Source organism: Paenibacillus sp. HB172176, from assembly GCF_011947265.1.
Lineage (GTDB): Bacteria > Bacillota > Bacilli > Paenibacillales > Paenibacillaceae > Pristimantibacillus.
Genome location: NZ_JAATHD010000018.1, coordinates 1 through 57671 on the forward strand (window position 1 = coordinate 1; position 57671 = coordinate 57671).

Here is a 57671-nt window from a genome sequence, read left to right on the forward strand (position 1 = left end):
AGTCTTGACGAATTTGAGAACATGGAAACCACATGCCATGCAATAGCAGTTATTTTCATACATTGGGGTGACGGAGCGGCGTCATGAATGTTTTATCGCCAAATAAATTTACAGTTTAGTAGACTGGAGAGGGTGCCGCAAGTCGAGAAAATCGACTTGCAGCGCTTGAAGTCCGCGGTTACGGGGCCGCAAGTCGAGAAAATCGACTTACAGCGCTTGAAGTCCGCGATTACGGGGCCGCAAGTCGAGAAAATCGACTTGCAGCGCCTGAAGTCCGCGGTTACGGGGCCGCAAGTCGAGAAAATCGACTTGCAGTGCTTGAAGTCCGCGGTTACGGGGCCGCAAGTCGAGAAAATCGACTTGCAGCGCCTGAAGTCCGCGATTACGGGGCCGCAAGTCCGCAGAGTGGATCTCCGTCGTCCGATCATGGTCGAGTCGACCAGGAAAGCAGACAACTCCACACCGACATTTTATAAATTCTGACTATGAGAAAACTGTCGCATTTAACAACGACGCCAGCTTCCAGCGCTGCGCTTCTACCTACGCTTGACTCAACGATTCTTCGCGTCGTTCATCTTCAACCGAATCAACGACCGTGCAGCCAAAGCATCCGCCGACAGATGCAGAGTCAGCCGGTACAGCGTCTTCGTATGCCAAGCGCTCTGCATGGCATTCTCTTCGTCGGTAAGCTCGCGCGGCTCGATGGAAGGCTGCCAAAGACTGTTGTCGAATGACATCTCTACGCGTCTGCCCCCGCCGACATCCCATACAAAGCTCTCTACGCCGACAAGCGGCTTGCTTGGCGTGATGAAGTGGAGCGTCACAGCCCCGCTCCGCTCCGCAAGCTCGAAGAGATCCTCGAGCTGAATCTCGGCAAACTCTCCTCGAACGAGGCGAATCGAGCGCTTCCAATGCCGAACACCCGCTTCCTCCGGATACGCCTGCATAAGCTCCATCTCGAGCTCCGATGAAGCGCCGTCCTGGCGATACACCGTATTCGTCGCGCGAAAATCGGCGCCGTCCCTTTGCATGAACCCGTTGATGGCAGGCGTATTATGCCAAGCGGACTGCATCGTCCAGATCGTATAACGTTCGCTGCTGAACGTCTTCGCGTTGTAGCCGGGAGCTCCAGGATCAATGAGAATCGGCTTGCCCTCTGCGAACACGATGAGATTGCCGACATCATTGTGATTGTGGCTCTCGTCATTATGCCCGCCCTTGGCAGCAACATAGAGTCCGCGCCCCGACTCTTCCAACTCTCTTGAGGTCATAACCTCGATGTCGCCAAGCCAGCTGTCGCGAACATAAGGCGAGACGGAAGGAGCCTCCATCATCCCTCCATATTCAAATATGCCTTGCAGCACGCGGAACGGACTAAGGAAATGCGTCATTGTCGAAGGCGGACCCGCATGGCGGGCTCCCAGCGAGCCCAGCGCCATCAGCCGATCGTCGCCAATTCGCCGGCCATACGCATAGACGGTGCCGAGCGGCAGGTTCGCACGCGCCCTGCCATCGGCGAAATTGACGACATAATCATGGTGAATAGCCACGCGATAGACGAAACGACCCATCTCCGCTATTTTCGATTCATGATAAACATCAAGCTCGCCTCCCGAGGCCAGATACAGCAACTCGAGCGCATCGAACAACGAACCTCCTGCCCGCCCCCAGTATGCCGGTCCTTCGTCACAGCCCCCATCTTCCCCGTAACTCTCCAGGAAGCGGTCCATGCTGCGAATGATTTTCGCGACTCCCAGTTCCCTTCGCCCTTCATCCTGCTCCTCGAGCAGGAACACGGCCAGGCAATTGGAATTACACCAGACGTTCCAGTTGTTCACCCTCGCTTGCGGATTCCGGAAGCCCATCCAGAAGAAATCGTCATGCTCCAGATAGACATCCGTTATTCTTCGCTTCAGCTCGCGTCTTACCCGCCGCGCAATCTCCGGCGTATACGCGTCCAGCTTCTCCTCCAGCAAATAAAGCGCCCAGGCCAGCATCGCCCCCGTCTCCGAGGCGAAGAGATCGATATACGGAGCATCGACATCCGGCAGCTTCAGAGTCGGATTCGCATGATCATTATGAGCCGGAACGCCCCAGAACGACTCCTCGCAGATCGCCCACATCAGATCGATGATCGCCTCGACGAATCGCCCGTCATTCTCCATACATTCCGCAATCAGGAAGCGTCCAAGCGCATTCCTCCGTTCAAAATGCAGCTTCTCGTAGCGCGAGCGGTTGCCGTCTCGCTTGAAATCCAGAAACCGAATAGCGGGAGAGACGGGCCACTCTCGCCCGAGCCAGGCTTCCGCTTCGCAAGTCCAGTACGCGCGAAGCTCAGCCGGACAGTCTTCCCACGCCTGACGATCGCTGGCTCTCGGGAATGGCCGAAATCCCTCTCTCGATTGCAACGAATTCCTCAGCTTCTCTTGCGTAAAGATCTCCTGAAGCATACTCCCGCTTCCTTTCTCTATGACAGAATCGAGCTTTATTCCAATCACTCCGCTCCATGCAGCCTCTGGCAGCCTGGAGACAAGCGCCCTTGTCTGGCTGACGCCAGCTATCCCTTCACCGATCCAAGCAAAGCTCCCTTGGCAAAATACTTCTGAAGGAACGGATAAATGACGATAATCGGAATCATCGCAAGTAAAATCGCCGCATTTTTCAAGTTCGGCCCGAATTGCGCCAAATCGCCGGGATCTACGTTCGCATCGCTCGGAATCTGCGAGGAGCTTGCGATCATCTGCCGCAAGAGCGGCTGCAACGGCCATAGATGTGTGTCATTCAAGTAGATCACGGAGGCGAAATAATCATTCCAGTACTGCACAACGAAGAACAGCGAAAACGTCGCAATAATCGGCATGGACAGCGGAATGACGATTTGCAGCAGGATGCGGTACTCGCCCGCTCCATCGATTCTTGCCGCTTCGTCGATGCTTTCGGGCAAGCTTTGGAAGAAGGCTCGCATGACAAACACCGTGAAGGCATTCGTAGCCGCAGGCAGCACAATCGCCCAATAGGTATTCACCAGATGCAGATTCTTAATGATGAGATAGCTTGGAATCAGACCGCCTTGGAACATCAACGTGAACAGCACCATTAATTGAATGAAGCGCCGCCCCGGCAAGTACCTCTTCGAGAGCGCATAGGCAAGCGAAATCGAAATGACAAGATTGATCATCGTTCCAAGCGCGGTAATAATAAACGAATTTTTGAAGGAACGAATGAAATCCTTCGCGCCAAGCAGATAAGAATAGGCGTCGAAGCTCCACTCCTTCGGCCACAAGTAGAATTGTCCGCCCAGCGATTCGGATGCCGGGCTGAACGAAACGACGATGACGTAGAAGAAGGGCACAATGACAAGCAAATTGAGTATAATCAACATCAGGATGATACATCCGTCGAACCAGGTTGCACGTGCTTTCATATCGTAACCCCCACTTAAAAGATTCCTTCTTCGCCCAGCCACTTGGCGGCGTAATTGGCGAACAGGACCAGAATCAGGCTTGCCAGGGATTTGAATACGCCCACCGTTATGGCAAAGCTGTAATTGAGCTTCTGAATGCCGACCTGATACACATACAGATCGAATACGCTGGATGCGTCATGATTCAAGTTGTTGTACATCAGAAACACTTGCTGAAAGTTCGCATCCAGCGAATTGCCGAGACGAAGCAGCAGCAGGATCACGATCGTGCTCTTCAGAGCGGGAAGCGTGACATGCCATATATTCTGGAATCGACTCGCGCCATCAACCTTGGCCGCCTCATACAGCTCCGGATTAATGCCCGCAAGCGCGGCCAGGAAAATAATCGTTCCCCACCCGGCATCCTTCCAAACGGCCTGAAATGTAACCAATGGACGGAACCAGTCGTTGCTCGTCATGAAATAGATCGTATCCCCGAACCAGCCTTCCAGCGCATGATTAAATACGCCCGTTGCGCCGAAGAAAGAAATCGTCATCCCGTAGATGACAACCCAGGACAGGAAATGGGGCATATACACAACCGTCTGTGTAAAGCGAACAAACAGCTTGAGCCGCAATTCGCTAAGCATGATGGCAAGAATAATCGTTAACGGGAAGAAGACGAACATATTATAGAAGCTGAGAAGCAGCGTATTTTTCAACAGTAAAAAGAAATTGTCATTACTGAAAAACTTGGCGTAGTTGTCGAAACCGACCCAATCGCTATCCCAAAAGCCCTTGAACGGACTGTAATTCTGAAAGCTGAGAATCAGTCCCCACATCGGAGCGTAATGAAAAACAAGAAAATAAACGACACCCGGAACGGCCAGCAAATAAATCGGCCAATGCTGCGAAAATCGTCGAAACAGCAAGCTTCCCGTCATGCGGCGGCACTCCCCTTTCCCCATCCGCGAAAAGCAGGAATATGCCATCCCTGCCCTTCGCCGGTTTCCTCTTATCTTTTAAGCTTCCTCTGTTTGTTAACCTTTCTCCTACTCACGGTCCGCGCTGTATTGCTCCATGTACTCATCCTTGATTTTCTGACCAATGCCTTGCTGCCAGCTTGCGATAGCTTTTTCCACAACAGACCAGTCTCCCTCGCCCATCACGTATTGCAGAGCGGCCGTGCTGATCTTCTGATTCGCGTCCGGATTGTCCGCGAGCGTCTGCGAGGTATAGAGGAGGAACGGATCCTCGACGCCATGCTTCATTCCTTCATCGAGCACCGCCATTTGCTGCTCCTTCAATGCCTTATCTTGCGAGCTCGCATAGCTGTAAGGGTTGTAGCGATTCTCGAGCAGCCATACCGAACCGCCTTCGTCGGTCTTTAATTGCTTCTGCTCATCGGTCGCGACCACCAGCCCATTCTCGTCGAAGCCGGAGGAATGTACGCCGATAACGCCGGTCTTGGACAAATCGTTGCCGTCTTCGGATGCGGAATAATCGAGGAAATCAACAATTTTCTGCACCTTGTCTTCAGGAACCGAAGTCGGAATCGCCCAAATGCCGAAATAGCCCGCTCCCATAACCGTGCCCGACTGACCGTCCGGTCCCATCAGATTTGGAATAATCGCAATTTCCGCATTCGGTACGGACTCCTTCAGCTTCGTCGGATCCAGATCGCCGACATTGCCCATGAAGGCGCCGACCGTTCCCGCCCACCATTTGTCGCGAACCTGCTGCTGCGCTTTCAATACCGGCGCATCCTTGTCAATAAGACCCTTGGACCAGGCATCCTTGAACCAATCCAGCGTCGCCTTGAACTCCGGCGTTTCCATCATCGAGACGGCCTTGCCGTCCTCCACCTTCCAATGATAAGGAGCACCGCTCGCGAACAGGAAGGAATCCATGCTTCCGAGAGGTCCTACACTCGTCGAGGTATCCGTAATCGCGTAATTGCCGAATGGAATCGTCGTCCCGTTGCCCGCAGGATCCTTCTCCTTGAACACCTCAAGCACATGCGTCAATTCCTCCAAGGTCTGAGGAACCTCAAGCCCGTACTCGTCCAGCCAATCCTTGCGAAGGAGAATATTTGATTCGCCGCTGCCATACAAGGAACGCGGACGAGGCACGCCGTAGATTTTGCCGTCTACCTTGATGTTGTCCCAAATTTTCGGATCCATGAAGTTCAAATTCTCTTCGCCTTCGAGATATGGCGTCAGGTCGTAGAAAGCACCTTGATTCGCCAGGTTGATAAAGGCGTCGTTGCGGCCGTCGATCATGAGCAACGCGTCATACTTGTCGCCCGAGGCAAGCGCGACAGACAGCTTGTCCTTATATACGTCGGAAGGAATAATATCGAGATCCAGCTTCACATTGCCTCGCTTCTCGACCTCGCTCTTCATTTGATTCGTGCTGCCCGTATCCGCCGGCACTTTGCCGTAAGTGATTACCGTTGCCTTGATCGTAGTCGGGCCTGCGTCTGCTTCCGAGTTCGATCCAGCGTTGTTGGTATTGCCGTTGTTGCTGGAGCAGGCTGCCAGGAGCATGGTCATCGTCAAGCCAACCGTCATCACGGCATGCATTCTTCTAATCTTCATTTGTCTATCCCCTCTTCTTGTTCGTATTCAGCGTTCCCTGCCTTGCTAATCGTCATTATACAGACGCAGAATCGTCATTCACATGGCTGGACCGAAGCAGAGTGTACCCATTTTTCATATGCTGTCTTGTTGCCGTTTCCTCTCGAACCCCCTTCGGCTATACTTGCAAGAGAGAGGCGGTATATTATACCGTCTTTCCTTCCACACTATGTCAATTGAACCCAAGCCGGAGGCTGCGCCATGTTCGCCGAATTTATGTCCTTTCTGAAGAAAAGCTTCTATCTGCGGCTGATTGCGTTGATGCTGGCCTTGTCCATCATTCCGCTCATCGCGCTGTCGCGCGTTTCCGTCTCGGTATCCAACAAAACGGTTGAGAAGCAGGTGAATCAGCTTAATACGCAGCTTGTTCATCATATTTCGTCCCAAATCGAGGAAAATATGCTGCGCATTCAACAAATCAGCCTGGAATATGCCAGCTTTCCATCCGTGCTCAACGCGCTCAAGCCATACGCCTCTTACTTCAGTGAAGTGTTGATGAAACGCGATTTGCTTACCACCTTGAATACCGCCGCTGTCGTTAACGGAACCTTGAAGGAGATGCAGCTCTATACCAAAGCGACGGAGGAGATTCTCTCCTCCAAGAGCGTGCCTGTCCAATATGCCGCTTCCCTGCAAAAGCCGCTCATCGATTATTTCCTGGCTTCAGGGAAGACGAGCCTGTTTCTCGACAAGGATGCAGCTCTCGACTCGGAGCTGCTGCTGGACACCACATACTATTTGATTCGGATTCCTTATGATTCAAGTGTGGCTCCCAAAGGCGTGCTCATGATATCCATGGACAATTCCTTCTTTCTGCGCATGATTTCGGGCATTGATCTTGGCTCCGAAGGGTCAATCTCGCTCGTTACTCCGGAAGCGAATGTTGTCGCCTCGACAAGCCGCTTGTCTCTTGACGAGAACCGGGAGCGCATTCATCAAATCGCGGAGGAATGGAGGTCTCGCGGCAAACCCGATCAATTCACGCTCGATAACGCGATTATATCGATTCACGAATCCGATACGTACGATCGATGGATTCTGCTTTCGCAAATTCCGCTGGAGCAATTAACGGAGAGCACTTCCGTCATTAACAGCACGGTTTCCTATTTCCTGTTCATTCTGATTGGAGCAGGCATTATTCTTGTTATTCTGCTCGGCTATTATATGTACCGCCCGCTCCAGGCCGTGAAGCGTCAGATGAAAGCGATCATGAAGGGCGAATTCGATGCCCGCTATCCGTATTATACCGAGAATGAAATCGGCGAGCTGGGGTTCATGCTGAATGTGATGGGCAGCCGGCTTCATCGATCGATGGATGAATTGAAGGAAGGCGAGCAGTTGAAGCGCAAGCTGGAAATCCGGGCTCTGCAATCGCAGATCAACCCGCATTTCATGTACAATACGGTCAATACGATTCGTATGTTCGCCTTCCTGAAGGATTATGACAAGATTAACAAGATCATGGGCAGCTTTCTGGCATTGCTGCGATATTCCATGGAAAACGCAGATCAATATGTGACGCTCGATGAAGAAATTCGCTATACAGGCGATTACTTGAGTCTGCTGGAGCTTCGTTACGAATGCCGCTTCCACCTGGACGCAGACATAAGTCCCGAGCTTCGGAATTGGCAAATTCCGAAGCTGATTCTGCAGCCGCTGGTTGAGAATGCCGTCTTCCATGGCATAATCCCCGCCAAGTCCTCTGCAGGAACCATAGCCATTCGAGCCAAGAGGCTGACAGAGAGCAATCAAGTGCTTCTGGAAATTGCCGACAACGGCAAAGGTCTCGAGGAGCAGGCGCTGCTTCAACTGCAAATGAAGCTTTCCCGGCATGAGATTCGAGAGAATATTGGACTGATGAACACTGTCATCCGTATGCAACTGGCATTCGGCTCCGACATCGCTTGCTCGATTGACAGCAAGCCGGGTCAAGGCCTGTCCGTGCAATTCCTGCTGCCTGCCCACAAGATCCTGCTGAAGGAGGAACACCATGAACCCTTATAGCGTCCTGCTCGTCGAGGACGAGCTGCCCGCAAGAACCGTATTCCGCATGATGATTCAGGAACGTTCGGATTTGTTCGCGATTGTGGCCGAGGCCTCCGACGGCGAGGAAGGCTTGCGCCAATTCCGCGAGCATTCGCCGCAGCTCATCGTGACGGATATTACAATGCCGGGAATGGGGGGACTTGACATGATTCGCGAGCTCAAGAGAGAAACGGGAGGTTTGCCTCTCACCCTTATTCTGAGCTGCCATCAGGATTTCGGCTTCGCGCAGCAGGCCATTCATGTCGGAGCCTCCGCCTACCTTGTCAAGGATGATTGCCTGACGGATCCCAAGCTGTTAGTCGAAACCATGTCCGCTCTGATCAAGGATCAGTCCCGTGTGCAAGCCAATCATCAGCATCAAATGCAGCTCGAACAGACGCTTCGCTCGAATCAAATCGAGGTCGACCGCAATCGGTTTCTCGACATGCTCCGCGGCCAGGAACGGGCTTGGCTGAAATCGCTGGCGGAATCTGATTTCCCGCTGGAGCAGCCTGGCGTATCCGCGTTGTTAATCGAGCTTGATTTGAAATCGTTGCGTTTCTCCATGGAGCAATCCGAAGAGCTTAAGCTATGGCAATTCGCCGGCATTAATGTACTGAACGAGCTGCTGGGACAAATCGGCCCGCACAAGGCCATCCTTCATGACAAGGCCCGATTTATCGCCTTGGTCGCGTCCTCTCTTGATTTGAGCCGGCTGCCGGAGCAAATCATCGATGCTTTCAATACGTATTTGAAAATGAACGGACATGTCGTGCTGACCCACAGTCACAGCCCTATTGCTTCTATCATCCCGGCGCTGAGGCAAATGTCCGGGAGCTCCTTCCCGTTCTTCTACCTGACATCTCGTCAGGTTCCGCTCTCCTGCTGGGAGCAGGAGAATCCTTTTCAGCCAATGCCGGCCGAGGATAACCGCCATTGGCTGCAGGAGCTGAAGCAGATCTTCATCGAGCAGCATCGCTCGCCCGATATGCTGGAGGAGCTGAAATGGCGTTTCCACAAGGAATCCGCCAGATGCAACTGGCAGCCGGATGAGATTAAATCGCTCTACTTGAAAACCTTCCTTAATGTGCTTCAGCTTCGCGATAATAACGAGGAATTAAACAAACTTGAAGCTGCGCTGCGAAATGAGCTGAATGCCTGCCAAACCTTCTTCGCCGTTCATGAATCGACGCTTGCCTATTTCCAGCGCTCGCTCGCGGGCGGACAAGGCGCCTTGAAGGATATCAGCGCTTCGATTGCCAGAATTATCGCGACGATACACGAGGACATTAGCTATCCGTACAAACTCGAAGAGGTTGCCGCTTCCTTTAATTACAGCGTGCCCTATTTCAGCGCCAGCTTTAAGCGGGAAACAGGAGAAGGCTTCCTGCACTACATTACTCAGTTGCGCATTGAGAAGGCTAAGCTGCTGCTGCTCACCACTTCGCTCAAAACCTATGAAATCGCCGCGGAAATCGGCTTGCCGAATTATCGGCATTTCAATCGGGTGTTCAAGAAAATGACCGGCATGTCGCCTTCCGAATTCGCCGCGCGCAACAAGACGGCAGAGCTGTAATGAAACGTAAGGATGACCGCTGGTTGAATTGCCTCTTCCGCTCCATTACACTGTATCTATATGCCCGCTGCCCTTTCTCAGGTTTCAGCGGGAAGCATGAGGAGGAGTGAAGGCATTGTTCTTGCATTTTATTGTAGAGCACGAGCACAAAGAAGCTTTCCTGGAGCTGGCGCATCGAATCGCAAAGTCCGACGGCTTCGTTAATTTGAATGAATTAACGTATATCCGAGGCTGGATGCTCGAGTTGGGCCTGGAAAGTTGGGAATCCACAAAGAGCGCGAGCCTTACCACATCCGATTTGATTGGCAATCTTCAGGACGAAAGACTAAAGCGTATCTTCTTGGCCGAGATGCTCTTGCTAATCTTTGCGGACGGCAGCTACACGGATGAGGAGAAGCAGATTGCAGAGCATATGCGAGAATTATTCGGCTGCTCCCTCGAAACCTTCGAGAAGCTCAAAGCCTGGGTTGAAGAGATGAACCGGCTCAAGGTTAACGGCATGCAGCTGATTTTGGAAGGATAACGACATAATTCAACACAAAAATAGCTAACGACTTGAGTTCACGTCGTTAGCTATTCGTATGATTAACGGTAATAAGAGTAGTGCATTACCGGGAATTTAATCGATGCGCAGCCGGTTTGTCGCGCCCATCGTCCCGGAGAAAGTCCGCTCCGCGCTTCCTGATGGCTGCTCTCTGCCATCCTCGCTTCTGCCCTTCTGCTCCATCAGTTCATGGAACCAAGCCTCGTCCTTCGTTGCCAGCGCAAGATCGATCATTCCGTCAAGCTCATCAGCGGAAAATTCCGACATATCGGGAAGCTTCCTTACCTTCGCCGATCTGGCTTTCACCGACTGTCCTACAATATCCTCTCGATCGCTTTGCGTCACCCACACCTTCATCATGTTGTCCGCGTCGATCGCTTCTACAAAACCGATAAACCGCTCATCCAACGGGGAGGTTCCGCTGATCCAATCCCCCATTTGAATGATTCCCAGGCTCGATACAGTCATAACCATTCCCTCCTTCATTCACTTAAAGCCGCTTGTTAGACTGTCATTGCTGGTTGCTTCTGCTCTTGCGGCTTTGTCATACTGTAATTATAGTGGTTACAGTTATAGATGTCAACTATTCCATATTTACTTTATTAATGTAAGTGGAATGAGCGTTGTATTTGTTATCCTGCGCGTTGACCCTTATTCCCTATAAGACACCGTCGTGAACATCCCCCCTGTCGGCTTCGTGAAGTTGTTCGAGCTGTGATGAGGCATATGGCAGTGAAAGGGCCACACGCCTGGGTTATTGGCAAGAAAAGCAATATCATGAGTCACTCCACTCGGAACAGCGAGCGTATTGCGAGTCTCTCTTCCAGGAAGCGGTATCGCGTTTCCGTCTGAGGCTATCACAACGAATTGATGACCGTGCAAATGCATGGGATGGGCGCTCATGCCGATATTCCCTATTCGAATTCGCACAAGCTCGCCCCTCTTCACCGGCAGAGCCGAGGTATGCGGATAGCAGCGGCCGTTCATGGCGAAGAAATTAAATCCATCCGCCAACGGATTAAGGGAATATACGCCTTCCTTAAGCACGCCCTTCTTCAAACCATCCAAGTGAAACTCCTGAAGCATCAGGAAATAATCTCTCTGAAAAAGGCTCTCTCCGGGATCTTCGATAATAAAAGCTCCGCTCATGCCCATTAATTGTTGAATGACCGTATCGTAGTTGGTATGGTACATATGCGTGCCAGGAGGGTTCGTAATGCGGAAGGAATAATCGAAAAAATGATCGGGGTCTATTCGCGGCGAAGGCTCAACGTCGGGCACTCCGTCCATAGCATTAGGCACATCGAGCCCATGCCAATGCACAGTGGTCGGCTCCGGCAAGCGATTAACGACCCTAATCGTCACCCAGTCTCCGTGATTCACCCGAATCGTCGGACCCGGAGTCGAACCATTATAGCCCCATGCTTTCATGATGATGCCCGGCAGCAGCTCGCGCTCTACAGGCTCGGCGATCAGCTCGAAAAACTTGCGGCCTTGAATAACCGTATAAGGCAAATCCGGCACATCTGGCGTCACAACCATCCATCATCCCTCCCGAAATATCTTAACTTCTATTAGTGTATGGGCGAGCGAAAAATTTATATTGAACAATGTTGCGGTATTCGCTATAATCCATGCAAAAAAGCAACCTGCTCGCACTCGCGATCGGCGGCGTTATCGCTTTGCTTTTCCTAACCATGATTCTGACCAGATTGATTCACCATGCTCCGCTGCCGGCAGGACTTACGCCTTCCATGATATTTTGATCGCGCCGTTCGAGGTTGGCTTTCTCGGTTATACGAACGTCCTGCAGCGCATGGATTCCTTCGCATCTCTCCTGTTCTACTTTGGCTTATTCTTGTTTATTGTCCTGTTCTTTAAAGTTTTCAAGGAGTCCGTTCCGTTCAGCCCCTCCTGGTGGGCGGTAAGCTTTCCGATCGCGGCCTTAAGCAATGCGGCTTTGGAATATGCGATATTCGTTCATTCCTGGCTGTTAATCGCGATTTCCGCCGTCATTCTTGCTTTTCTAAGCGTTGTTTTGATTATTCTCTTTATCCGAACGATGTATATTCTGTGGAATGGGAAGCTGCTTCAAGGTGCGGCTTGAGCGGGAGCGGAGGCAACCAGACGAGGTTTAAGGAGCGATTGCTGTTATGAATAGAGGAAACCTTGGCGGAGGAGAATAACAAGATGAAGGAATCGATTCTTTTAAAAATAACGAAAAACAAAAATAGGACTGCCTTGTTTCATTTCACCAGAATGCGAAACCTGCCCTCCATCGCCCACAGCGATGCATTGTTTTCCTGCCATGCGGTTGATCCCGAGTTATCGGCTGAAAGACGAACTTCGAGCAGGGAAATTCAATTTCGCGGAAAAGCCTTTACAGCGAATGCTCATCTGCGAATTGCGGATCAAGTGATGGACCCCGGAACCACGCAGCAACAATTTCGACAGTATCTGGACAAGCATGTCTTTTTCTGGCCTACGAGAAGCGATTGTCTGAAGATGCTGACAACCTATTCAAGAAGAGAACCGCAAGAAGCCTTCGCCATTCTTCAATTGGATGCGTACTCGTTAATCCGCGACTTCTACGATTCCGTCAAATTAACGAAATACGATTCGGGCAGCTCCCCGCGCTACCCGAATCGTTGTTCGTACAGAAAAAGCCTTCGTATGTTTTTGGGGATCGACCAGTTTGAAGCGATCAGAGAACATGATATGCCGTCAAAGCCTTCCGATATTCGCGAGGTTCTTGTGGAAGATCGGGTGACGGATCTGACCCATTATTTGCAAGCTATCTATTGCAATGCGATTCCTGACATTCCTGAGCGATGGCAGAGATATAGGCGCCCCCTCGACAATTTCTGACCGTTAAGAGGCTTCTACCCAGATTGTTTTCGAATAAGACGCTGCCTCTATCTCATTATTGCTGCTGTCGGTCAAAATCACGCTCGGCAATGCTACATTCGCAAATCCGGTCGTCTCCTTCGCTTCGAAATGGAGCTGCAGCAGCTCATCTCCTCCGGCTATTGCAGCCGAAATAGCAAGCGTTGCGAAGCCCGGCGTGTCATCATCCCATACGACAACAGCCGCTCCATCCACCAGCGAGGTCGCGCCGGTAAATTCGAGACTGTCGCTGTCGTAGCTCAAATGAAGAGCAAAATCATAGGCGCTGCTCGCCAATTGATCCAGACGCACATTCAGCGTCAATGGATCGCCGGAGCTGACTGTATTCGGCCCGAGCAGACTTGCTTCAGGCTGATTCGTCTCCCGTACCCGAATGCCGTCCGATTTGCCTCCTTGCGCCACGATGCCCATATAACCCGGCGCTATGGGATCAACCGTGTCGATGAAATCAAACACTTTATTCCCATCCACATAACAGAATACCCGCACGCCGCCTTCCACATCTATGGCCCCGACATCAAGCTTCGCGCTTATGTCGCTGTGCAGCAACGTATTCGGATAGCTGTTCAAATAAGCCTGCGCGCCGTTTATCCGCTTCTGCAGCTCCCAGCTGTTCAGCTTGAACACGATGAAGTAGGAGGTGTCGCCGCTGCCAAGCACGGGCAACGTCGCATTCTGCGAACGGAGAACGATTCCCGGCCACTCCGCATCATTGACATAGTGGTAGAGCAGGTCCATAGAGAACACCTTGTCGCCGATAATCTCATTGTATTTGGATATAGTCCCGGTGAATAACGAATATCCATCGTCGTCACTGAGGGGTGACGACCAATGATGTAGATGTGCTGTGGAATCGCACTCGTCGCCATTCCAAGTAAGGTGAGGCGCCCGACGTAATCCTTGTCAGAGAACAGCTTCGTTTCTCGAAAATGATCGAGAAAGCTCGAACAAAGACAGGACCCCACATAATTCGAGAAATAAACAAGCGGACACAGGAGACTCTGATATGAACGAAACCTGTCAAGCGCCTGTGTTACTCCTACGTTTTGGACGCACTTGAATAAGGGTCTGTCTGGTCCTTTTCTAGACAGACTCAAACTGGCTAAATTTAAAGGGTATTCTTGTTTAAGGAATCACAGCCGTAACTGGTTTGTTACAAAACATACTTTTTTGATTCATACTTTATGTTTTGTCTAAGGACGATCATTCCAAGGCTCGGAGGCAAAAACAATAACGCCGGTTGGCATTCTGATATTCGTGGGTTCACACATAGTCTACATACGTCTGAAGAGCTTACCGCTAACTATTTTCGATTGTCAGACCGAAAGGCCTGTTTCAAGCGTCTCACGCGGATCTCTCTCCACCTTGCACATTTTTGCCCCCGAGGCATGGAACGATCACGGTCCCTCATCTCCCCCTTTCTCTTCCCTTTCAACCCAGTCTTGTTCTTGTCTTTACACAGCTTTCTTCTGTTGAAGCCGCTCCACTTCCTTCGCAATCGACCACACAAAACCGGCGAGTTCTCTCGCAAGGGCAGCTGCGAGGGTCCCCTTGTGCTTTCCTTTACGCAACAGGTTTCTGTATTTCCGATGCAGGCGATGCTGCGCATTCCATGCAATAGACTGAATTTCGGACGGCAAACCGGTAACCCTCTCTCTCATTTTTCGCTTTACCGCCGGACTGTAGCGATAACTCCAAGCCGATTCCACCAACACTCTGCGTAGATGAGCATTGCCCGCTTTTGTCAGTCGACCTTGCCAACGACTCTCACCACTTGATCGCTCACTGGGAACGAGACCGCAGTAACTCATGAACGCTGATGCACTTGGAAAGCGTGAGATGGTACAGATTTCTGACGCTAGTGTGGCAGCCGTCAGCACAGCGACACCGCGCAAAGCCTGAAAAGCTTGGATATGCGGAGCTTGTTCCCCCATTTCTGCTTGGCTTTCGATCTCTTTTTCGTAACGCCTGATGCGTTCTTTTGTCTCCCGTATGCTCTCTCGATACTCCTGAAACGCAAAACGTTGGCCTTCTTCCGCAAACTGAAGCGTATCCAGCCACTCTTCAAACTTATGCGTCCAAGGGGAGGCAGCGCTAGGAGCAGAAAGTTGGTTCCTTAATAGAAACTTGCCCAGACGCTGCTTGTGCCGATTTAAATCTTCCTTGGCATCCTCTCTTGCACGTACGAGGTCTCGCAATGCTTCGTCCTGAGTCGTCGGAATGTAAATCGCGGTTAATTCCCCTGCACGAAACAGTTGGGCCAGTCGGAGCGCATCCCTTTTGTCCGTTTTTATCCGATCCCCCGCACGTTTAGGGATGAGGGAAGGGGCGATTACGGTACAGGAAACATTCATCTCTAACAGCCAGCGATAGAGGACGTAGCCCGTTGGACCTGCTTCATAACACACTTCCAATGTAACGTCCGATGTAGAGCGTACTTGCCCAACCCACTTTCGAACGGCTTCTTTGGTGTGGGGAATGCTTCCCCAGTAGCGAGGATCCTGTTTGCCTTCTTCAGCAATTGCAATTGCGATTTTTTGCTTGGATACGTCTAATCCGATGTACTTTGTGGCAAGACTCATAGTAGAAACCGACTCCTTTGCTTTGTAGCTCTGATTTGAATTTTTGGATGTTCACACACTCCATTATTTCCAAATTAACCTACGTAGAAGCAATGCCGCTGTCGGTTTCGTTCATTATAACTATTAGCGATAAATGCGAAGTTTGCTCAATTTGGCGGACACAGGTGACGCTATTTCCTCAAAAAATCAAAAAAATAGCTGTTTTCTCGCAAATAAGTGCATCTCTGTCCGCGAAATCTGAAAAACAGCTCCATTTGCCGAAATAGCGAATCTACGGTCCGCTGCGATCGTGTGCAGCCGCAAGCTCAACGAATAACGGTATCCGGAGAAATATACTTTCCACTATTTCGAAGGAAAGAGGATCCTTGCTCCGCAAGGACCCTCCTATTGCCATCTTCGTTAATCGAGATCAGGTGTCTCCAGCGTCATGCTGCCCGATCTGGCATACAAGCCAAAGTAACCCGGATCGTCGATCCGCTCGGCTGCCGTATCGAGGAAGTAGAATACATTCTCGCCATCGATATTCAGAATGAGTCGAACTCCTCCTGCCTCATTGACTGCGCCTACCTGAACCTGGTGGGACTCGTAGGGCGGTATGAAATTGTTCGGAATCGCAGGTCCGCCAATGCTCGTATAGCCTGCGATGTCGCCAAAGATAACCGTTCGATCGCCGCCGTTGAACCTGTGCAGCTCGATCACATCGCTCTTGAAGCAAATGAGATAGAGATCATTGGTCGCAGAGGTGAATGACTCATCCGGCTGCTGACTGCGCAATACGAGCGAAGGCCAGCCGCCGTCCGCATTATTTTGCAGATCCAGTGTCAGCAGCTCATCCTCGAAGGTCTCCCCTTGATAGGTCGCGAAACCGCTCGGCGTGACAATCGTCAGGCTGTCTGTGTCCGAGGTCACGAGATTGCTGCCGGTCGCAGACACATACCAGTTAGCAGGATCATTAATGACATCTTCAAGTGAGTAGGCGTCATACGCCAGACCCGCAGGATCTCCGAAGTGGATGACTTTCACTTCAATCGTCCTGTTACGCACTGCGCCATCTGCCGTCAGTGTAACCTCGACATCCGACAAGCCGATCGCATCCGCAGTCATCAGACCCGACGAATCAACATTCACGGCTGTCGTATTGCTGCTCGCAAAAGACAATCCTGTGAACTCCATCGTCTGACCATACAGCGACTTCGCTTCGACCACCAGTTGCCTCTCCTCGCCGCGTAGGATTTCGTATTCATCATCTATGAACGATTTCGCCTTGTTAATGACATAGTAGACTTCGATTCGACCGAACTCATCGTCCACATAGACGGGAATCGATCGTTCCCACTGCATCTCGCCTGCCCGTACATGCACGACGATATGAGTTGCGCCAGGGCCGTTCGCTTCCACGTATCCACTGGCATCGACCTCTGCAACCGCCTCGTCTTCGCTGGTATAATAGATCGTTGCGCCCGCGAGGCTGACCGGTACGTCTTTGCCCGTCGTCGCCGTCACGGCAAGCTGATACCCGCTTGACGATTCCAGCTCCAGCTTCTCCGGCAGCACGATGCGTTCCGGCGTATCATCGGCGAGATCGCTATAGGCAGGCTCGAGTCCCGCATTCGCGATAATCGTCAGCGCTGCTGCCGGCCACATCGCATCGGGATACACTTGCGTGTTCACCTCATAGACAGACTCGCCCACTGTCTTGACCAGCGACGTTGTCGTATAGTTCGTATCCAGCAGAATGTCATGACTGGTGAGCGTGCCGTTAATGAAGCCCCAGGTCGCCGGGAAAATCTCGTCCCATACCGGCGTCTCGGTCGTATCGATGACATTGTTCTTCGTCTTCCAGAACGTCGAGCCCTCGTCATGATAGATGACGCCGTAACGATTCATCTGGTTGCGCAGATAGTTTTCCGTAATCTCATTCTTGTTCTCCACCGTGCCACCCGTGCCGCCGAGCGTATAGATCGCGCCGCCATCATAGATTTGCTCACCGAGCAGATCATGAATGAAGTTGGCGTGAATCTTCGCGTTGCGCAGCGCCGAGCTCGTCACATGCGCCAGTCCGTAGCCAATCGTGATGCCATCGTAAGGAATGTTGAAGATTTCATTATGACTGATATCCGCATCCACGACGAAGCCAAGCCCGATAGCTGCGGACGAACGATAGTCGATCCCTACATCATGGATATAGTTGTTCTCGATATCGACATTCTTGAGCAGCTTCCGAGGATCGGAGGGGTTCGAGATCTCGTTGTCAAGCTTGGTTGTCTCGCCTACATTAATCGCTCCCCCGGACAAATCGAAGAAGCGATTGCCGCGAATCAGACTCTCTTGCACGCCGTTCACCATTTTGATGGCCATGATGCCTATCTTCGAGAATTCATTGCGCTCGAACACAATATGAGCGGCCTTCTCTACAGTCACCGCTCCGATCGGCAGCTTGTCCACCCCGTAACGGAGCAAATTATTCTGAGCGTCTGCATGACCCAGATCGCTGCTCGGACGCAGCCAGGTCGTATAAGAGAAGGTCAATCCCTCGAAGTGAATGCCGTCCACCGGCGTATCGAGCGTCGTTCCTTCGATACGAACCAGTTCCTCGACGACCGGCGCGACCACAGTAGCCGTGCTCATCGTCTCTCCAGGCCTCGGCTTATAATAGAAGGTGTCGGTCGTCCGGTCGAGATACCACTCTCCCGGCTCATCCAATAGCTCGTATGCATTCTCCACATACCAGGGATTAACCACCGACGGCCTTTGCGTGACATAATCCCAGCCCGGCTGCTTCATCGTAATGACTGCCTTGCCGCTATCCAGCGAGACGGTGTCGATGCCTATGCGCGGATTAGTCCACTGCGCCTTGTAGACAAACTCCACATCGCTAATGTTATTCCAGCTAGCCAGTTCGGTATTGTCGGAGGTGTAGCCAGCCGTTGTCCTCAGCGGATTCGTCAATCCGCCCTCGCTTCGGGCTCTCACGGCGCGGATGCCGTTCACGTAGAGCTGACGGGTCTCAATATCCCCTCCAGCGGACGCCTTGTAGATGTTCGCTCCCGCATCAAACAACGTCCAGCCTGTAATAGGCCTGCCTCCTTCAATCACCGGCTTCTCGTCGTCATACGCCCGATAGATGACCCAGTACCCGTTGCTTCCGGAATCCCGTTCATCCATAAGCAGCGTCGACGTTTGATTATAATCGCCTTCACGCAGATAGACGACGATATCGCCCGTCATATCCGCATTGATGGAACGTATCGTATCTCTGGCCTTCTGCACGGTCTGGAACGGGAGCGACTCGGTGCCCGGGTTGTCATCGCTGCCGGCAGGCGATACATAATAAGTCGCCTGTACCGAGCGGTTCACCACAGTCACCGTACTGGTTGCCGTATAGCTGCCCGTCGTCGCGGTCGCCGTAATCAGAGCAGAGCCTGCGCCAACCGCTGTCACCCGGCCTTCGTCGTTCACCGTGGCCACCGCCGTATTGCTGCTGCTCCACGTTACCTCCTTATGACTCGCATCTGCAGGCAGTACCGACGCCGACAGAAGACGGTCCGAACCAAGCGGCAAGCTCACCGCCGGGGCATCCACCGCCACGCCTGTCGGAGCGCGATCGACCACTTCAATCAGCAGACTGTCCGTCAGCTCGCCGTCCACTGTCGTGCCCGTAAGCGTGGCGTAGCCTTCGGCAATGCCCGAAGCATTGCCGAGCTCGTCGACGACGAGCACGTCCGTATCGCTGCTGCTCCACTGAACGGCATTGAAGGTCGGCTCGGCAGGTGCGAAGTCGGGCTTCAGCGCAACGGAATTGTTCAAGGTCAAGGTCGCAGGTACAGCGCCTGACAGTTCGAAGCCCGTAACGGCCTGGTAGCTGTAATAGTGAAGCTCGTCGAAATAAGCGGTGCCGACATCCTGTCCATATATGCCGAACTGAACTTTGCTGATCTCGTCCGCCGATGCGAGCATATTCGATCCGAGGCGCTTCGGCACACCGTCGATATAGAGATCATAGGTGTCGGTATCCCCATTGAAAGCGAGATCGAATTGATACCGGCGATTGATCTCATACGGCTGAATCTCCTCCCAAGAGCCGCCATTCATCACCATGATTTTGCCATTGCTGTGGAAATCCACATAGAGGAGCGCATTGCCTGCGCTGTTGCGCGCAACCGCCGCATAGACAACCGCATCGGTCTGCTTGACCATCGCCTGGAAGGATACCTTCATCTTCGTATGGCCCGCAGGCAGAGACTTCGAAACGAGATAGCTGCTTGAAGTCGGCTCCGATTTCTCGATTTTCAGGCTTCGTCCCGATGTGTAGGGATTATCCGCTACAACTGTGGATACGCCCGCCGCGCTCGGAATGCTGAGCGAGCTTGGCTGCGTGCCCGGAGCGTAAGCATCGAATCGCTCCTGGAACAGATCGCCGCCCGTCTTCACAGTTACCTCTATGCTATCCGTGTAGTTGCCGTCATCGCTTACGACGGATATGGTGCTCACGCCAGCCTGCAGCGCTGTCAATGTAGCCAGACCGGTGCTCCCATTCGGCACAACCGATACGATCGACGGCTCGCTGGACTGCCAGTCCACCTCCTTGTTCGTCGCGTAGAACGGATCAAGCAATGCCTCCACTTCCAGCGTTTCCCCTGTATACAGAAGGGTATCCCCCTGACTAAGCGAGATGCCGTTCACAGCTACAGGCGGTCCGGCAGGAACCGTTACCGTACATTGTTCCGTCGCGCCGCCGAGCGAAGTGGCTGTAATGACCGCCGTCCCCTCTCCCCATGCTGTGACCGCTCCGCTCGCGTCCACCCGCACAACGTCGTTATCGCTTGACGACCACGTCACTCCCTGCAGCTCGCTCCATGCCGGCAGGACGGCTGCGCCAAGCTCCTCGCTGTCGCCAGGCGCAAGTGTCATCGACACCGTATCCAGCTCTACTTGATGGGTGTAAATATTAAAGTCGTCGAAGTAGGCTGTCCCCAGCGTCGTACGGTATACTTGGAAGTCTGTCTTCTTTAAGTTAGCCGCATCGACATTCTTGAAGTCAATCGGCCCGACCTTCTTCACGCCGTTGATCCAAAGGCTGTACTGGCGATTATCGGTGTCGATCACCGCCATAATATCGTACCAGGTATCAGCGGCATATGACTGCATATTAATGGTGCCGCTGCTCAGCTGTGTACGGATGCTGCCATCCGACTGAAACACAACCGTCGCCAGCTCCTTGTTATCCGAAGATCTCAGCTGCATACCGATAATAGTGGCGTTCGTCTGAGCGGCCATAATCCTCGTTCGTACGACATACTGCCCCTCCAGCGCCGTGCCCAGCATATGCCGGGCATACAGACCCGTTGAGGTGTCTGTTGCTGTACGCTCAATCTTCAAGCTCTTGTTTGCTGCGTCAGGCACCTCCGCCACGGCAACGGTTCCGTTGTTCTCTGAGTAGAACCACTCTCCTCCCGCCGGCTTGGAGCCCGTCGTTGTGCTATCGAATTCCTCCGCGGCCAGATCGCCTGAATCCCCCCATGGCGCGTCCGCATATGCCGGTGTTCCTGTGGTCATTAACGTGCTGACAATCAAAGTGAACACGACCAGAATCGACAACCATCGTTTTCCTCTGCTTCTCAATACAATGCACCAACCTTTCCCTTTATCCATTTTTGCTGCTGCTGACTGTTCGGCACAAGCCGTTCTAGCCTCCTTCCCGAATCGAATGATCCGCCTCGCTTAAAGCGCTTGATCATTCACTTCCACGTCATCAAAACCTCTTTAAAGCGCTTTCATATAACCTGGTGCTTTCTCAACCTTGCCAGGCGCTCTCATTATACCTCCGCCGGCATCCTCGAAACACTTCAATTACGTCCAAACGCTCTGCAAATCCGGCTCCATGATTCTTTTTAGCCGTTATTGCAGTGTTTCGGGCAATATTGAACCTGCTCCGCCAAAAATGATGAACCTAACCTGACCGGCGCGAAATGATCATGATCGGCACTTTCTATTGGGTTTCCATGGAAGATACATTCTTACGAATATTCATAACGCAGCATTTAACGTTATCAAGATTCGTTAAAAATCCTGTTCCATCGGCATTCTTTAAAAGTTATTCGAAACGCGAACTTTTATGGTATATTATGACAAGGTACCAAATATTAACGAGATCGAGGAGAGAATTATGAGAATATTTTCAAAGAGACTTTCTTACTTACTCGTTGCAGCTTTACTATTCCTGCTATGCATTTCCCCGCTTGCCCATGCGACTGAGATCGGGGAGACGGAAGAACCAGCTTCCTCTCCATCTATTATCAACAATGTTAACCCGCCTGACGGCAGATTGCTGACCGAGAACTTCACTCTCATCTCTTTCAGCTTGGGCATTCCGCTGGCTGATACTAGCGATATCAGCATTATCGTTGATGGTCGACCCATTGACCCGATTCTAATCCAGTACATGCATGGTATGGTGTTTACCAATGTCTCCGATTTGGAAGACGGCACGCACGACTTGCTTATTCGCGTATGGGATCGCGAAATGAATCTGTTGCAGGAATACAACGGAAGCTTCAACGTCCGACTTTCGCTTTGGGGAGACAGCAGCTTGAAAGCGGATAATATCGGTGTAACATCGCTTTATTTAAGTTGGACGCCCGCCGTTCAAAGCTTGGGTTACCGCATTTATGGCAACAGCATACTCATTGGGTCTGTAGGTGGAAACACGACCTCGTTCGAAGCAACGGGTCTAACGCCAAAAACTGCATACCATTTCAAAGTGGAGGCGAAGCGTTCCGACGGCAGTTGGACAACGGATGGCCCTGTCGCTTCGGCAACAACCTTGCCTGAAGACCAAATAAGCCCAATTATCGACTCCGTGACTCCAGGGGATGGAGACTCCCAGACTGCCAATCGGCACGCATTCCCTCCAGATCCATGCCAGAGATAGAGATGGGAATGTGCTCACGCATACCAGCAGTTTCACCTTGGAATACGAGGCGTGGGCCCCGTTTATAGAATGGAGCGGCAAGCTTCGCGCCGCTATTGAAGCAGGCGATGGAGCGAATCGAGTCCTTAGGGATTTCCGAAGAAGCCGTGACCGTTGCCACGGAGAAGATCATCCATCATCTTGTATTGGCTGTCAGCGGCTTTCAAGTAAAGCCTTGAGTATTGCCGCCGCTAACCGGACAAAATTGCAAGATTTTCAATCTGTCAAAGCCCGCTTTTCGACTGAAACCAAGCAAGCGCATCCTCCAACATGGCCGTCGTCATGAGATGAGAGGTATCTTCATACTCGGTAATCGCGAAGCGCTCCGGGCAGTCGGCATAGACATCCCATAAGGCGTCGCGGAAGCGCCGGGCGCCGTCCGGCGGAACATGCCCGTCGAGCGCTCCGTTCAAGAAGCGAATGGCGGGCGCATGCGCGTATAGCTGCAAATTCGTGAGGGGATTGCAGCGTTCGTAGCAGCTCCATGCAAAGGCGTCCGGCAGGCAGGGCGCTTCATCGGTGCCCGGCCTCAGCCAGTCCGGCGTAGAGATGCAAGCAGCCGCGGCGCTTATTCGCGGGTCGATGCCAAGCGCCGCGATCGCGATATCGCCGCCCATGGAGACGCCGCCGGCCATAACAGCGCCCCTCAAGCCATAGGTCGCGAGGGCCCAATCAATGATAAGCGGATATTCCGCAGCCGTCTCCGCCATGATCGGCCAGAAGTGCTTGCGCTTGTTCTCGCGCAGCTTGCTGTCGAAGCTCTCCTTGCTCTCCGTCCTGCGCTCCCCATGCTCGCGCGGATCGAAGGAAATCGCGGTAAAGCCCTCCTTCGCGAATCGTTGCAGATGCTCCTTTACGCCTTCCTTCGTGCCGCGCAGCCCCGGCTGCCAGATGATCAAGCAGCCATTGCCGTTCTGAGCCGGTTCCTCCACAATAACCGGGATGGAACCCGCCTTCGTATTTGTCATTTCTCCAAACTCCCCTCTTCGCCAATCGCTACAATTCATTCCTCATAGCGTGCTCGTTCCGGCATTACGGCTCGTAGCTCACTCTCCGATCTCGACGACAACTCTGCCGTAAGAGGTAAGCGGCGGTTCTCCCCTATCCGTTACGCTAAGTATAATATGAATGCTGCAGCCTTCGCTGTCCAGCGGAATATCCACCTCTGCCTTCGATGCATGCGAGTTTCGTATAACCGCTTCGCCTGAACAGGTGCCCGCTTCCTTATAAATCCGCCACTCAAAATCCAGCTCGTCGCCATCCGGGTCAGAGGATGCCGACGCGTCCAAACGAACCGCAGAGCCCGGAGCTGCAGCTATTGTTTTCGGGGAGTCTATTCTCGCGACAGGCGCGTGATTGCAGCTGTCATAGTCAGCGACGCACCAATCCATTCTCGCCTGAAAGTCGCGCTGATACGCCTCTCTCCAGCGGAACACCGTCGCTCTGGCGCTCCTGCTCCCCTCATAGCTGTCTTCGGCATCGAGATAGCAGCTGCTGCCGGCCGCCTTCTCGAAACGTCCTCCCCACGAGCCCCATTCCGGATGCTCGGGATCGCCGAGTCCATTCGGAATCAGATAGAGGAACGACGGTGTATCACCTTCTTTCATCCCTTCGACCTTGCCCCATGGATCCCCGCCGTCATACATCGGATAGGCCGCTCCCAGCGTGCCGTGGAAGGAGCGGATATGCGTGTCCAGCCATGCGCCGCTCGAGAGGGATTCATCTCCGTCCCTGTACATGCCGCGGCATGCATCCTTGGACATAATATAGAACAAATCCGGATTCTCTTCTCTTACGAAAGCGCCCAACGCATATTGATCGCAGATGGCATGCACCCGCAGCTTCGACTTGAATTGCCGACAGCCGGCTTCCCCTCTTGTGTGCCTGACCTTCCACAACGCTTGCGCCAAATCCGTCGTACCGCCCCATACCGCAATCCAAAGCGGGCGATCATCCTCCTTGTCCGCACATGCGATGAGCCATTCAGATCCTTCCGTATCCTTCCCCTCGCCGACATGCTCCGGGCCATCCTGCGAATTGCCGCTTCGCACCAGACCCAGCAGAACTTTCTTCGACGGATACCTTGCATCATGCCGCAGCAGCCAGGGCTGCGCCTTTCCATATGCCTGAATCATCATATCGATATACTCGGGGAATACTCCGCCGCCATTATGCTTCGTATAGGTGGCTACGAATCCCTCCAGATCGAATGCATTGGCATACAGAAGCAATCTGATAAGGGACTGCGTATCATCCGGCTCCGCATAACCTCCGATCGGACTGCTGATATCCGTCAGTACTAACAACCTCGTTTTCTGTTCCAAGTCGAGCCCCTCCTTTGCAGTTAAAGACAGAGGACCCCTGCTTCGCAAGGATCCTCTCAATAACATCCCAACTTATTTCGCCGCTGTCTTGGCGTATTCCTCCGCATATTCCTTCTCGATCTGCGCTCCGCCTTGCGCTGTCCATTTGTCGACCTCGGCTTGGAACTGCTCCGCGTTCATCTCTCCCATAATATATTTGATGCTTGCGTCGGAGATCAATTTGTCGAGCTCCGAGCCTTTCTCCGACTGGGTCTGAGAGATTAGCGGCGAGGTCGGATCATTGTAGCCAAGCTTGACGCTGTCCTCCTTGATCAGACGATTCACCTTCTCCTCCAGAGGCGTTGCCGCCCTGACTTCCTTCGAATAGACGAGGATCTGATCAAGCGATCTCTGCTCATCCGTCAGCGCCTTGTCCGTCGCTGTCTTCACGCCGCCGGCGCTTGTATAGTCGACGCCTTCGATTCCCCAGGAAAAGAGAGTGATCGCTTCCTCCGAGCCGAGGCGGTCAAAGAAGGTCAACATATCCCGAAGCTCTTGCTCGGTCTTGACGCTGGATTTCGGGAACATGACAAAACCATTATGTCCCGGAAAAGTAGATACCTTGGCAACATCGGAGTTCGCGAGACCTTGCATCACATCGAACTCCGCCGCAGGATTCAGCTTCTTCGTTTCGTTCGTGAAATTAGGCGCGCCGTCAATCGTCACGAATGTGCTGCCCGCCTTGCCGGAGAACAATGTTTCGTTCGCATTCTTAAGCGTGGCGAAATCCGGATTCAGAATGCCTTCATCGTACATTTTCTTATAAAAATCAAGAGCGTCCTTATAGCCTTGCGTCTTGAACCACGGCGTGAACGCGCCGTCCTGCACTTCCCATCTGACCGGAGCACCGAACAGCGCGGCCAGAATCTTGAAGCTGTACATATTCGACCGTTCTACCAGGCCGTACGTATCGTCCTTGCCGTTCCGATCCGGATCGTCCTTCGCGAACGCCTTCAGCATGCTGTACAACTCATCCGTCGTCGTCGGCTCCTTCAAGCCCAGCGTATCCAGCCAATCCTTGCGATAGATAATGCCGTCCCGTACGGAATCGCGATAACGATAGATGCCGTATTGCTTGCCGTCGATTGCCGTGTTCACCCAGCCTATTTCCGGCAGGGCGCTCAGATTCGGATAATCCTTCAAATACGGACCAATCTCCCAGAAGGCTCCGGAACGTACAGCGCTAACGACGGACGGAAGCTTCGTATTCGTCACGACCATCGCTTTGGGAAGATCTCCCGATGCCAGGGAAACATTCACCTTGTCATCGTAATTCGTGTTCGGCACCCAGTTTAAATCGAGTTCGCTGTCTGTCACCTCTTCCAGCTTCTTCACATATTCTCCGTCTCCGCTCGGCGCCTCCGCTACGAACAGCGGCAGCATCATCGATACCTTGATTGGCTCCTTCGTCTCGTTCTCCTTCCCTGATTGCGAGCCGTCTCCTGTCGGCGTGATTTGATTTCCCGCCGTGTTCGCGGGGACATTCTCCCTCTCATTCGAATTGCTGCACCCGATTGAGCCTGCCGCAAGCGCCGCAATCAGGGCAATGCTTAGCATCCATTTCTTTCTCAATGCAACCCTCTCCTTATTCTAGTGAATGGATATAGCAAAGCGGTTTCCCGCCGGACTACCTTCGCAATGCTTTCATCCCTTGACTGATCCGAGCAGCATGCCTTTGGCGAAATGCTTCTGCAGGAACGGATAAACCAGCAGAATCGGCATGGTGGCAACGACGATGACCGCCATCTTCACCGTCTGGGACGGAGGCGCAATATACTGCTCGCCGAAGCTGGAAGAGTCGAACGAGGTCCCCTCCGATAAAATGACAATCTGTCTGAGCAACACCTGAATCGGCCATTTGTCCGAATCGTTCAGATACAATACCGCCTGAAAATACGAATTCCAATGCCCTACCGCATAAAATAACGCGAATGTCGCGATCGCGGGCAAGGCCAGCGGCAAGGTAATCTGGAACAAAATACGCAGGTCGTTGCAGCCGTCGATTCTGGCCGACTCCAGCACCTCCTCGGGAATCTGCTGGAAAAAGTTTTTGAGCAAAATTAAATTAAAGGCGCTGATTAAGGAAGGAATAATGAGTGCTCCATACGAGTTAATCAGGCCGAACTGCTTCACGACCAGAAATGTCGGAATCATCCCTCCGCTGAATAACATCGAAAATACGATGAGCCCCATAATCGTGCTTCTTCCCATTAACCGCTTCTGAGAAAGCGGATAGGCCATTAACGAGGTGAACAACAAATTGCATAAGGTGCCTATAGCCGTCACGAACACCGAATTGCCCATGGCGCGCGTAATGGAGTCGGTTGAGAAGATGTACCGGTAAGCTTCCAGCGAATATTCGGTCGGAAAGAGCACGAAGCCTTTGCGCAGAAGCTCCGCGGAGGTCGTGAACGAGCCCATGATAACGTAGAAAAACGGTATAAGCGTGCTTAGAGCGAACAAGGTCATGACCGCGACGTTGCACGCATCGAATAATCGGCTGCTCTTTGATCGATGCTTCATACTTAGTAAATTCCTTCTTGATTGAATTTTTTGGCCGCATAATTGGCCCCCATAACAAGAGCGAGCCCGATAACGGATTTGAACAAGCCGATGGCCGTGCTGTAGCTGAAGTGCCCTTGCGTAATGCCGGACGTGTACACGAATGTATCGATCACCTCGCCGACATCGCGATTCAGCGCGTTCAACATAAGGAAGATCTGTTCGAATCCCGTATCCAGGAAATCACCCAATCGCAAAATCAACAAGATGACAATGGTGTTCAGGATGCCGGGAATCGTCACATGCCATACTTGCTGCCAACGATTCGCGCCGTCGATTCGCGCGGCCTCGTACATCTGCGGATCAACGCCGGACAACGCCGCAAGATAAATAATCGTGCTCCAGCCCGTCTCCTTCCAGATGATCTCGGACAAAATCATCGGACGGAACCAATCGGAGCTGGCAAGGAAATTAATCTGCCGCAAGCCGCTCTCCTGAAGAAGCATGTTGACCGCGCCGTCCTTAATATTGAAAAAGATATACACAATGCCAGCCACGATGACCCATGACATGAAATGAGGCAAATAAATAATCGTCTGAATGCCTTTCTTGAACGCCGCATGCCGCAGCTCATTAAGCAGCAGTGCTACGATAATCGGAAGCGGGAAGAAAAGAATAATATTCATGACGGCCAGAATAATCGTATTCTTCATCAACACCTGGAAGGTAGGCTCCGTGAAGAAGCGTTCGAAATGCTTGAAGCCGACCCATGGGCTGCCCCAGATGCCGGAATACGGCTGGAAATCCTGGAACGAAATCACCACTCCCCACATGGGAAGATACTTGAATACCAGAAAGTACAAGATGCCTGGCAGCAGCATCAGATACAGCCAGCGATCATAAATGATCTTTGATAGAACACGTTTCTTCGAGTCATGCCGGACAGCCGGACGCTCGGCGCTTGGAATTGCGGGCAATCGCTTCATCTCCTTCGCTTGCTCTTGAATGCTGTGTCCCCATCGTAGTACAATTCTGAATTCCTTGGAATAATCCTCATTGGAGCAAGTCGCCGAAATCCTTAGAAACCCCGTCAATACCGAGGCTGCGCCGAGCAGGATAATCATTATTTGAGCATGATTATAGAGAAAGCCCCCTCTTGAATGGAACATCCATTCATGAAGGGGCCAGACCCATTTCTCGTTATCGCTGTTGCTCCCGGAATTGTCCGGGAGTCATGCCTTCCATCTTCCGAAAATAACGAATGAAATTTTGCGAATTATTGTATTGCAGCTTCTCCGCGATTTCGGCAATCAGCATGTCGGTATCGGTCAGCCATATCTTCGCCATGTTCAGCCGGTAGGTCTGCAAGTAATCCAGGAAATTAATGCCCGTTTCCTTGCGGAACACCTTGCTGATATAAGAAGAGTTATAATTCAAGGTAGAAGCGCAGTCCTCGAGCGTCAGCGGCTGATCGTACCTTGCTTGCACGAGATCCTTCACCTGTCGAGAAATGGTGCGATGCTGCGCCTCGGCCGCCTGCTTCACAGCTGCGATGAGCGGCTCGATCAATTCCTGCATCAGCCAGCTCTCGATCTCGCCGACATTGCGGAGCGTCAGGAAATCGGCGAAGATCGTTCCCGGCAAGCTTGCCGCTCCCTGAACGGAATCCTTCACCTGAAGAATACGGATCAAGAGCCGCATCAGCAGCATTTGATAGACCCGGTGATCCAGCTTCTGGCGGACCACCTCCTGCATGAACAGGGACAAATGCTCTTCGGCGAGCAGCAAATTGCCGGTCTTGATGACGCCGATCAATTCGTTCTCCAGCAATTCGGGGTATTCGTAGGACTTATGGCGATCCGGCTCCACATCTTCAATCCGGACAATACATTCATCCTCCATAATAATTCTATACTTGAGCGCTTCGATCGCTTCGCTGTACGTTTTGGATGCATGCGTCCAATTCGTGAACAAGCGGCTGATGCCGACGCTTACGTTCAACTGAAGAACTTTCTTGATTGTTGACTGCGCTTTATTGACGATCATATCGATGTAAGCCTCGAATTCGCTTGTTTTCTCGCCAAGACTTCCGATTAACGCCGCTTGATGCAGCTCCATCGATACCGGCTTGATTCGTCTCTCCTTCGGGATCAGCTCTTCCACGATGTTGTTAATCGCGAACAGCAGCAGCTCCTGGTCCTTGCTCTCATACCTGGTGTTCGACAAGGTATCGATTTTCACCACAATGACGCATTTTTCCTTCCAGTCTCCCCCTTGCTCGTTCGCTTGAAGCTTCTCCAAAATTTCCCGCTGAGGCATCTTGCCCATAAGCAGCTTCATCGTAAACAGCTCGTCAAGCTGGGAGGTATGTCCAAGCAGCTTTGTATCCAGCTTTGCTTGCTTGTCCAGCATGCTTTCGAACACATGCCTGATTCTTTGCAATTCATCGGCTCCCGATTCAGGCAGAGAGTGGCCGCCCAATCTTACCACATAATCATATAAGGATCGCACAGGCCTGTACACAAACCGCGAGCCGGTGAAGGTGAGCAGAATCGTAACGCAGAGCAGCGCAAGACAGATAATCAGCGTCGTCCAACCAATCTGCCGCGCTCCCTTCGTCACTTGCTCCTTCGCGATTTCCGATATATAGATCCACTGGCTGTAGGAGGATCTTTCGTAGGCAAGCAGATAGTCTTTCCCGCCCTGTCGAACCGTTCCGTTCCCCGAGGTCATATCAGATCTTGCCGCTTTGTCCAACAGATGTGCCGCATTGTCCTGCCGTTGCATATAGGGCGTGTTGTCCGTCGAAGCAAGAGCTTCCAGATTCGTATTCAGAATGCGAATCGTTCCTGTAGAAGGGTTATGAACCAACTGTTGCCCGATGGCGGAGGGTGGAATGCTGAACACAATTAACCCTGTTGGCTGCAGGGCGTAGACCGGAATTTTTTTCACAAAGTAGATGGATTGCGTATCCGCGTCCCCGGTCCAATAAGAGGGTTTGTCCGTTCGCGCCAGCTCGGCGTATTGCCGATTCCGTTCCAAGCTTAAATCCGACAGCCCGTCGTTATCGATGGCCCAGCCTTCGTTGAAGCTCACGAGCGCCACGTCGCGAATGCCGGTTCCGATCATCTGCAGACGCGCAAGGCTGCGGTAGAACTCCCTCGTAACCTCATCCTTCTCGCGCAGCAGATCGTAATGATCGACCGCTTCAAGCGTAGCCGGCGTCGTAATGAATTGCGTAGCCAAGTAGTCGACAGTCTGCAGCAGCTGCTCGATTTTCTGCTTGGACTGCAGCAGAATTTGGGCATTGCCTTCCATCACGCTCCTCTTCGCAATTTTCGCGGAGGTCATATAGGCATAGCTGCCCAGCAGCAGAACCGGAATCACACCGACAACGATTATCAGCAACAGTATTTTTCGGAAATATGTAGATTTATTAACGGTGCTCAAGTGATTAACCGCCCTCTCTTGCGAAGCATGATTAGCCGTAATGCCTCTGAATGCATCATACTAGGAAACGCGAATGCCTGACAACTATTCTACGTTCTCGCCTAACTAACGCTTGTCACGGGAAAGAGCCCGACAAGCGGGCTCGGAAAAATCTATTAATCCCGTTAATTCTTAACGAACTTAATCGCATCGCCGACAACATAGGTATTGTTCGCGTTATTCGTGAGCTCGACGTACCCCGATGTGCCTGAAGCGAATACGTACGAACCAAGCAGCTTCCATGAGCCGCCTGGCGCGACCTGTTCGTTGACCGTCTTGGTATCGGAGCCCCCGTCATAATAGACGGTGAACGGTGCGTTGCTCGCATAGCCTCCATAGCCGTCTGGCAGCCAATAATAGACGGAATATGTTCCCGCTTCGGGAAGATTCGGCCGCCATCTCATCTTGACGGAACCTGTTCCCGTTGCGGTGTAAGCATAATCATCTCCATATTCGCGAGGCTTGTAGTCGGAAACATTCCAGGTGCCGGTTTGCTCCGCATCACTGTTATCGACGATAACCTCTACCGAGGTTGGCGGGGCCTCGTCCTCGATGACGAACTTGATCGCATCACCGATCACATTCGTGCTGTTCGCGTTATTCGTCAATTCCACATAACCGCCCGTGCCTGCGGCAAAATCATAGGTGCCCAGCAGCTTCCATGAACCGCCGGGAACGACCTGCTCGTTGACCAGCGTCGTCTCGGAGCCCCCGTCGTAATAGACCGTGAACGGCGCATTGCTCGCATAACCGGTATAGCCGTCTGGCAGCCAATAATACACCGAATAAGTGCCCGCCGTTACGAGATCAGGTCTCCATCTCATCTTGTTGGAGCCTGTGCCCACAGCGGTGTAGCGGTAATCCGCGCCATACTTCTTCGACTTGAAGCTTGAGGTGGACCAAGTGCCTGTATATTCCGCTTCGTCGTTATCAATGATAATGTCCGCAATCGTATCCAGGAAGGACGTTCTCAGCAGAGTCGGATAAACCCAGGCATGATTATGATAGTACCCGCTGGAGTAGTTGATTCTGCCCTGCAGCGGTCTCGAGCTCTTCACATAATCCTCGTAATCCTCATCCGCGTAGATTTCCGCCATGGCCTCATAGAGATTTCTGGCGTTCGAGAAGGACTGGTTTCCACCTCCGTAAGCTGTGGGCCACTCCGAGACATGTCCGTCCACATAATAGAACATCTTATCCAGAGCCTGCTTGATGCTGCGGCCGTTCGGCGATGTCCAGTGGAACAGATCCTCTCCAGTCGCGTTCTTCACAATTTCGGCGGCGGCGGTCATCGATGTCAGGGCAAAATAATGATACCACAGCGAATTCTGCCCCCGGGTCGTTTCATCGGGAAGAAAGCCGTCATCGGCAATCGATACGTCGATCTGCGTCTTCAGTTGATTCACTTCGCTTGCCATCGCGGTCTCATCATCGAGAAATTGATACGAAGCAATTTGCGCGTACAAGCTCCAATCCCGCCAATTGCTCGTGAAGGTAATGGAATCCCAGACCGGCAGCGTCACATTGGTCAGCCAATCGCCGAATTGCGTTTTGTCCGCCGCGCTCCAGCCCGAATAATCCTTGATCAAATCCGCGGCGTTGATCAGACCAACGCCTACATAAGCCGAAACCAATCTGCCGTCCGTTCCGGTAATCGCGGTATTCGTATACGACCAATCGTTCAAGATCTCCTTTGCTTTATCCGCATAGTCGGTATCGTCGGTCAAGCGGTAAGCAACCGCGGCTGCGTATGCCGACTGAGCGTCAATCTCCAGCCGGAGCTTCGCGGCATCATGAGCTGATGGATTGGCGTAATAACCTGGAATGTTAAGCGTAGCGATCGCATGTCCGGTTTCGCCAAGAGCGGCATCCGCATCCTCCATCATGGAATCGAACGCTTCCGCCCAGGGATAAAGATTCGCGTCAATCTTCGAATCAATCGTATCCCATTCCCCCGACGTCACCAGCCCTCCCGGATGCGGGTAAGCCTGCGCCGCTGATGCCATCGCGAATAATAACACAACCGTCAAACCCAGCATAGACAACTTTCGAATTCGCTTCATCATTCTCCTCCTTCAATCGTTTAGGGGCCAGCCCCGCACAGTTCTCTCACCTCCAAGCAGGGTAATTATGTAAGCGTAATCATTTGGCCGATGAGCTAATCATAGTACAACTCCATATTCCATTGAATAATCCTGATTGGACATATACGGACAGCCGGGGAAACATGACGGAATAGCGCGGATTGTCCGGCAAGCGATAATCATGAACGGCACTGCCTATAATCTTTGTTTTGCCGTGGAGGAGACTTATTACGAAAATACCCGCAAACTCTAAGACGCTCAAGCTGCGGCGGTTCATTTTCAGATCTGGTAGCGGCCGTGTTGGTCATGTTGTATTCTAACGAATATTCATATCGTTATCTTCTCGAAATCAGCCCTTTCTTAAATCTTACGAAGATTGATATCTCTATTGCATCAGAAAAGGGAGTTTCATCGATCAAAAGTGTTAAATAAGCTTTTAGATCTTCGTTAGATTTTTGGGTCATGCAGCAAATAGCATTTAACGTTATCAGGATTCGTTAAAAATCCATTACAGTTGGCATCCGGTCTCATCCTTCTATACCTCCATACTGGCTTGTAAGCATGCATACAAAAAAATCCCGCAACCTGAACCTGGTTACGAGATGCTTACACTTTTTAATGCTATTCTAATTTCATCTGAAGATCCGCGCCGATCTCCCCGTTCATCTTCAAATAAAGCTTTCGGTAACCCATCACTTGTCTTTGAAATCGCTCAACTTCTTGTTCATTCGATTTCCCCCATAGGTTGTCGCGCAGCCACATTGATAAATCGAGAAGGATCGAACTTCCTATGGAAAGAAGCTCCCGTCCTGACAGGAGCTTCTCTACCGAATACAGCCTTATTTCTCCCGAACAGGCTCAAGAGCCGGAATGGACTTGCCGAACCGCAAAGGCTCCCGCTTCACCGGCGCCGCCCACCTTACGGCGTTGGAGATGACGAGCAGCACGTTCGCGTCGCGATAAGTTGGATAAAGCTCGTGACCGGGGCGGAAGTAGAAGATCTTCCCCTGCCCCCTGTTGAAACAGCAGCCGCTTCGAAAGACGTTGCCTCCCTCGAACCAGGAGGTGAACACCACCTCGTCGGGCGAAGGAATATCGAAAAATTCGCCGTACATCTCCTCCCGCTCCAGCTCGAAGAAAGGCGCGACGCCCTCGGCAATCGGATGGCCCGGAGCCGTTACCCACAGCCGTTCTTTCTCGCCAACATCTCGAAACAGCAAGGAACAGCTTGTTCCCATAAGCTTCTTGAATACCTTCGAATAATGGGAGGAATGAAGCGCAATGAAGCCCATCCCTTGCAGCACGCGGGCTGCTACTCGATCGACAATCTCGTCGGATACCTCCTTATGGGCGGTATGTCCCCACCAGATGAGCACATCCGTATTCGCCAGCACCTCCTCGCTCAGTCCATGCTCTTGCTCTTCCAGCGTAGCAGTGCGAATGTCGAAATTCCCGGTCAACCCTTCCGCTATGGCCTGGTGCATCCCCTTCGGATACAGCTCCCTTACATGCGGTTTGGATTGCTCGTGACGATATTCGTTCCAAATCGTGACTCGAATCACTTCGCTCATCGAATATTTCCTCCTCCTTTTCTTGTTCTCCTCGATCGATTGTATTGTCGGTTCCGCCTGTATCATTCCATTCGATTCGCTCTGCAGGCGGCATATAACTGGCCCATAAGTCCGGTTGCCATCTGGAACATGACGCGATACCCGCTGCGCTGCAAGGCTTCTCCGCCTTTATTGCTCTGCGCCACATGACCCAGAACGCCATCCGGGGTCAAATAAGGAATCAAGCCTTGCATCGCCCGCTCTGCGGCCAGGTGCGCTTGCTTCGGCAATAATCCCGCGTTTGCGCCAAGCGCCAGCGCGGCCGCAATGCCCGCCGAGCCCGAAGCGTCGCTGCCGACAGCGGGCTCATCCAGAAATACAGACCAGAGCCCGTCCGTAGATTGATAGCGGAGCGCGATTTTCGACGCGCGAACGAACTCCTCTTCGCAAAGATCCATGCTTGAGCTCCGATAACCTGTCGCGCGCAGCTCCTGCAGAGTACGAATCAGACCGAGCAGATACCAAGCATATGCCCTGGCCCAATTGCGAAAGGTTCGGCTCCCATCGCTGTGGCAGCGAAGATACAGTACGCCGCCGGGATCGATTAACAGCTCCCGGCGAACCTCGAGCTGTCGAATCGCCTTCTTCGCCAGCCCCTCATCCTGCCGAACGCGCGCCAGCACGGCCATCGGATAGGCGACCGTATAGCTGCCTTCCGCAGACAGCATGCCCGCGCCGCATATCGCGCCGTCCTCCCGCTCGAGCGACCTCCACAAGCTTAACGCTTGCTCCAGTGCCGGATGTTCGGGTTGCAGACGCACCCATGCGGCGAACGGCAGCGTGCCCTCAATACCGTAGACCTTGCCGTCTACCGGCTCGCTGCGCGGATTCTCGTATTTCAGTTGTTGATTCTCGTCCAGATAATAGGCAAGATGTCTCATCGCCGTTTCCTTGAAGCGCGGATCATGGAGCGCAGCGCTCAGATCCATGAGTCCGTCCAGCACGCAGCCCTCCAACCAGCCAAAGGGCTGCAGCGAAGACAAGGAGGACAGAGAGCGAAGCATTTGCTGCAAGCGCTGCTCCTCTTGCTCCGCTGCATCTCCCTCATCCTCTTCGGAAACGAGTAGATGAGGGAACAGCAACGGAGCTTGATTGCGCAAAGCGGAATCGGGCTGTAAAATCCAGAACACGCCGCCCTCCCCCATCATGCTGAGCTCTACGCCTTCCTCAAGCACCTTTCGCCTCTGCTCAGGAGCAATTACTACTTCAAAAGGCTGCAGCGCCGATGCGTAACGAATATCGAATACGCCCACGCTGCAGCGGGACCTGGATGTGATGACCTCCAGCTTTAGCTCCTCCCGCACATCAATAGCAGCCGTAATGCGCAGTCGAGCAGATCCCATAGGGATATAAGCCTGATTAGTCGGGCTTGCCACATTGGACGTATTTGCCGTAAGGGTCAAATTCGTCGCCTTTGCCTCATCCGGCCAACTCAAGCTGATTACTGCTCCGAACGGCAATTCCTTGCCTCCAAATTCCTCACCGTGCTCGCTCCCGCTGCTCTCGATTGCACTCCCATTCCCATTCCTGCTCCCGCTTCCATGGCTCACGACTTCTCTCTCTATCCCGTCGCCCCCTACTGCCGATGCCTTCCAGCCAAAAGGGATGCGCTTCGCCGGCGGAACCTCAACGTCTTTCGATTCAGTCAGCTCCGCTATGAAATACGCCGCGTTTTCCTTCTGTTCCGCCATCATGCGAGCTGCTTCATTAGATTCGAAAGATTGTCAAAGCTGATCCGTACCGATTCCATTGGATCGCGCTGGCAACGATCCTGCTCCACGACATACCATTCAATGCCATGGCGCTCGCCCCAACGCAGAATTGGCGCGAAATCAATTATGCCGGTTCCAATCTCCGCGAAGGTTGGCTCCTCGTCGCTTGTCATGTCCTTCAGATGAATGATTGGCATTCGGCCCGCGTAAGGCTCGATGAAACGCAGCGGATCATGTCCGCCCTTCTTCGCCCAATAGACATCAATCTCCGCGAGAAGCAGATTATCATTCGACGGCTCCAGCATATAGGCCAGCGCCGAGCGACCGTCCACCTCCGTCTCGAATTCAAAGGCATGATTATGATAACTGAGCCGCAACCCCTCCCTTGCAAGCCTCCTCGCGCTGTCATTAAGCAGTCTCTTCATCTCGCGGAAGCCTTCTTCGTTGCGATAATCCTGCGGCGTATTGGAGCAGATCAGATCGCGCGTGCCGAACAAAGCCGCTTCCTCGATCAACTGCTCGGCGCTCTCCCTTAAAAGCGGAAGGCTGACATGAAGGCCTGCCGTCTTCATGCCGCTGCGCTTTACGATCGCAGCCAGCTCCGCGGGCTCGTATCCGTGATAGCCGGCGAACTGCACGCCGGCCCAGCCCATTTCTCCGAGCGTCTCCAACACCTGCGGGAAATCCGTCTTGCAAGCCTCACGCAGAGTGGCAAGCTGTACAGCCATCTTGTGTTTCATGATCATCGCTCTCCTCTACCTGCTCTAACGGACATTTTGTCTCGTTAGACCGTTTTTTTCGCTGCCAATTTGCTCTAACGGACATTTAGTCTCGTTAGCGATCAAATCGAACGCATAATCAACCCTATTAACCCGCTAAGCAGACAAAATGTCCGTTAGAAATCCGAGCAAGCCAAAACAAGCTTTTAAGAGCTGAAAATGTCCGTTACAGCTGCGACTGGCGCGGTCAATAAGCCTCCTGAAGCAGCTCTTCAATCGCTATAGCCCGCTTCTCCCGAATCGATCGCGATACCGCTTCGCCGACAGCAACCGAATAGGCGCCGTCCGATGCCCCGGCCAAGCTTCCATAGGCCTGAAGAGGATCGACGCCAAGGAACAGCTCCTCCAGCAGCAGCGGGTCGCCGCCGCCATGTCCCCCCGGCGCGGGCACGACTCCAATGGTCTCTTTGGATCCGAACAACGGAATGTAATCGATGGTCTGCGGCGGCACATCGAAGGGAACGCGTGCAGGAGCATGGTATTGCATCGTCTCGATACGCCCCTTCGTCCCGTTGATCGCCAGCCTGTATCCCTCGTAAGGAGCCGAGAACAGAATCGAATAATTAAGCAGCGCGCCGCCGTCGTATTTCACCAGCGCCGAGTACGTATCTTCAATATCAATCTCCGAATCGAAGATGCAGGCATCCGGCCGATACGAGGTAAAGCGCTGCGAGACCGGCGATACGCTGGCATGCAGATGATCATCCGGCGGCACGACCTCCTTGCTGCGCTGCGTCCAGCGCATCACATACCGGCAATTCGCCTTCACCTTGCAGGTCTCGCAATGCCTCCCGTCCTCCTTCTGCGGATTCCATTCTCCCTCCGGACCGAAGAAATTCAGCGAGCCATAGGCGAACACCTCCTCGGGCTTCTGCGCGATCCACCAGTTCACAAGATCGAAGTGATGCGTGCTCTTGTGAATTGAGAGCCCGCCCGACGCGCTGCGCTTCCGATTCCATCGCTTGAAGTAGCTGGAGCCGTGATGCGTATCTACATACCAGTTCAAATCAACGGAGGTGACCCGGCCAACCTTGCCCGCCGCCACGAGCTCCTTGATCTGTCGATGATAAGGACTGAACCGGTAATTGAAGGCCACCGTCACCTTGCCCTTGCTGCTTCTTTCGGCAAGCCAGATCGCCCGGCATTGCTCGCCCGAAACCGCCATCGGCTTCTCCGAGATGACATCCAGATCATGCCGCAACGCGCGCACAATGTATTCCGCATGCGTATGATCCGTACCGGCTACCAGGACGATATCCGCCTCCGTCTCCTCTATCATTCTGTCGAACTCATCCGCCCCATAGCAAGGAACATCTTCAAGCTCCGCATACAGCTTGCGGCTCTCGACGAACCGCTGCGGATCCAGATCCAGCAAGCCCGCAATGCAATACTGTTCATGGAATGTGGTCAGGATGGGTTCAACGTACATGCTCAAGCCGCGATGGCTGACTCCGCACACAACAATTCGTTTCATGACGCGTTCCCCTCTTCTGTTTGGTTACACGGCTGCTCCAGCACGCATTCGCCTTCCCGCTCGCTTCCGTCCGACCATCTTACCCGGTACGCGCAGGGCTGATTCGAGCTTATGACGATGGTCCGCTCAGAAGCGTCATACTTTAACCTGGCAAGCTTGTTAACCGAATCCAGATGAATGTGAAAATCCTTCGTATACAAGTAGCCGCCGACAAGCAATTCTCCGCTTACAGCCAACTTGACCTGCTTGTTATGAAGCCGTCTATTCGTCTCGGACTGCGCCTGCAAGGCTTGCAGCTCCTGCTCGGTCGCGCCCGTCATATGGCCGATGCCCCCTATATTCGGCCATTCCTCATAGTGAACCAGATGGCCCTTGCCCAGCTTATCCAGCTTGGCGGCATACGCCCGCGACATGTCCACGGCAATACGGGCATCGCCAGATCCATGCGCCATATACAGCGGCGTATGCAGATTTGAAGCGAGCGCAAGACCGCTTCGCGCCGCATAGCGGACAGGATCGTCCTGCGGAGCGCAGCCGATCCATGCATCCATATCGTCTCGGAACTCCCCCGTTCGATCCTGCTCGTACCACAGCGCATAATCCGAGACACCGTACAGAGCGGTGGCCGCCGCGAACAAATCGGGGAACTTGGCAACCGCGGCCAGCACATTGCCTCCGCCTCCGCTGCCGCCCTCCAGATAGACCGACTCTGGCGATGAAATCCATTTCGCATACTGCTTGCGAACGAACTGTATCGCATCATAGATATCGATTAATTCAAGGCCGTTGCAATCCGCCTGTCCGTCCGAGAACGCTCTTCCGCGCATATCCGGCTGTACGACCAGATAAGGTCGCTCGCCCGGTTGCTCCCTTCTCGCGGGCTTCGCCATGCTCATATGCCACCCATGAAGCTGAATGAGAATCGGACCGGGCTCGGCCGGCTTGATGACATTCATCGCAAGCCGCAATCCCGGAGTGACGGACGAAGCATAATGAACAAGATCCTGATAGGGCGATTGGAACGGCTCTAGTACGCTTTTGGCCAAACGCACATGATCCTCATACTGCTCGAACATCCCGCCTTGCTTCAATCCAATCGAACCTCCGCACCGGTGGCGGCGGATCGATAGATCGCATCCAGGATGTTGATCATATCCACGCCGCTCTCCGGCGAATTAATCGGCTCCTCCTCGCCAAGCACGCATGCAATGAAATGATTAATATTGCGTCGATGCGCCGCGATTGAATCATTGCCGAACCTCGGCGTCACATCGCAAAGCACATCTTCAATCTCCGTCATCAGCGTGAGCTCCCTGTTCTTCAAGCTGCAGCCCGCCTTCGTCCCGCGAAGCTCCATGAACTTCATATCCTCCGCATTCGAAGCCCAGCTGAATTCGATCTGAAGCGTCGCGCCGTTATCGAAGCGAATAAATCCGGTCGCCAAATCCTCGACATCGAAGATGCCGCCCTCCTGTACCGTCCCGAAGCGCGCGTCCGGCGAGATTTGCACCTTCGCATCGGCAAACTTCGTATAAGTCGCCCCGCTCACCGCGACCGGACGAGGATTGCCCATCATCCACATCGCCACATCGATCATATGCACGCCAAGATCAATAAGCGGACCGCCGCCGGACATCGCTTTGGTCGTGAACCAGCCGCCGCGGCCGGGAATGCCTCTGCGTCTCACCCAGCCCGTCCTGCCCGTGTAGATCTCGCCCATCGCTCCCGATTCAATATATCGCTTCAGGAATTGCGCCTGTTGCGTGAAGCGATTGTTGCGCATCACCATCAGCAGCTTGCCCGAGAGCTTCGCCGCTTCGGCCATTCGAATCGCTTCGCTTGGATTGACCGCATCGGGCTTTTCGCAGAATACATGCACCCCATGCTCCAGCGCCGCGATCGCCACCTCCGAGTGAAATACATTAGGCGTGCTGACTCCGACCGCGTCAAGCTCCTCCCGCTCCAGCATCTGCTTGTAATCGGTATAGACGCGGCCCACGCCAAGCTTCGCCGCCTGATCCTCCGCAGCCTCGCGGCGAACATCGCATATCGCCGCAAGCTCTACATTCTCGTTGCCCATCCAGGCAGGAGCGTGAGAGCCTTCGAATATTTTCCCCGCACCTACAACCCCGACTTTTAACTTTCTCATCCTATCCTCATCCCTCTCTCTTGTAGTCGCACGAATGCTTATACTTGCGCATGCCGCCGTTCCTCTAGCCTTTGACCGCGCCGATCGTCATCCCTTTAACGAAATATTTCTGCAGGAAACCGAACAGAAACATCACCGGAAGCGACGTGAGCACCATCATCGCGTACATGATCGCGTCAGTCGGCACATCGGAGGCATCAATCGGATTGCCGCTAGGATCGATGCCGCCGTTCCTTACGAATTCGATATAGCTTGTAATGTTCTTCAGAATAAGCTGAATCGGATACAAGGAAGAACGGTCGATGAACAGAATCGCGTTGAAGGTCTCGTTCCAATAATGCAGCGTCATCATGAGCGCAACCGTCGCAAGCGCCGGCTTCGACAACGGCACAACAATGCTCCAATACGTTCTGAAGTCGGAAGCGCCGTCGATCTTCGCCGATTCGATAAGCGGAGGAGGAATCTCCTGGAAGAACACCCTGAGCATGAAGATCTGAAAAGGCGATGCGAATACGGGCACAATGAGCGAAATCAGCATATTCTTCCATTCCAGATACTGCACGATCAGTATATACAGAGGCACAATGCCCCCGCTGAAAATCATCGTGACGAAAATATAGAAGGATATCGCCCCGCGCCACTTAAAGTCCCGCCGCGCCAATGAATAGGCGACCATCGATGTTACCAGCAAATTGCCGAGCGTACCGATCACAACGATCAGAATCGAGTTTTTGTAACCCGTGAATAAGGAAGTGGGATCCATCCAGATGAACTTGTAGGCCTCCCAGGAAAACTTCTTCGGTATAAGCTGGTAGCCATAGGTCTGAATGACGGAGCCGTCCGTCAGCGAAATCGAGATGGTGAGCACAAGCGGCAGCAAGCACATGGCGCAGAACACAATCAGACAGAGATGGACCACCAATTGATGGATATTGCTTTTCTTTTTCATTTCATCGTCTCCCTATGCGTATTCGTGTCGCGAATTTTGCCCATAACCTTGCTCCAATCGCCGTCCATAGCCTTCCAGAACCAGGAACGCTCCTCCATAGGCAGCGTAGAAGGCGGAACCCTGCTATCCCACGGCATTCTCGAGAACGGACGCGGGTTCGGAGCCTTGTCCTTCTTGAGGTATGGCTTCGACCTCAACCGGCCTTCGTCTCCGAGCGCCCATTCCGGATTGCCATAATCGCGAATCCACTGCTCCGCCGCCGTCCTCAGCGCCTCCTTCACCGCCGCATATCGCTGATCTCCCGCCAGATCCTTCAGTTCCCGCGGATCCTCGGCCAGATGAAAGAGGGATTCAAAGCCGCCGTTCTGATAAAATAGATATTTCCATTCCCGGCTCCGCACATGGAGCAGATAATGGGACTCGGCATAATATTCGGAGCAGACCACTTGACGAGCTTCCTTGCCGGACAACAAATCCAACAAATCCACTCCCGGCATGGCATACTCGGGCAGGCCCCCTCCGGCGGCCTTCACGAATGTGGGGAACAGGTCGAGGAGTGAAGCGACTTCGTCGCATCTCGTTCCCGGGTCAATACGGCCCGGCCATTTCGCCAGCATTGGAATATGCACACTGCCTTCGTAGCCGAAATTTTTGTACCATAGACGATGGTCTCCCAGCAGCTCTCCATGATCGGAGGTGAAGACAACCAACGTCTCCTCCTCCAGCCCCTGCTCCTTCAGGATCTGCATAATCCGTCCAACCTGCTCATCGATAAACGTAATGTTGGCATAATAATAAGCTTTGTTCTTCGCAATCGCCGCTTCGGAATAGAGCTCCTCTTCCATCGCGTCTCGGCTTTCCTGCAGGAATGGATTCTCCTCGTTCCCCTCGGTGCCCGTACGCCATGGCCTCGGCATCATCGAAGGATCATAGAAGCCGGTCAGATGCTGCGGACAATCAAAAGGAGCATGCGGTTTGACGAACGATGTCCACAAGAAGAAAGGCTGATCCTTCGGACGTTCCCGCTCGAGCCACTCCACTGTCCGGTCGCCGCACCATTGCGTAATATGGCATTCCTTCGGCAATCCGTTCACCAAAGGCTTTAGCTCGTTATAGCCGATTTCCGGCGGCTTCTCCCATCCCCACATTCCCCGCTCTATCAGGAATCGGTCATAGTCGTCGAATGCAACCTCCTCCATCGTTGCGGCCATCCTCACGCCCCGCATCTCCTCGGATAGCGTCAACGCGTGCATCCCGTAGGTCTGACCATGCGGCGTAAAATGCATCTTGCCGATCGCCTGCGTATAGTAGCCTTGATCCCGCAGCCGCATGGCCAGCGACTCCGTCCGATCAACAACAGGAGCGGAATCATTGTTGTACACGCCTGTCTTGCCGGCGGTCAAGCCCGTCATCGTGCAAGCCCGCGCCGGAGCGCATAACGGATAGGGGGTGATCGCGTTTTCGAATACCGCCCCTTCGTTTGCCAAACGATCCAAATTGGGCGTATGAATCGTCTCATTGCCATAAGCGCCAAGAGTATCCCATCTCTGTTGATCGGTGAAGATCAACACAATATTCGGTTTCTCCTTCATCGCGGCTCCTTTCTCCAGCCCTAGAATAATCCGTACTCCTTGTTAAACAGCTTGGACAGCTTGTTCGTGCCCAGGATCAGCACGAAGCCGACTGCCGATTGGAATACGCCGACGGCGGCGCTCATCGCGAAATCGCCGTTCACGGTCAAGGCCCGGAATACATAGGTGTCCAGCACGTCAGTGACCGGGAATAGCGCGCTTACATTACGCGGCACGAAGTAGAACAAGCCGAAATCGGCGCGCATAATATGTCCGATGGCGAGAATCGTCAGCATCACCATCATCGGCGCAAGAAACGGAATCGAGATATGGCGAACAGATTGCAAACGAGTGGCGCCGTCTATCTCGGCCGCCTCGAACAATTCCTTGTCAATGCTCATCAGAGCCGAATAATAGATGAGACTGCTGAAGCCCGTTCCCTTCCATACCGCGACAAGCGGCAAAATAATGAGCCAGTACCATGGCTCGGAATAGAAGCCTACTTCATAGCCTGTAACCTTGCGAATGATGGTCGTCAGCATGCCGGTTGACGGATTGAGAAGCGTAGTCAGCATCAAGCCGACGAGCACCCAGGAGAAGAAGTAGGGGAAGAACATGACCGATTGATACACCTTAAGCGCCTTGCGCGCAGTCACCTCATAGAGCAGCAGCGCGAAGAAGACGCCGGCGATCAGTTCTACCACAATAAGGAGCGCGTTAAGTCCGAGCGTATTCCTCAGAATTCTCCAGGCATCCGAGGATTGGAAGAAAAATGTGAAATTGTCGAAGCCGTTCCAATGGCTTCCGACAATGCCTTGCGACGGCACGTAATCCTTGAAGGCCATAATAATGCCGATCATGGGGAGATACGCGAACACAAAAATTTTCACGATTGCCGGCAAGGCCATGGCTATTAATTGCCAATGACTTCCGAGCGGGTTCCGTCTCTTCCGCAGCATGCCCCTGTTCATAGTCGATTGCACTCCTTTTTTTCGCAATGCGATGCTCTCTTGGTTTACGGCCTAAGTATATACAGCCGCCCTTTACGCTGAATAGTGCAATAACGTCCAAAGCGGCTTCAATTATGGCGACTTCCGAGGATCGTCCGCGTTTGAAGCCCGCAGCTTCGCTTTACCGAAGACGAAAACGTCCGATCAGCCTTGAGAAAGGCCAATCGGACGTTTCGTAACGCCAGGAATTCCGAAACAACCATCAGAGCTGCTCCGAGCTCGACAAGCTTCTGAATTCGTTGGGCGTAATTCCGTTATATTTTTTGAACAAGGTATAGAAGTAATTAATGTTCAGGAAACCGCTGTTCATCGCCGCTTCCTGTACGGTCGTTTCCTCGTTCTCCAGCAGAAGCTTGGCGCGGTCCAGGCGGAATCGCGTAATATATTCTCCGAGCGATTCGCCGGAAGCCTTCAGATACAAGGTGCGCAAATATTTGGCAGACAGCTCGAAATGCTGCGCGATCATCTCCGGATTCAAATTCGGATCGGCGAAATCACGCTCCACAATTGCGTTCACCTGACTCAAAATATCACTGTATCGCTCATAATTCTTAATCGTCTTCTGAGAACGGGCGACAACCTCCAGCAAGCCCTCGAATTGCTCGTTCAACTGCTGGATTAACTCGTGAAGCGACTCCAGCCTGGTTACGCGGCCGGCAATTTCGATAAAGGGGCCGTAGTGAATTTCTCCCGCGAGAAGCGGATATTTCTGCATGCCTTCCTTCAAGGAGAACGCCAGCCGCAGCACGGTCGATTGCAAGGAAGCCACGGAGTAGCCGCGAGTGCTCTCGATCAATTGATCGACGCTGCTTCGGACGGAGTCTCCGTTCCCTTCCAGGAGTGCTTCGATAATCTCGGACACGATCGATTCGGGGAACGCGTACTCCTTCTTCTTCAGCTCCTTCACGCCGGATACATAGATCAGCGATTGCGGTCCGCGGAACAGCCTATATTCGAGCGCTTCCTTGCAGGAAACCACGCTGCCGGGAATCTCCGATATTTCCTCCAGTCCTTCTCCGATCGACGCGGAGAGCGACACGCCCAGAAATTCCGCAACCTTGGCTTGTATGTTCTTGACGAGCTCCTCCAGCTTGACCGCAAGCTCCTCCTCATCCCCCCTGTTCAAATTAAGCAGCAAGGCGAGAGAACCATCTCCCAGATCGACCGACTCGTTAACAAAATAATCTCTTGTCAGCTCTCCCATCACATTCATCATGCCGTATGACAGCAGAGCGCGATCTTCAAGCGAATACTGCTCGCTGTAGCTTGAATAACCGTCTATTCGGAAGACAATGGCCAGAAAGCCCGATTCAAGCTCAAAGCCGATTCCATAGCGGGTGAGCCGCTTCCGCAGCAGACTGTCCTCCAGCTTTCTTGTCGCCAGCATCCGCAAGAATTGCTGCTTCTTCTCGAAGCCCGCATTCTTCTCATGATCGAATTTGTTCTGAAGCTCCCGGATTTTGCTGCTGAACAAGCCGTAGACGAATTTGGAGATATACATGACCGCCAGCACCGACAGAAGCGTGACGACCACGAATATGACCAGCGTCCATGCCAACAATTGCTTCAGTTTGCCCGATACGGTCTCGTAAGGGGTGAATTTAATATATTTCCAATCCAGAATCGGGGAGGAGACATAGGTAATCAAATATTTGGCCCCCTCAAGCGTTCGGATAAAATAATCGGAGGGCACGCTCTGATCGAGAATATCGCCAAAGCCCTCATCGTTTCCAATCGTATCCAAATAACCGTATTGCTCATTACCCAGCACGACAAGGCCTGTTGAATCCACAACCAGCGTATTGTCGCTCATCCGCGGATCCATGGCCGAAATCGTGTTCTTCAGCCAGCCTTGCGACACATTCAGAATAATCGCGTTGTCAATCGGGGCCGAGCTGCCATCGTAAAAAATGAACGTATAGACATCGTCGGATTCGCCCCCCTCGCCCGGAGGCTGCGTATATCGGATCGTGGCGGGGATACGACGTGCGATCGGCCGCAAATTCGGAACGTCGCCCCCCTCCAGCCTGCTGATGATATCCTGATCAGGAAACGAATCGACGGGAAATGCCGCATTCTCATAATAAACCTGCTTTGCCCGTTTATTATAAATATAAATCGAATTCAAGAAGGGGAGATTAATATTCTCCACCCCAACCTGGTTGAGCAAGGAAGCTAACTCAAGCTGGTCCATCCCCGTTTGGCTCATCAGCTTCAGCACGGAAGGATTGCCGTAGAGCTGCATCAATGTCATCTTCGCCGCCTCGAACATGAAGCTCGTGCTGTAGCTGATCTGGGACAACTCCTCCGCTGTATAGGTCTGCACCTGCTTGACGGAATGCCGCTCGTACTTCACATACATGGATGTGGACAAAGCGATATTAGCCGCCAGAACGATAGCGACGAAGGAGAGAAATATTTTGAAATAGCTGAGCATGGCGCCTCTTTTTCTTCGGCCGATGAACGTGAACATGATGCACCCCCTATAGGTATGAACGGGAAAATCCAAATCCTCCCGGGGGATGAGAGCACTCTCATTCCCGAGAAGATTTGGATGCAGCAATGCGCTTGCTTTATTTTACACGAGAATCCATCAGGACTTCGAAGCCATGAATTCGTCGATTTGACGCTGCTTCTCCGCAATGACCTTCTCCACTCCGGCCGTCTTCAGCTTCGCCAGAAATTCATTGTATTTCTTCTCCGTGTCGTCGCCGAACATGCCGGTATTGAACGCCGCTTTGTATTCATTGACGATCGCCGAGCAGTTGGCGGCTTCCGCCTTCACGCTGTCCGGATCGAAGCTGAAGCCGAATAGCTTGGACATCTTCGCCGATTCGTTCAGCGCTTTCGTCTGCTCCCATACATCATCAGGCTGCGTGCCGCTGACGAAGGAGTTGAACTGATTGCCATACATCCATGCCGGAGCCGGTCCATACTGAGAACCTTCCAAAGATTCAATGCGATTGTCGCCGATCTTCTTGTAATCAACGCCCTCAATACCCCACACCATCAAGTTGTACAGCTCTTTGTCCGTGTTGAGAAGTTCAATTACCATCAATGCCCGCTCGGGATGCTTCGAGGTGGAGGAGATCGCCGTCATTGTTGCGATAGCGTTAGGCGAGGTCAACAACGGATCGCCGAGCGGAATAATATATTGTTCAGCCTTGTACGTTCGAGCGACTGACTGCTCGATGCCCGGCATCAACGTGGCCACGGGAGCCGCCGCGTATTTCGCCGCGTCGAACGTCGGTCTTGTCAATGCGTCCTTGGCGATCAATCCTTTCTTCTGGAATTCGCTGAGCGTCAAGACGAAATCCTTAAATTCAGGCGTATCGTATTCATTAAATACTTGAGGATGCTCCTCCATCGACTTGGCTACGCCCGGGACGTCGATGCCGCCAATATTTTCCCACTCGAACGATGGGAAGAAATAGCTGAATACCTGGTTTTTAAGTTGGGCGTTATACAATTGATCCGTTTCCTCGGCCGGTTCTCCCGCCTTCACCTTCTCCAGGAAAGGAATCAGATCAGCCAGCTTTTTCACGCTTGTCGGATCGAAGCTGTATTTGTCCGCCAACGCTTTATTGATGTTGAAGCCTGATTGGCGGGCGAATATCTGTTGGTTGATGCTGGCATAGATTTTGCCGTCTACTCTGGCGGCATCCCAAATTTCCGGCTTCATCGAAGCGTAGGTTCCCGGAGCGTACTTTGGCAACAGCTCGGTCAGGTCCACGAACGAGCCCTTCGTCGCATGCTCAAAGTAATTCAAGTAATACGGCGAAGTGAAGGCCAGATCGAATTCTTCGCGGGCATTGACCATAATCGTCATCTTCTGCGTATAATCGCCATTATTCGGCACCTTGATGAATTCAACCGTCGTATTGATCTTTTCTTTCAGTATTTTGTTCATTTCCGCGAATACGGCATCGTCGCCAGGCTTCACGCCGCCGAAGAAGTAATACTTCAGCTTAACGGGCTCAAGCTCTTCCTTCTGATCGCCTGCGGTTGCCGAAGGCGTCGAAGACGAATTGGATGATGCAGGCTCATTATTGTTGTTCTTCCCTGCATTCGAGCAGCCTGCCAACAGAATGGCAAGCAACAAAGAGAGGATTGCGGATAATCGGACAGCTTTCTTCATCATTGCATAGGACCCCATTTCTCCAGTTGAATGTTCCAGCTTTGTTCTACGTTGCAGCGCTTACAAAACGGTTCCTCTCGGCAGCGCCTCGCCATGGCTGGACAATTCGAAGTATATAGCAGTCGGCAGCCCTTCAAATACTGCAATATCGTCCGAACGGGCTTTAAAAACGGCATTTCTCCTCTATTATCCGATTTTGCAGTCCATTGGACAATGGTAAATGCCATCCATCGCCAGCGGGACCTCAGAATCGTCAGAATAACATCTTCAAGCAGTCAGACTAATTTAAACGGACCTGACAGACCTTATTCGGCTAAAATACGGGGATTTTCCATTTTGGCGGACATGACAGACCTTATTGTGTGGGAAACACTCTTGTTTTCCTCGATTTGTTACAAATAAGAACGCTGGTGTCCGTTAGAACGGCTAATGATGTATATTTGATGCGTTTAAGAGCACTGGTGTCCGTTAGCATTATGAGAAATCCTCTACCCTCGGCCTTTCAGAGATGAGCGACCTAAAGCTTTGCGGAGCAAAGCAGCTTCGTAAGCAAGAGGCAGGATTTATCGCCAAATAGAATTTCCGTTTTCGAATGCTCGAAAACTTATAAATTTGTGGTAAACAAGGAAGAAGCCCGCATACTTGCTGCGGGCTTCTTCCTTGTTTCTTGAGTGCATCCGGGTATATTTTCAATTTAATGGATTAAATATCCTGCTGATAGATTTACGTTATTTACCTTGGTCAGCTTAGCATGACGCTTCTCCTGCTACAAATAGCGAAACAGGAAATGAAGAGGCTCGTCCTCGGGATTAAACTCATGCGCGCCTTCGAACACGACTGCCTGGAAGCGATCTCCAAGCCCCAGCCGATCGTAGTGGAGGCCCGCTCGCGCGCTCTCTTCGATAAATCCCTGCGCATGGAACAGCTCGTCTCTCGAACCGCCTTCCATATAAAGCGGTCTCGGGCAAATGAGCCCGCATACCTCCGCATCGAGGAAGCGATTGCCGGAATCTGTCCATGTCCAGTCTGAACGCCCGTAAGCCATTCGATCGTTCAAAAAGCATGAGACAACCGCCACGGTTATTCTTGTGTCGAGCGCTGCCGTGAACAACGTATAGAATCCGCCATAAGAAAGCCCAACCATGCCAACCCGCTCCCCGTCAATATCGGGCCGCCGCAGCAAATGATCCAGACTGCCGCGAAGCTTATGCACCTCAATCGCCGTAATAGAGCTGCCTAGCTGCTTCAGTTGCACATCAATCTGCTTGCGATCGAAGCCGGGGCCGAATCGTTCCGATTCCCACAGCAGCAGCTGGGGAGCGAATACGGCCGCTCCCCTGCGCAGAATTCTGCGCGTCATATCATTGTAGTTCTCCGAGCCGAAAAAGTCAGCCGCAAGCTCCGGCGTGCCTTGTCCCCCATGCTGGGAGATGACGAGGGGGAAGGGCCCTTCTCCCTTTGGGAGAAAGAACAAACCATAAGCCGTAAGCCCCGCCGATACCGGAATCTCCACCCGGTAAATCTCGCCAAGCCCATCCTCGGCGACCAGCGTATACTCCGATTCATGCAGTTCCCCGCGCTCCCCCTGTATGCTTGGCTCCCCCCAAGGAGAAATGAGCGGCAGTCCGAGCATCTCGGCGAAATCCTCGCGATACCGCTCTATGCTGGAAGCATACGCACGGATATCTGCATAATTCGGAGCGAAATAGCTCCTTCGTCGCGAATCCGACAGCTTCTGCAGCTCCCCAATCCAGGCTTCCAACTCTGCATGCTGCTTCTCGCGATGCGAATTGCCGGCGTCATCTCGCTCATGGTAGAGATCTTCAATTCCATTCAGCATAAATCATTTCTTCCTCTCTTCCACCCGAATACCCTTGCCGAAAGCAGGCTTAGCTGCCTTCCCCTTCTACCAACAGATTATTGTAAGAATACGCGCCCGTTCTCGTCTTCCACAGCACATACTCCGCTCTGGAGAAGTTTGCGGCCAGCTCGTTCTGCATAGCCTGCTCTTCCAAAGTCCAAACGCGATTCTCGCCTTCAAGCTCCCGCACCTCGGCGCTGACCGTATGATTATCGAAATCCAGATGAAGCGTTACTCCATACCACATATCCTCCAGCATATGCGCGCTGTCTACCAAGGTATAGCTGCTATCCAGCGTGAAGCGCAGCGTGCTGTCCACTATAATCGTCGCGATCACTTTGCCGGTCGTATCGCGAAGGTTGACGAAGCTCTGCGGACTCTCGATCCCGCTTTCCTTCTTCACCTGATACGAGACGCTTACTTGTCCGGCGATGCCAGCCGCGCTGTAGATCTTCGAAAGCGTCGACGTGGCTGCGTCAGTCGTGGAAGTTTTGTAAAGATGCAAGCTCTTGTCTGCCTCGGTAGGCGATTCCTGGATAGTAAAGTATCCAAGATCCGATGGCGTCACGATATAGCCCGACGTTCCTCCAATCATGCCGTCCGCATAAGCGTCGAAGCTCTCGTAGAGGCCTCCCGCCGCCAGAGCGGACACGAGGATCGACTTCTCGGCAGGAGCGGTGACCACCTCAAGCTCATCCCTATCCGTCAAGGAAATCCCGGTCAGTTCAATATCGGATGAGGCTGCCGCAGTTTTCGCCTTGAAGGTCGCCGCGAACAAACGGATGGCGTCATAGCCGCTTAGCTCTGTTCCCGTTCCCGTGAATTCCAGTTGAACCGTGCCGTACACGGCCTCGGTTACCGCTATGGACATGCCGTCCGCTAAAGACGACACCGCCTCCAATTCGAACGTATCAGGATCGTATGTGAATTCGGCATGCTCCAGCGTCAACGCGCTGTTCGGGATAACCGAGCCGGTCAATGTCACATTCTCATCTGTAATCGCTCGATCTGTTCCGTCAAGAGAAGCTGATGGCGCTTCCGGAATCGGCCATTCATCCTCTCCGGGGAGATCGAGATCAGTCTCGCTCAGAGTGATGCTGCCCGATCTGGCGTACAAGCCGAAATACCCGTCTTCGGTGATGCGCTCCGCGCTTGCATCAAGATAAGTGAATACATTCTCTCCGTCAACATTGAGAATAATTCGAACGCCTCCCGCTTCGGTCACGGCTCCAGCCTGAACGAAATGCGTCTCATGGAACGGAATCGACGTATTGGGGTAGGACGCTGCTCCCAAACTGTCGAAGCCGGCAATTTCTCCGAAAAACACCGTTCGGTCTCCTCCTGAGAATCGGTGCAATTCAATAATGTTCGCTTTAAAGCAAATCATATAGAGACTATTATCTGATGCCGTGAAATCCTTATCCGCCTTCTGGCTTCGAAGCACAATGGAAGGCCAGCCGCCGGTCGCATTGATCTTCATGTTCATGGATAACAGCTCGTCCCCGAAGGTTTGATCCTCATACATCGCGTAACCGCTGCCCGGCGTATTGATATCCAGCTGCCCTTCGCCCGGTGTGATGGTGCCGCTTGCCAGTCTGGAATACCAATTTCTCGGATCCCGGATCGCTTTATTAAGCGAATAAGCAGGGAAGGTCAAGCTGTCCTCATCGCTGAAATCCACAACATTGATCTCGATCTCCTTGCTGACCGCGACGCCGTTTAACGAAGTTGTGAAGGTCAGATCCGCTGTGCCGGACGCAAGCGTCGTCATCAATCCGTATACGACCGATGTAACGGAAGGATTGCTGCTTGTCACTGACACGTCTCCTCCCCCGATAATCTGGCCGTTTCGGGTAATCCCGCGCGCGACCAATTGCCGGGAGCTGCCTGGCACGAAGGTCATACTCTCCGGCATAACATGCTTGACATTCTCGAGCGCATAATACACCTCGATATCGTCTAGCTCATCATCCACGTAAACCTCAATGGTTTTCTGCAGCAGGCGGTTATGGAAATAAATATAGAGCACAACCTGGGTATGCCCGGAATCGACCGCAGTAATAAGACCGCTTGAGTTAACCGTTGCGACCGCAGCGTCTCTGCTGGCATAATATGTTTGCGCAGATGAGAGATCAATCGACGCGCCGTGGCCGGTTTCGGCCTGAATGCTCAACGCGTAGGTATCCTCGGAAGTCAAATTTAGCGAAGCCGGCACATCGAGTATTTCAATATTGCCTTCCGCGATATCCTGATACGCCTCCTGCAAGCCTGCATTTGCGATAATCGCCTGCGCCTCCGTCGGCCATGCCGCGTTCGGGTAGATATGATCATTGGTTTTCACGATACTGTCGACCGAGCTCTTGTTCCAGAAGGAGGCAGTGGTGCTGTAATTGTCATTAAGTACGATATGATTCGTGTTAATGTTCGTAAACGCCCAATAGGTTTCATAGATATCGTCCCAGATCGGTATATCCTTAAGCTCGACGACATTCTGCTCTATTTTCCAATAATTCGAGGATTGATCCATGTAGATGGTTGCGTAGCGGTTCAACTGATCCTTGATATAGTTGCCGGAGATGAGATTGGGACTGGGCTCCGTTCCTCCCGTTACGCCGAAGGCGTAGATGGCCCCGCCGTCGAAGATGCCGTCTCCCATCAAGTGGTGGATGAAGTTGTCCTGCACCTTCGCATTCACCGTAGTCGTGACGGGCGCGTAGACGCTGCCAAAGAAGCTGATTCCGGAATAAGGAATGTTGAATATTTCATTATGCGAAATATCGATATCCATCGGGAAGGCGACGGTAACGGCCGTTGCGCTTTTGTACTCGACCGCTACATCATGAATATAATTGTTCAGAATATCATTGTTTTTCAAGATTTTCCGCGTATCCGTCGGGTTATAAACCTCTGCCGTCTTCTTAGAGGTGATGCCCGCATTAATGGCCGAACCGGAAATATCGTAGAAGCGGTTGCCTTCCACAAGGGTGTCCTGCACGCCTTCGAGCATATTGAGGCCCGTCCCTCCCAGGCGGGAGAAATCGCAGCGCTCGAAGGTAATATGCTGCGCATACTGCAATTGAACGGCAGCTTGGGGCAGCTCCAGCGTGCCTATTTTGTAATTATTCTGTTCATCGATCCAGCCTTCTTCGTCCGTCGGCTGCATCCATGTCGAATAAGCGAAGCCAATGCCCTCGAAGCGAATATGATTCGCGGGCGTATCCAGACTCCCCCCGTCAATGCCAAGCAGATTCTCAAGCACCGAGGCCGTCACGGTCGCGGTTGCCATGTTCTCGCCCGGACGCGGCTTGTAGTAGATCGTCTCGGCTGTGTCATCCAGGTACCACTCTCCCGGCTGGTCCAGGAATTCATACGCATTCTCCAGATACCATTGCTCCAAATGCGAACGATTCATCACCGATGGCCACAGCGCGGGATTCAACGTAATTTCCGCCTTGCCGGACAATTCGCCAATCGATTGCACGCGGATGCGCGGACTGGTCCAGGCGGCCTTGAACACGGCCTCTACGTCGCTTGGTTTGTCCAGACCGGCAAGCCAAGCGTCATCGCTTTCATAGCCGGAAGCGTTCTTAACTCCATTGGTCAAGCCGCCCTCCATTCTAGCTCTGACGGCTCGATTCCCATTCACATACAATTGCCTCGTCTCCAGATCCTCCGCCGAAGCCGCATAGATATCGTTGACTGCATCATAGAGCGTCCACCCGCTAATGTCGCGACCGCCCTCTATAACCGGCTTCTCGTCTTCGTACGCCCGATAAATAACGGAATAGCCCTCCGTGCCGGAATCGGCTTCGTCAAGCTGCCAGGCAGAGTCTAGCGTATAGCTCCCTCCTCGAAGGTACACGACGATGTCGCCCGTCATCTCGTCGTTGACGGAACGAACCGTCAGCTGCGCTTTCTGCAAAGTGGCGAACGGCAGCGCTTCGGTTCCCGGGTTGTCGTCATCGCCATCCGGCGATACATAGTAGGCGGTCTGAATGCCGCTTTCCATCGGGTCAAGCTCGTCCCCGAAAACCGCTCCAGCCGGGATATTCATCAGCCACACTGTCAAACAAGCTGCCAATAGCGCAGCCGTGAAGCTCTTGCTTCTCCTCTTCATTACATATCCTCCCTGCAAAATGTATTCGCTTTCAATTGTTCCGTCCTTTTGCCCCCCTTCAACGTTAAGAGAGGAAGATTCGTCTGTTGGAACGAAGAACTTCCTCTCTGTGTGGAATAGCTCACGGATTTTATCAATTGAAAAGCAACATCAGTATAGTTTACTGTTCATTGGGAGAATACTTCAACATAAGCCAATTTCACTTTGAAATCGGCTCATAAGCGAGATTCAGCCGAAATTGGAGTTCGGCCAGCTTCATCAAACATTCAAGCAAGCTGTATTACATATAGTGAATGCTTACTAGCATCGAGCGCCCGCTGCTATGATTTCGCCAATGCCGCGTAGAGCTGTGCCAGCAAGCCCATTCCCATCTGGGACAGCACGCGATAATCACTGCGCTGCAGCGCTTCTCCGCCGCGATTGCTCTGAGCCACGCCGGGCAACAGCCCATCTGGCGTCAGCCTTTGCAGCAGGGCATCGTATGTACGCTCTGCTGCCTCGCGAGCCTCCGATTGCAGCCATCCTTGCCCGACGCCCATGACGAGTGCCGCGGCAATGCCGGCGGAGCCCGATGTATCGGCCTCTACACTTGGCTCATCGAGGAAATTCGCCCACAGCCCATCAGGCAGCTGATGCTTCAGGGCAATGTCAGCAATGCGGCGAAACTCCTCCCGCAGCTCCGCCATCTCAGTTGCCGCCTGGTCCGCTCGATTCGCTTGCCCGGCGGCCACCAGTTTGTTCTGTTCGACCAGACCCTCCAGCTCCGTGAGCGTATGCGCCAGTCCGAGCATATACCAGGCAAAAGCTCTCGCCCAATTGCGGAACGTTCGAGTAACCTGCCCGTTCTTCTGTGTATAGCGCAAATACAGATCATTATCAATTGGCAGTCTGTCGCGGCGAAGCAGCAATTGCTTCCGCGCCAGCTCCGCAAGCTTCTCGTCCCGACGCTGCCTGGCTAATACAGCAATCGGATACGCAACCGTATAAGAGCCTTCAGCCGACAACGTATCGCCATCTTGAATAACGCCATCCTCCTGCGTATGCTCCTTCCAGAACGATAGCGCCACATCAAGCGTTGGATGATCGGGCCACAGCTTCGCAATGACAGCGAATGGGAGTGTGCATTCGATACCGTTAATCATCCCATCAACAGGCTCGCTTCTCGGATTTTCATAGACGAGCCTCATGGACTCATCAAAGAAAAGGCCAAGCTGTCTCTCGAGCACTTCTCGAGGAGTCGGTCCTGCCGGACAAACTATGCTCTTCCGCTTGCTAATCGCCCATAAGCCATCCCATACGCACCCGCCCATCCAGGAAAACTCCTGCACGGAATCAAGGGACAGGAAGCGTTTGAGGAATTGCTCTGCTTTATCGATTTCCTGCTCCGATTCGCCGTATCCATATAGCAAATGCGGCACGAATAGCGTCGAGGGACTGGCAGCATGCTGCTCAAAGAACACCCACAATGGCTCATGGCCTTCCGTCATCCGCAACTCGATGCCTTCCTGTCTTGCAAGCTCCGCTTCCTCCAAGCTTAACTCCAACTGGAAGGGTTGGAACAAATAAGCATACCGGATTCGAAAGCTGCCGATGATTCGTCCGCTCGAAGCCAGCCGCGCCTCCACCCGCTTCTCCTCACGCACATCAAGCGCCACGGTTATGCGAAGATACACCGGACCAGTGACGGATGCCGCACTTTCCGGCTCCTTCGCCAAATGCATCTTAGCAGGCTTGCCTTCATTTGTCGGGGGCACGGCGAACGCTTGCCAGCCGAACGGGAGCCTCTTCCCCTCGGGCACCTGCCTTGCGGGAGACTCTACTCGCTCGGTGTATACATACGTATGTTCAATCAAGGTATCCATCCTCCTTGCTTTTCTGCAGATCATGCTCATTCTCAAGAAACGGAGCCCGCGCTCCAACTCAAATCCAAATATACAATTCCTCGTCCTCGCGACTTAATTCATAGCCGCGCAATTTCACGGAGGAATCGGCGAGAAGCTCCCCCGTCTTCAGATCGAATTCCCAGTTATGCCAAGGACAGCGCACAATCTCGCCCTCCTTGCCATAATCGTACTCATACACCTGGGATGGAAGCATCGTCCCGCAAACCGTGCCCGCGCAGAGCGGAGCGGCGGCATGAGGGCATCTGTTGTTCCATGCATAGTAATTTTCTCCAACCTTGAAGAGCGCGATTTGAATATTTTTCACGCTTACGACCTGTACCGCATGATTTCCGAAGCTATTTGTTGTTGCCGCAAAATATTTCGTCTTCATCAGACATCCGCCCCCCGCGCTTTCGGCTTCTCTGTCAAACCATACAATTGAATCGCATTATCCGCAAATATGCGCTCGCGCAGCTCGCGGCGGACGCCTCTTAGCGCAACCTGAGGGTTATCGAAATCCCAGTGCGGGTAATCCGACGAGAACATAACCATGTGATCGCCATCGATCATATCGAAGATTTGATTCAAGTGTTCCGGCTTATCCGGCTCCTCGATCGGCTGCGTCGTCAGCAAAACATGCTCGCGGATATAATCCGAAGGCCTGTGCTTCAGCCATGGTGCTTGATCGCGCAACCCTTTGAAGTTTTTATCCATGCGCCACATCAGATGCGGCATCCAGGCGATCCCGCCTTCAATCGCAACGAACTTCAGACCGGGAAACTTCTCGAATACCCCTTCGCACACGAGGCTGTTCACATGCGCCATATAGTTAATGGGAATAATATTATGCCACTCGAAATATCGCGTCGGATGACCCGAAGGCGTTGGAGGGCCTGCATTTCCCCTGCCCTCCGTTCCCGGATGCACCGCAACGGGAAGACCATGCCGCTCCGCCGCTTCATAGATGGGATGGAACATCCGCTGTCCGAACAAATTGCGCGAGCCGCTGCACATAATAACCTGCACCATGTCCGGATGCGATCCCATACGCTCGATTTCCTTCACCGCTGCTGCCGGATCGGAATGATTGATGAGAATGGAGCCCTTATACTGCGGGCTTGCCTTCAGCCAAGTATCCGCCAGCCAGTCATTATAAGCGGATGCGATAACATTGCCGTAATCGGGATCGGATACGAGAGAGATGCCCAGAATACCCGATCCTGTAAGAATTGCATAGTCGATGCCGTAAGGATCCAGATGATGCTTTTTCAAATAATGCGGATCGCTTCCCGCAGGTCCTCCGTCCTCCGTCTTCGCATCCCTTCGCGCAACGC

General features: G+C 52.8%; 39 protein-coding genes (1 of these 39 running past the window's edge). 7 read left to right on the forward strand and 32 right to left on the reverse strand.

The annotated features are described in order from the left end of the window. The first annotated feature begins 132 nt into the window (after nucleotides 1–132). Nucleotides 133–483 (forward strand): hypothetical protein, encoded by a 351-nt coding sequence (locus HFP08_RS20245; RefSeq protein WP_168122431.1) that lies wholly within the window; start codon nucleotides 133–135, stop codon nucleotides 481–483. A gap of 68 nt (nucleotides 484–551) precedes the next feature. On the opposite strand, the gene HFP08_RS20250 is transcribed toward HFP08_RS20245, so the two are convergent. The 4 genes from HFP08_RS20250 to HFP08_RS20265 all read right to left on the reverse strand — a co-directional run bounded on the left by HFP08_RS20250 (nucleotide 552) and on the right by HFP08_RS20265 (nucleotide 6003). Beyond that, nucleotides 552–2450 (reverse strand): heparinase II/III domain-containing protein, encoded by a 1899-nt coding sequence (locus tag HFP08_RS20250; protein ID WP_168122432.1) that lies wholly within the window; start codon nucleotides 2448–2450, stop codon nucleotides 552–554. Between the two features lie 107 nt (nucleotides 2451–2557). Then, a complete protein-coding gene (locus HFP08_RS20255; RefSeq protein ID WP_168122433.1) occupies nucleotides 2558–3424 on the reverse strand; it encodes a carbohydrate ABC transporter permease in 867 nt (288 codons plus the stop codon). 14 nt (nucleotides 3425–3438) lie between these two features. Continuing rightward, entirely contained in the window at nucleotides 3439–4347 is a 909-nt protein-coding gene (locus HFP08_RS20260; protein ID WP_168122434.1) for an ABC transporter permease, read from the reverse strand. A 108-nt stretch (nucleotides 4348–4455) separates the two neighbouring features. After that, the gene (locus HFP08_RS20265) at nucleotides 4456–6003 is read right to left on the reverse strand and encodes an extracellular solute-binding protein (protein ID WP_168122435.1); all 1548 of its coding nucleotides are present in this window, start codon (nucleotides 6001–6003) and stop codon (nucleotides 4456–4458) included. 240 nt (nucleotides 6004–6243) lie between these two features. Here HFP08_RS20265 and HFP08_RS20270 point away from each other — a divergent pair, with 240 nt between their 5' ends. The 3 genes from HFP08_RS20270 (at nucleotide 6244) to HFP08_RS20280 (ending at nucleotide 10166) form a co-directional block, all read left to right on the forward strand. Next, the gene (locus HFP08_RS20270; protein ID WP_168122436.1) at nucleotides 6244–8046 is read left to right on the forward strand and encodes a cache domain-containing sensor histidine kinase; all 1803 of its coding nucleotides are present in this window, start codon (nucleotides 6244–6246) and stop codon (nucleotides 8044–8046) included. After that, nucleotides 8033–9643, forward strand: coding sequence for a response regulator transcription factor (locus HFP08_RS20275; RefSeq protein ID WP_168122437.1), 1611 nt, complete (start codon nucleotides 8033–8035; stop codon nucleotides 9641–9643). Before HFP08_RS20270 ends, HFP08_RS20275 begins: the two co-directional genes overlap by 14 nt. Nucleotides 9644–9749: 106 nt before the next feature. Then, on the forward strand, nucleotides 9750–10166 hold the full coding sequence (locus HFP08_RS20280) for a TerB family tellurite resistance protein (protein WP_206109295.1): 417 nt from the start codon (nucleotides 9750–9752) through the stop codon (nucleotides 10164–10166). 96 nt (nucleotides 10167–10262) lie between these two features. Here the strand turns inward: HFP08_RS20280 and HFP08_RS20285 are convergent, their stop codons facing one another. Then, nucleotides 10263–10655 carry an IDEAL domain-containing protein gene (locus tag HFP08_RS20285; RefSeq protein WP_168122439.1) on the reverse strand — a complete coding sequence of 131 codons (393 nt, stop codon included), beginning with the start codon at nucleotides 10653–10655 and terminating at the stop codon, nucleotides 10263–10265. Nucleotides 10656–10838: 183 nt separating this feature from the next. Further along, the gene (locus tag HFP08_RS20290) at nucleotides 10839–11729 is read right to left on the reverse strand and encodes a multicopper oxidase family protein (protein WP_168122440.1); all 891 of its coding nucleotides are present in this window, start codon (nucleotides 11727–11729) and stop codon (nucleotides 10839–10841) included. A 61-nt stretch (nucleotides 11730–11790) separates the two neighbouring features. On the opposite strand from HFP08_RS20290, the gene HFP08_RS20295 reads away from it, so the two are divergent. Beyond that, a complete protein-coding gene (locus tag HFP08_RS20295) occupies nucleotides 11791–12294 on the forward strand; it encodes an SLAC1 family transporter (protein ID WP_206109296.1) in 504 nt (167 codons plus the stop codon). An 83-nt stretch (nucleotides 12295–12377) separates the two neighbouring features. After that, nucleotides 12378–13055: a DUF7002 family protein gene (locus HFP08_RS20300; protein ID WP_168122441.1), complete on the forward strand. Its 678-nt coding sequence runs from the start codon at nucleotides 12378–12380 to the stop codon at nucleotides 13053–13055. 3 nt (nucleotides 13056–13058) lie between these two features. On the opposite strand, the gene HFP08_RS20305 is transcribed toward HFP08_RS20300, so the two are convergent. From HFP08_RS20305 to HFP08_RS20315, 3 genes are all read right to left on the reverse strand, one after another. Beyond that, nucleotides 13059–13832, reverse strand: coding sequence for a cohesin domain-containing protein (locus HFP08_RS20305; protein ID WP_168122442.1), 774 nt, complete (start codon nucleotides 13830–13832; stop codon nucleotides 13059–13061). Between the two features lie 716 nt (nucleotides 13833–14548). Next, complete coding sequence (locus HFP08_RS20310; protein ID WP_168122443.1) at nucleotides 14549–15676, reverse strand: IS110 family RNA-guided transposase; 1128 nt, start codon at nucleotides 15674–15676, stop codon at nucleotides 14549–14551. Between the two features lie 399 nt (nucleotides 15677–16075). Continuing rightward, complete coding sequence (locus tag HFP08_RS20315) at nucleotides 16076–21328, reverse strand: Ig-like domain-containing protein (protein ID WP_168122444.1); 5253 nt, start codon at nucleotides 21326–21328, stop codon at nucleotides 16076–16078. 514 nt (nucleotides 21329–21842) lie between these two features. Between HFP08_RS20315 and HFP08_RS20320 the strand changes: the two genes are divergently transcribed. After that, nucleotides 21843–22607 carry a fibronectin type III domain-containing protein gene (locus HFP08_RS20320; RefSeq protein WP_168122445.1) on the forward strand — a complete coding sequence of 255 codons (765 nt, stop codon included), beginning with the start codon at nucleotides 21843–21845 and terminating at the stop codon, nucleotides 22605–22607. A gap of 263 nt (nucleotides 22608–22870) precedes the next feature. Here HFP08_RS20320 and HFP08_RS20325 read toward each other — a convergent pair whose 3' ends face one another. The 23 genes from HFP08_RS20325 to HFP08_RS20435 form a co-directional block, all read right to left on the reverse strand. Next, a complete protein-coding gene (locus tag HFP08_RS20325; RefSeq protein WP_168122446.1) occupies nucleotides 22871–23614 on the reverse strand; it encodes a dienelactone hydrolase family protein in 744 nt (247 codons plus the stop codon). Between the two features lie 78 nt (nucleotides 23615–23692). Then, entirely contained in the window at nucleotides 23693–24970 is a 1278-nt protein-coding gene (locus HFP08_RS20330) for a nucleoside hydrolase-like domain-containing protein (RefSeq protein WP_168122447.1), read from the reverse strand. A 72-nt stretch (nucleotides 24971–25042) separates the two neighbouring features. Then, nucleotides 25043–26581: an extracellular solute-binding protein gene (locus HFP08_RS20335; RefSeq protein ID WP_168122448.1), complete on the reverse strand. Its 1539-nt coding sequence runs from the start codon at nucleotides 26579–26581 to the stop codon at nucleotides 25043–25045. Nucleotides 26582–26653: 72 nt separating this feature from the next. Next, nucleotides 26654–27532 (reverse strand): carbohydrate ABC transporter permease, encoded by an 879-nt coding sequence (locus HFP08_RS20340; RefSeq protein ID WP_168122449.1) that lies wholly within the window; start codon nucleotides 27530–27532, stop codon nucleotides 26654–26656. Between the two features lie 2 nt (nucleotides 27533–27534). Continuing rightward, nucleotides 27535–28497, reverse strand: coding sequence for an ABC transporter permease (locus HFP08_RS20345; protein WP_168122508.1), 963 nt, complete (start codon nucleotides 28495–28497; stop codon nucleotides 27535–27537). Nucleotides 28498–28711: 214 nt separating this feature from the next. Further along, the gene (locus HFP08_RS20350; RefSeq protein ID WP_168122450.1) at nucleotides 28712–30961 is read right to left on the reverse strand and encodes an AraC family transcriptional regulator; all 2250 of its coding nucleotides are present in this window, start codon (nucleotides 30959–30961) and stop codon (nucleotides 28712–28714) included. Between the two features lie 164 nt (nucleotides 30962–31125). Beyond that, nucleotides 31126–33066, reverse strand: coding sequence for a golvesin C-terminal-like domain-containing protein (locus HFP08_RS20355; protein ID WP_206109297.1), 1941 nt, complete (start codon nucleotides 33064–33066; stop codon nucleotides 31126–31128). 857 nt (nucleotides 33067–33923) lie between these two features. Continuing rightward, nucleotides 33924–34655 (reverse strand): ThuA domain-containing protein, encoded by a 732-nt coding sequence (locus tag HFP08_RS20360; protein ID WP_168122452.1) that lies wholly within the window; start codon nucleotides 34653–34655, stop codon nucleotides 33924–33926. Between the two features lie 62 nt (nucleotides 34656–34717). Beyond that, on the reverse strand, nucleotides 34718–36388 hold the full coding sequence (locus HFP08_RS20365; RefSeq protein WP_168122453.1) for a glycoside hydrolase family 88 protein: 1671 nt from the start codon (nucleotides 36386–36388) through the stop codon (nucleotides 34718–34720). Beyond that, the gene (locus HFP08_RS20370) at nucleotides 36385–37146 is read right to left on the reverse strand and encodes a sugar phosphate isomerase/epimerase family protein (protein WP_168122454.1); all 762 of its coding nucleotides are present in this window, start codon (nucleotides 37144–37146) and stop codon (nucleotides 36385–36387) included. The genes HFP08_RS20365 and HFP08_RS20370 overlap by 4 nt, the downstream gene beginning before the upstream one ends. A gap of 226 nt (nucleotides 37147–37372) precedes the next feature. Further along, nucleotides 37373–38659, reverse strand: a complete 1287-nt coding sequence (locus HFP08_RS20375; RefSeq protein ID WP_168122455.1) for a Gfo/Idh/MocA family protein — start codon at nucleotides 38657–38659, stop codon at nucleotides 37373–37375. Next, nucleotides 38656–39750 carry an alpha/beta hydrolase family protein gene (locus HFP08_RS20380; RefSeq protein ID WP_168122456.1) on the reverse strand — a complete coding sequence of 365 codons (1095 nt, stop codon included), beginning with the start codon at nucleotides 39748–39750 and terminating at the stop codon, nucleotides 38656–38658. Before HFP08_RS20380 ends, HFP08_RS20375 begins: the two co-directional genes overlap by 4 nt. Beyond that, nucleotides 39747–40808 carry a Gfo/Idh/MocA family protein gene (locus HFP08_RS20385; protein WP_168122457.1) on the reverse strand — a complete coding sequence of 354 codons (1062 nt, stop codon included), beginning with the start codon at nucleotides 40806–40808 and terminating at the stop codon, nucleotides 39747–39749. The genes HFP08_RS20380 and HFP08_RS20385 overlap by 4 nt, the downstream gene beginning before the upstream one ends. Nucleotides 40809–40872: 64 nt before the next feature. Continuing rightward, nucleotides 40873–41757, reverse strand: coding sequence for a carbohydrate ABC transporter permease (locus tag HFP08_RS20390; protein ID WP_168122458.1), 885 nt, complete (start codon nucleotides 41755–41757; stop codon nucleotides 40873–40875). Further along, entirely contained in the window at nucleotides 41754–43349 is a 1596-nt protein-coding gene (locus HFP08_RS20395; protein ID WP_168122459.1) for a sulfatase family protein, read from the reverse strand. The genes HFP08_RS20390 and HFP08_RS20395 overlap by 4 nt, the downstream gene beginning before the upstream one ends. Before the next feature lie 20 nt (nucleotides 43350–43369). Further along, nucleotides 43370–44299 (reverse strand): ABC transporter permease, encoded by a 930-nt coding sequence (locus HFP08_RS20400; protein WP_240941619.1) that lies wholly within the window; start codon nucleotides 44297–44299, stop codon nucleotides 43370–43372. A gap of 241 nt (nucleotides 44300–44540) precedes the next feature. Further along, nucleotides 44541–46811 carry an AraC family transcriptional regulator gene (locus HFP08_RS20405; RefSeq protein WP_168122460.1) on the reverse strand — a complete coding sequence of 757 codons (2271 nt, stop codon included), beginning with the start codon at nucleotides 46809–46811 and terminating at the stop codon, nucleotides 44541–44543. Nucleotides 46812–46931: 120 nt separating this feature from the next. After that, the gene (locus HFP08_RS20410) at nucleotides 46932–48479 is read right to left on the reverse strand and encodes an ABC transporter substrate-binding protein (protein WP_168122461.1); all 1548 of its coding nucleotides are present in this window, start codon (nucleotides 48477–48479) and stop codon (nucleotides 46932–46934) included. 763 nt (nucleotides 48480–49242) lie between these two features. Further along, nucleotides 49243–50316, reverse strand: a complete 1074-nt coding sequence (locus HFP08_RS20415; RefSeq protein WP_168122462.1) for an alpha/beta hydrolase family protein — start codon at nucleotides 50314–50316, stop codon at nucleotides 49243–49245. A 49-nt stretch (nucleotides 50317–50365) separates the two neighbouring features. Beyond that, nucleotides 50366–54454 (reverse strand): right-handed parallel beta-helix repeat-containing protein, encoded by a 4089-nt coding sequence (locus HFP08_RS20420; RefSeq protein ID WP_168122463.1) that lies wholly within the window; start codon nucleotides 54452–54454, stop codon nucleotides 50366–50368. A 320-nt stretch (nucleotides 54455–54774) separates the two neighbouring features. Beyond that, the gene (locus HFP08_RS20425; RefSeq protein ID WP_168122464.1) at nucleotides 54775–56307 is read right to left on the reverse strand and encodes a glycoside hydrolase family 88 protein; all 1533 of its coding nucleotides are present in this window, start codon (nucleotides 56305–56307) and stop codon (nucleotides 54775–54777) included. A gap of 67 nt (nucleotides 56308–56374) precedes the next feature. Then, complete coding sequence (locus tag HFP08_RS20430; RefSeq protein WP_168122465.1) at nucleotides 56375–56728, reverse strand: Rieske (2Fe-2S) protein; 354 nt, start codon at nucleotides 56726–56728, stop codon at nucleotides 56375–56377. Further along, on the reverse strand, nucleotides 56728–57671 hold the 3' portion of the coding sequence (locus HFP08_RS20435) for an amidohydrolase family protein (RefSeq protein WP_481856589.1). 169 nt of this gene lie beyond the right edge of the window; only the last 944 of its 1113 coding nucleotides appear in the window; its start codon lies off the right edge, out of view — the gene reads right to left on this strand; its stop codon occupies nucleotides 56728–56730. Before HFP08_RS20435 ends, HFP08_RS20430 begins: the two co-directional genes overlap by 1 nt.

What these genes read in the sequence shown, in the direction of transcription:
- HFP08_RS20250 (WP_168122432.1), bottom strand. Translation starts at nt 2,450, where the DNA reads ATGCTTCAGGAGATCTTTACGCAAGAGAAGCTGAGGAATTCGTTGCAA.
- HFP08_RS20255 (WP_168122433.1), bottom strand. Translation starts at nt 3,424, where the DNA reads ATGAAAGCACGTGCAACCTGGTTCGACGGATGTATCATCCTGATGTTG.
- HFP08_RS20260 (WP_168122434.1), bottom strand. Translation starts at nt 4,347, where the DNA reads ATGACGGGAAGCTTGCTGTTTCGACGATTTTCGCAGCATTGGCCGATT.
- HFP08_RS20265 (WP_168122435.1), bottom strand. Translation starts at nt 6,003, where the DNA reads ATGAAGATTAGAAGAATGCATGCCGTGATGACGGTTGGCTTGACGATG.
- HFP08_RS20270 (WP_168122436.1), top strand. Translation starts at nt 6,244, where the DNA reads ATGTTCGCCGAATTTATGTCCTTTCTGAAGAAAAGCTTCTATCTGCGG.
- HFP08_RS20275 (WP_168122437.1), top strand. Translation starts at nt 8,033, where the DNA reads ATGAACCCTTATAGCGTCCTGCTCGTCGAGGACGAGCTGCCCGCAAGA.
- HFP08_RS20285 (WP_168122439.1), bottom strand. Translation starts at nt 10,655, where the DNA reads ATGACTGTATCGAGCCTGGGAATCATTCAAATGGGGGATTGGATCAGC.
- HFP08_RS20290 (WP_168122440.1), bottom strand. Translation starts at nt 11,729, where the DNA reads ATGGTTGTGACGCCAGATGTGCCGGATTTGCCTTATACGGTTATTCAA.
- HFP08_RS20300 (WP_168122441.1), top strand. Translation starts at nt 12,378, where the DNA reads ATGAAGGAATCGATTCTTTTAAAAATAACGAAAAACAAAAATAGGACT.
- HFP08_RS20305 (WP_168122442.1), bottom strand. Translation starts at nt 13,832, where the DNA reads ATGGACCTGCTCTACCACTATGTCAATGATGCGGAGTGGCCGGGAATC.
- HFP08_RS20310 (WP_168122443.1), bottom strand. Translation starts at nt 15,676, where the DNA reads ATGAGTCTTGCCACAAAGTACATCGGATTAGACGTATCCAAGCAAAAA.
- HFP08_RS20315 (WP_168122444.1), bottom strand. Translation starts at nt 21,328, where the DNA reads ATGGATAAAGGGAAAGGTTGGTGCATTGTATTGAGAAGCAGAGGAAAA.
- HFP08_RS20320 (WP_168122445.1), top strand. Translation starts at nt 21,843, where the DNA reads ATGAGAATATTTTCAAAGAGACTTTCTTACTTACTCGTTGCAGCTTTA.
- HFP08_RS20325 (WP_168122446.1), bottom strand. Translation starts at nt 23,614, where the DNA reads ATGACAAATACGAAGGCGGGTTCCATCCCGGTTATTGTGGAGGAACCG.
- HFP08_RS20340 (WP_168122449.1), bottom strand. Translation starts at nt 27,532, where the DNA reads ATGAAGCATCGATCAAAGAGCAGCCGATTATTCGATGCGTGCAACGTC.
- HFP08_RS20345 (WP_168122508.1), bottom strand. Translation starts at nt 28,497, where the DNA reads ATGAAGCGATTGCCCGCAATTCCAAGCGCCGAGCGTCCGGCTGTCCGG.
- HFP08_RS20355 (WP_206109297.1), bottom strand. Translation starts at nt 33,066, where the DNA reads ATGATGAAGCGAATTCGAAAGTTGTCTATGCTGGGTTTGACGGTTGTG.
- HFP08_RS20360 (WP_168122452.1), bottom strand. Translation starts at nt 34,655, where the DNA reads ATGAGCGAAGTGATTCGAGTCACGATTTGGAACGAATATCGTCACGAG.
- HFP08_RS20365 (WP_168122453.1), bottom strand. Translation starts at nt 36,388, where the DNA reads ATGATGGCGGAACAGAAGGAAAACGCGGCGTATTTCATAGCGGAGCTG.
- HFP08_RS20370 (WP_168122454.1), bottom strand. Translation starts at nt 37,146, where the DNA reads ATGAAACACAAGATGGCTGTACAGCTTGCCACTCTGCGTGAGGCTTGC.
- HFP08_RS20375 (WP_168122455.1), bottom strand. Translation starts at nt 38,659, where the DNA reads ATGAAACGAATTGTTGTGTGCGGAGTCAGCCATCGCGGCTTGAGCATG.
- HFP08_RS20385 (WP_168122457.1), bottom strand. Translation starts at nt 40,808, where the DNA reads ATGAGAAAGTTAAAAGTCGGGGTTGTAGGTGCGGGGAAAATATTCGAA.
- HFP08_RS20390 (WP_168122458.1), bottom strand. Translation starts at nt 41,757, where the DNA reads ATGAAAAAGAAAAGCAATATCCATCAATTGGTGGTCCATCTCTGTCTG.
- HFP08_RS20395 (WP_168122459.1), bottom strand. Translation starts at nt 43,349, where the DNA reads ATGAAGGAGAAACCGAATATTGTGTTGATCTTCACCGATCAACAGAGA.
- HFP08_RS20400 (WP_240941619.1), bottom strand. Translation starts at nt 44,299, where the DNA reads ATGAACAGGGGCATGCTGCGGAAGAGACGGAACCCGCTCGGAAGTCAT.
- HFP08_RS20405 (WP_168122460.1), bottom strand. Translation starts at nt 46,811, where the DNA reads ATGTTCACGTTCATCGGCCGAAGAAAAAGAGGCGCCATGCTCAGCTAT.
- HFP08_RS20410 (WP_168122461.1), bottom strand. Translation starts at nt 48,479, where the DNA reads ATGATGAAGAAAGCTGTCCGATTATCCGCAATCCTCTCTTTGTTGCTT.
- HFP08_RS20415 (WP_168122462.1), bottom strand. Translation starts at nt 50,316, where the DNA reads ATGCTGAATGGAATTGAAGATCTCTACCATGAGCGAGATGACGCCGGC.
- HFP08_RS20420 (WP_168122463.1), bottom strand. Translation starts at nt 54,454, where the DNA reads ATGAAGAGGAGAAGCAAGAGCTTCACGGCTGCGCTATTGGCAGCTTGT.
- HFP08_RS20430 (WP_168122465.1), bottom strand. Translation starts at nt 56,728, where the DNA reads ATGAAGACGAAATATTTTGCGGCAACAACAAATAGCTTCGGAAATCAT.